The organism is Pontibacter sp. E15-1 (assembly GCF_022601975.1).
GTDB lineage: Bacteria > Bacteroidota > Bacteroidia > Cytophagales > Hymenobacteraceae > Pontibacter.
The window spans coordinates 1-57,671 of sequence record NZ_JAKVIR010000019.1 but is presented as its reverse complement, the minus strand read 5'-3'; the positions used below and the strand labels follow the sequence as shown (position 1 = coordinate 57,671).

47 protein-coding genes and 2 pseudogenes (1 of these 49 running past the window's edge) are annotated in these 57,671 nt (G+C 50.2%); 37 read left to right on the top strand and 12 right to left on the bottom strand.

Annotation, left to right across the window (positions count from 1 at the left end; translation table 11 throughout):
• Both MKJ04_RS14265 and MKJ04_RS14260 read left to right on the top strand, forming a co-directional pair.
• Positions 1–50: the end of a hypothetical protein gene (locus tag MKJ04_RS14265; protein ID WP_241642319.1), read on the top strand. It extends 184 nt beyond the left edge of the window; only the last 50 of its 234 coding nucleotides appear in the window; its start codon lies beyond the left edge, outside the window; it ends in the stop codon at positions 48–50.
• Positions 51–115: 65 nt separating this feature from the next.
• On the top strand, positions 116–580 hold the full coding sequence (locus MKJ04_RS14260) for a hypothetical protein (protein ID WP_241642318.1): 465 nt from the start codon (positions 116–118) through the stop codon (positions 578–580).
• Here the strand turns inward: MKJ04_RS14260 and MKJ04_RS14255 are convergent.
• Positions 569–739, bottom strand: coding sequence for a hypothetical protein (locus MKJ04_RS14255; RefSeq protein ID WP_241642317.1), 171 nt, complete (start codon positions 737–739; stop codon positions 569–571). The genes MKJ04_RS14260 and MKJ04_RS14255 overlap by 12 nt on opposite strands.
• Before the next feature lie 25 nt (positions 740–764).
• Positions 765–1,031, bottom strand: a complete 267-nt coding sequence (locus tag MKJ04_RS14250) for a hypothetical protein (protein WP_241642316.1) — start codon at positions 1,029–1,031, stop codon at positions 765–767.
• A gap of 649 nt (positions 1,032–1,680) precedes the next feature.
• On the opposite strand from MKJ04_RS14250, the gene MKJ04_RS14245 reads away from it, so the two are divergent.
• Positions 1,681–1,776 (top strand): plasmid recombination protein, encoded by a 96-nt coding sequence (locus tag MKJ04_RS14245; protein WP_241642315.1) that lies wholly within the window; start codon positions 1,681–1,683, stop codon positions 1,774–1,776.
• 741 nt (positions 1,777–2,517) lie between these two features.
• Here the strand turns inward: MKJ04_RS14245 and MKJ04_RS14240 are convergent.
• Positions 2,518–3,270, bottom strand: a complete 753-nt coding sequence (locus tag MKJ04_RS14240) for a replication initiation protein (RefSeq protein WP_241642314.1) — start codon at positions 3,268–3,270, stop codon at positions 2,518–2,520.
• Positions 3,271–3,432: 162 nt separating this feature from the next.
• A complete protein-coding gene (locus MKJ04_RS14235; RefSeq protein ID WP_241642313.1) occupies positions 3,433–4,476 on the bottom strand; it encodes a replication initiation protein in 1,044 nt (347 codons plus the stop codon).
• A gap of 1,115 nt (positions 4,477–5,591) precedes the next feature.
• On the opposite strand from MKJ04_RS14235, the gene MKJ04_RS14230 reads away from it, so the two are divergent.
• Both MKJ04_RS14230 and MKJ04_RS14225 read left to right on the top strand, forming a co-directional pair.
• Positions 5,592–6,347, top strand: coding sequence for a ParA family protein (locus MKJ04_RS14230; protein ID WP_241642312.1), 756 nt, complete (start codon positions 5,592–5,594; stop codon positions 6,345–6,347).
• A complete protein-coding gene (locus MKJ04_RS14225; RefSeq protein ID WP_241642311.1) occupies positions 6,340–6,603 on the top strand; it encodes a hypothetical protein in 264 nt (87 codons plus the stop codon). Before MKJ04_RS14230 ends, MKJ04_RS14225 begins: the two co-directional genes overlap by 8 nt.
• Positions 6,604–8,912: 2,309 nt before the next feature.
• Here the strand turns inward: MKJ04_RS14225 and MKJ04_RS14220 are convergent.
• Positions 8,913–9,368, bottom strand: a complete 456-nt coding sequence (locus MKJ04_RS14220) for a hypothetical protein (protein WP_241642310.1) — start codon at positions 9,366–9,368, stop codon at positions 8,913–8,915.
• A gap of 519 nt (positions 9,369–9,887) precedes the next feature.
• Between MKJ04_RS14220 and MKJ04_RS14215 the strand changes: the two genes are divergently transcribed.
• Both MKJ04_RS14215 and MKJ04_RS14210 read left to right on the top strand, forming a co-directional pair.
• A complete protein-coding gene (locus MKJ04_RS14215; protein ID WP_241642309.1) occupies positions 9,888–10,253 on the top strand; it encodes a galactokinase family protein in 366 nt (121 codons plus the stop codon).
• A 6-nt stretch (positions 10,254–10,259) separates the two neighbouring features.
• A complete protein-coding gene (locus tag MKJ04_RS14210; protein WP_410896826.1) occupies positions 10,260–10,415 on the top strand; it encodes a hypothetical protein in 156 nt (51 codons plus the stop codon).
• A 288-nt stretch (positions 10,416–10,703) separates the two neighbouring features.
• Here MKJ04_RS14210 and MKJ04_RS14205 read toward each other — a convergent pair whose 3' ends face one another.
• On the bottom strand, positions 10,704–11,090 hold the full coding sequence (locus MKJ04_RS14205) for a winged helix-turn-helix transcriptional regulator (RefSeq protein ID WP_241642307.1): 387 nt from the start codon (positions 11,088–11,090) through the stop codon (positions 10,704–10,706).
• A 108-nt stretch (positions 11,091–11,198) separates the two neighbouring features.
• On the opposite strand from MKJ04_RS14205, the pseudogene MKJ04_RS14200 reads away from it, so the two are divergent.
• From MKJ04_RS14200 to MKJ04_RS14080, 25 genes and pseudogenes are all read left to right on the top strand, one after another.
• Positions 11,199–12,073 (top strand): annotated as a pseudogene (locus tag MKJ04_RS14200) (SDR family oxidoreductase).
• A 107-nt stretch (positions 12,074–12,180) separates the two neighbouring features.
• Entirely contained in the window at positions 12,181–12,561 is a 381-nt protein-coding gene (locus MKJ04_RS14195) for a DoxX family protein (protein WP_241642306.1), read from the top strand.
• Between the two features lie 2 nt (positions 12,562–12,563).
• Positions 12,564–13,196 (top strand): annotated as a pseudogene (locus MKJ04_RS14190) (NAD(P)-dependent oxidoreductase).
• Between the two features lie 22 nt (positions 13,197–13,218).
• Positions 13,219–14,262: an LLM class flavin-dependent oxidoreductase gene (locus MKJ04_RS14185; RefSeq protein WP_241642305.1), complete on the top strand. Its 1,044-nt coding sequence runs from the start codon at positions 13,219–13,221 to the stop codon at positions 14,260–14,262.
• Positions 14,263–14,705: 443 nt separating this feature from the next.
• Positions 14,706–15,539 (top strand): helix-turn-helix domain-containing protein, encoded by an 834-nt coding sequence (locus MKJ04_RS14180; protein ID WP_241642304.1) that lies wholly within the window; start codon positions 14,706–14,708, stop codon positions 15,537–15,539.
• Positions 15,540–15,630: 91 nt separating this feature from the next.
• Positions 15,631–16,941 (top strand): TolC family protein, encoded by a 1,311-nt coding sequence (locus MKJ04_RS14175; RefSeq protein WP_241642303.1) that lies wholly within the window; start codon positions 15,631–15,633, stop codon positions 16,939–16,941.
• A gap of 18 nt (positions 16,942–16,959) precedes the next feature.
• Positions 16,960–18,111 carry an HlyD family secretion protein gene (locus MKJ04_RS14170; protein ID WP_241642302.1) on the top strand — a complete coding sequence of 384 codons (1,152 nt, stop codon included), beginning with the start codon at positions 16,960–16,962 and terminating at the stop codon, positions 18,109–18,111.
• Entirely contained in the window at positions 18,111–19,700 is a 1,590-nt protein-coding gene (locus tag MKJ04_RS14165) for an MFS transporter (protein WP_241642301.1), read from the top strand. Before MKJ04_RS14170 ends, MKJ04_RS14165 begins: the two co-directional genes overlap by 1 nt.
• An 810-nt stretch (positions 19,701–20,510) precedes the next feature.
• On the top strand, positions 20,511–20,885 hold the full coding sequence (locus tag MKJ04_RS14160) for a MarR family winged helix-turn-helix transcriptional regulator (RefSeq protein ID WP_241642300.1): 375 nt from the start codon (positions 20,511–20,513) through the stop codon (positions 20,883–20,885).
• Positions 20,886–20,929: 44 nt separating this feature from the next.
• The gene (locus tag MKJ04_RS14155; RefSeq protein WP_241642299.1) at positions 20,930–22,246 is read left to right on the top strand and encodes a TolC family protein; all 1,317 of its coding nucleotides are present in this window, start codon (positions 20,930–20,932) and stop codon (positions 22,244–22,246) included.
• Positions 22,247–22,265: 19 nt separating this feature from the next.
• The gene (locus MKJ04_RS14150; protein ID WP_241642298.1) at positions 22,266–23,342 is read left to right on the top strand and encodes an HlyD family secretion protein; all 1,077 of its coding nucleotides are present in this window, start codon (positions 22,266–22,268) and stop codon (positions 23,340–23,342) included.
• A 1-nt stretch (position 23,343) separates the two neighbouring features.
• Positions 23,344–24,921, top strand: coding sequence for a hypothetical protein (locus MKJ04_RS14145; RefSeq protein ID WP_241642297.1), 1,578 nt, complete (start codon positions 23,344–23,346; stop codon positions 24,919–24,921).
• A gap of 579 nt (positions 24,922–25,500) precedes the next feature.
• Positions 25,501–25,881, top strand: coding sequence for a hypothetical protein (locus MKJ04_RS14140; RefSeq protein ID WP_241642296.1), 381 nt, complete (start codon positions 25,501–25,503; stop codon positions 25,879–25,881).
• 433 nt (positions 25,882–26,314) lie between these two features.
• Complete coding sequence (locus MKJ04_RS14135) at positions 26,315–26,905, top strand: TetR/AcrR family transcriptional regulator (protein ID WP_241642295.1); 591 nt, start codon at positions 26,315–26,317, stop codon at positions 26,903–26,905.
• A gap of 241 nt (positions 26,906–27,146) precedes the next feature.
• On the top strand, positions 27,147–28,388 hold the full coding sequence (spt, locus tag MKJ04_RS14130; protein WP_241642294.1) for a serine palmitoyltransferase: 1,242 nt from the start codon (positions 27,147–27,149) through the stop codon (positions 28,386–28,388).
• Positions 28,366–29,487 carry a hypothetical protein gene (locus MKJ04_RS14125; protein WP_241642293.1) on the top strand — a complete coding sequence of 374 codons (1,122 nt, stop codon included), beginning with the start codon at positions 28,366–28,368 and terminating at the stop codon, positions 29,485–29,487. The genes spt and MKJ04_RS14125 overlap by 23 nt, the downstream gene beginning before the upstream one ends.
• Positions 29,484–30,476, top strand: a complete 993-nt coding sequence (locus MKJ04_RS14120; protein WP_241642292.1) for an NAD-dependent epimerase/dehydratase family protein — start codon at positions 29,484–29,486, stop codon at positions 30,474–30,476. The genes MKJ04_RS14125 and MKJ04_RS14120 overlap by 4 nt, the downstream gene beginning before the upstream one ends.
• A gap of 40 nt (positions 30,477–30,516) precedes the next feature.
• Entirely contained in the window at positions 30,517–31,845 is a 1,329-nt protein-coding gene (locus MKJ04_RS14115) for an inositol-3-phosphate synthase (protein ID WP_241642291.1), read from the top strand.
• A 10-nt stretch (positions 31,846–31,855) separates the two neighbouring features.
• The gene (locus tag MKJ04_RS14110) at positions 31,856–32,317 is read left to right on the top strand and encodes a phosphatidylglycerophosphatase A (protein ID WP_241642290.1); all 462 of its coding nucleotides are present in this window, start codon (positions 31,856–31,858) and stop codon (positions 32,315–32,317) included.
• Positions 32,318–32,689 (top strand): GtrA family protein, encoded by a 372-nt coding sequence (locus MKJ04_RS14105; protein ID WP_241642289.1) that lies wholly within the window; start codon positions 32,318–32,320, stop codon positions 32,687–32,689.
• Positions 32,676–35,285, top strand: coding sequence for a DUF5686 and carboxypeptidase-like regulatory domain-containing protein (locus MKJ04_RS14100; protein ID WP_241642288.1), 2,610 nt, complete (start codon positions 32,676–32,678; stop codon positions 35,283–35,285). The genes MKJ04_RS14105 and MKJ04_RS14100 overlap by 14 nt, the downstream gene beginning before the upstream one ends.
• A gap of 18 nt (positions 35,286–35,303) precedes the next feature.
• On the top strand, positions 35,304–36,023 hold the full coding sequence (locus tag MKJ04_RS14095) for a CDP-alcohol phosphatidyltransferase family protein (RefSeq protein ID WP_116544971.1): 720 nt from the start codon (positions 35,304–35,306) through the stop codon (positions 36,021–36,023).
• 16 nt (positions 36,024–36,039) lie between these two features.
• A complete protein-coding gene (locus MKJ04_RS14090; RefSeq protein WP_116544972.1) occupies positions 36,040–36,600 on the top strand; it encodes a DUF4833 domain-containing protein in 561 nt (186 codons plus the stop codon).
• Between the two features lie 7 nt (positions 36,601–36,607).
• Complete coding sequence (locus MKJ04_RS14085; RefSeq protein ID WP_241642287.1) at positions 36,608–37,228, top strand: sterol desaturase family protein; 621 nt, start codon at positions 36,608–36,610, stop codon at positions 37,226–37,228.
• A gap of 1 nt (position 37,229) precedes the next feature.
• Entirely contained in the window at positions 37,230–38,180 is a 951-nt protein-coding gene (locus tag MKJ04_RS14080; protein WP_116544974.1) for a phosphatase PAP2 family protein, read from the top strand.
• 211 nt (positions 38,181–38,391) lie between these two features.
• On the opposite strand, the gene MKJ04_RS14075 is transcribed toward MKJ04_RS14080, so the two are convergent.
• A complete protein-coding gene (locus MKJ04_RS14075; RefSeq protein ID WP_116544975.1) occupies positions 38,392–39,378 on the bottom strand; it encodes an aldo/keto reductase in 987 nt (328 codons plus the stop codon).
• Between the two features lie 356 nt (positions 39,379–39,734).
• Between MKJ04_RS14075 and MKJ04_RS14070 the strand changes: the two genes are divergently transcribed.
• Positions 39,735–40,523, top strand: a complete 789-nt coding sequence (locus MKJ04_RS14070) for an SDR family NAD(P)-dependent oxidoreductase (protein WP_116544976.1) — start codon at positions 39,735–39,737, stop codon at positions 40,521–40,523.
• A 301-nt stretch (positions 40,524–40,824) separates the two neighbouring features.
• Here MKJ04_RS14070 and MKJ04_RS14065 read toward each other — a convergent pair whose 3' ends face one another.
• Together MKJ04_RS14065 and MKJ04_RS14060 are read right to left on the bottom strand one after the other, a co-directional pair.
• Complete coding sequence (locus MKJ04_RS14065; protein ID WP_241642286.1) at positions 40,825–41,250, bottom strand: DUF6640 family protein; 426 nt, start codon at positions 41,248–41,250, stop codon at positions 40,825–40,827.
• Between the two features lie 318 nt (positions 41,251–41,568).
• Entirely contained in the window at positions 41,569–41,682 is a 114-nt protein-coding gene (locus tag MKJ04_RS14060) for a ferrochelatase (protein WP_241642377.1), read from the bottom strand.
• Positions 41,683–42,658: 976 nt separating this feature from the next.
• Here MKJ04_RS14060 and MKJ04_RS14055 point away from each other — a divergent pair.
• The 4 genes from MKJ04_RS14055 (at position 42,659) to MKJ04_RS14040 (ending at position 54,017) form a co-directional block, all read left to right on the top strand.
• Positions 42,659–43,744: a YhcG family protein gene (locus MKJ04_RS14055; protein WP_116544965.1), complete on the top strand. Its 1,086-nt coding sequence runs from the start codon at positions 42,659–42,661 to the stop codon at positions 43,742–43,744.
• A gap of 432 nt (positions 43,745–44,176) precedes the next feature.
• Entirely contained in the window at positions 44,177–47,572 is a 3,396-nt protein-coding gene (locus MKJ04_RS14050) for an RHS repeat domain-containing protein (protein ID WP_241642285.1), read from the top strand.
• 51 nt (positions 47,573–47,623) lie between these two features.
• Positions 47,624–53,686 carry a DUF6443 domain-containing protein gene (locus MKJ04_RS14045; RefSeq protein WP_241642284.1) on the top strand — a complete coding sequence of 2,021 codons (6,063 nt, stop codon included), beginning with the start codon at positions 47,624–47,626 and terminating at the stop codon, positions 53,684–53,686.
• A 10-nt stretch (positions 53,687–53,696) separates the two neighbouring features.
• Positions 53,697–54,017, top strand: a complete 321-nt coding sequence (locus MKJ04_RS14040) for a hypothetical protein (RefSeq protein ID WP_241642283.1) — start codon at positions 53,697–53,699, stop codon at positions 54,015–54,017.
• A gap of 273 nt (positions 54,018–54,290) precedes the next feature.
• On the opposite strand, the gene MKJ04_RS14035 is transcribed toward MKJ04_RS14040, so the two are convergent.
• From MKJ04_RS14035 to MKJ04_RS14025, 3 genes are all read right to left on the bottom strand, one after another.
• Positions 54,291–54,725 carry a transposase gene (locus MKJ04_RS14035; RefSeq protein ID WP_241642282.1) on the bottom strand — a complete coding sequence of 145 codons (435 nt, stop codon included), beginning with the start codon at positions 54,723–54,725 and terminating at the stop codon, positions 54,291–54,293.
• A 222-nt stretch (positions 54,726–54,947) separates the two neighbouring features.
• Positions 54,948–55,403, bottom strand: coding sequence for a helix-turn-helix domain-containing protein (locus tag MKJ04_RS14030; protein ID WP_241642281.1), 456 nt, complete (start codon positions 55,401–55,403; stop codon positions 54,948–54,950).
• Between the two features lie 485 nt (positions 55,404–55,888).
• Complete coding sequence (locus MKJ04_RS14025) at positions 55,889–56,563, bottom strand: hypothetical protein (protein WP_241642280.1); 675 nt, start codon at positions 56,561–56,563, stop codon at positions 55,889–55,891.
• Positions 56,564–57,671: the final 1,108 nt, after the last annotated feature.

Genomic DNA, 57,671 nt, shown 5'->3' with positions numbered 1-57,671 from the left:
GCCAAAAACTGCTTGCCCTCTTTGAGAGGTTCCTCAACGAGGTGCGGTAAACGCCCTGCCGGCGGCCCAGGCACAGGACCGGGCGCTGCGCCGGCACCATAAAAAAGAGCATCGCATGAGAAAAGGCATCATCAGAAACGAGCAGATGACAAGGGGCGGCCAGAAGCTTTACCCTGTCCACCTGGAGAACGAGGAGCTCTCCTGTGTCATCGAGCAACTGCTGGAGGACCTCTCCCTCTACGGGCGCGACAGCGTGCGCGCCTTCGTCAGAAAGGACAGGGGCGCCAAGGGGGTGGACTTCCGCCTCCGCGTCACCAGGCTCTGGGAGGGGGAGGCGCTGCGGGTTCGCCAGTGGGCCTTCGGCATCAACTCCAACTGGGAGGTGGAGGGCTTCTTCGACCATTGGGACGATGTGACCGGCAGGCCCGCGGCCGAGGAACTGGCCGGGCGGCAGATGCCGGTCATCGGGCGGATCCTGAGCCGAAGGGCGGCCGCAAGCGGGGCCCCGGTGCGCAACCAGCTCTTTGACGGCGACGGCTGGACGTGCGTCTATGAGCAAAGCAACAGGCTATCGGGCTGAGGCAGCCCCCGGAGAAGGCCTCGTCAGCACGTCCTCCTCCCCTCCCTTAAAAAACCCGCGGATGACCTTCCGCATGTGTATCTCTGCCTCGGTAAGCTTCCTGAGCTGCACGGCGTGCTGCGCGATCACCTGCGGCTTTACCAGGCTGTTCTTCTTCATACAGTTGCCATGCTAGGCAAGTTGGTTAATGTTTTTTACTGATGGCCCCGGCTTCTTTTCCTATTGCCTCCAACTCGTTGAGTACCTTGCGCGGGTTATAGATGAACCTGTCCTCCCGCATTTTGGGCTTTCCCCGGGGGTAATCTGCAAGCTCGCTGCAGTTCGATTCTGCTATTTCCTCCATCAGCTTTGCATGCTCTGCGGCGGTGAAACAAAGCATAACACTGACGCTTCGTTTCTTGTTTGGGTTCATTTTGGGCCTGCCGCCTTTGCCTTTCTTCTCATTTCCCATTGGCATTTTTCCAAGTGCCAAAAAATAACGAGTCGCGAGTTATTTTCTCCCATGTTCCGGCGGAGCCGGGTCATGGCAAGAGGTTTTGAGTTACTCAAAACACATCTTGCAATCCAAATCCCGGAGCTGCTTTAGAGACACAAATCACGACGGTCTTTCCACACAAGGGGAAAAATCATGCTTTTGGGCAGGCCGATAAAATATTAGCTTTTAACAGGAAAGGCAAATGCTGGCGCTGTTGGAAAAAGAGAATGAACTTGCCAGCCGGTGATTCAATTTAAAACGCGTGATTTGCGCGAATGAGCTTAAAAAACACACTTTACGTTTTACATAATACGTAAAGTGTAATACGTAAAACGTAAAGTGTAATACGTAAAGTGTAATACGTAAAGTGTAATACGTAAAACGTAATACATATTATGTATTAAATAATATGTATTTCTGGTTAAGTATCGGTTGACAATTAATTTGCGCCTTGCGCTTTGCTACTCGCGGTAAAAAGGAGCCTACCTGCAGTTACACCCATGCTCAAGGCGGCGCTTGAAGCAGCCCTTCGCCCCTGCCCCATACATCGTGCCCCATGCGGGCATCAAAGCGATTGAGGCAGATGAAGGGCTGGCTGAAGGCTGACCACCAGTTCGTAGTATAGGTGTTGGGCAAGGAGAACCTGGTGCTGCACCTGGACGAGAAGCCCCCGCACCTGCACGCGGTGGTGGTGGCCCCTGGTAGAGGGGCGATCTGGTAGCTAGGGGGCAACAAAGTGGAGATGAGTCAGGGAATAGAGAAGCACGGCAGTCTACAACTCAGAGGGCTGGCACATGTGTCAGCGGCCGCGGGTGCAGGAGGCCGCATTAAGCGATTTGCCGCACTGTACGGCGCTGGACACTCAACACCATCTCGATGCGAGCAAAGCGCGCAGGAGCGCTTCAAATTAGCCACAGAAGAGAAAACGGACGTGTCCTCCAACTCAGGCGCAGGGAGCTCAAAGAGGAACAGAAGGAGCTGCTGCGCAATCACGCCAGCGCCTACCGAGTGAGCGAGAAAAAGGGCGGAGCGGCGGCCAAGACATCGGGCGGTAGCCGCCAACACCGCTACCGTCGTCCCAGGTGCTTGAGGGTAAAGATCTCCCGCTGCTCTTCCGAAGTGATTTGCCCCCGGATGTAGAGTTCGTCCAGCTGCCCGGTGAAATCGTTCAGCTGGCAGGCGTCGGCATGGTTTGTCTGACTAACATATTTCCGTCAGGCCTGCTGCTCTTGGTCGGGCAGGGTGTACTCGAATATCTCTGTCTGGGCATCCTGCCTGTTTTCAAAAGCACTGTCCTAGCTTCAGCCGTTTCAAAGCTAAAGCTAGGACTTCATGAAGGCGTTGACGGCCTAGCTCATGCTTTGGCGTAGCCAATACTTGTCCAGCATCCTTCTGAAGGTTGGATATCGTCACCAAACAAACCACACGAGCGGAAACTGCCGCCTGTGGTAGCCGGTGCCAGTCACTGCGCGACGGAGGGGAAAAGGATAAGCTGGGCAGGGGCAGTCTGGGCCGGGCTGGGGGGCCTGCAGTAGTTTACGGTGAGCACCAGCTTGACCACCACACGCTTGTGTCTGTGTTCCCGGTAGCGGATTTCCAGCAGCCCCCTGTCGCGGATAGTCTTGATGGCCTGGTCCACCACGCGCGTCTTAAAATCGTAGTAGCGCTCGTATTCGGCATCGCGCTGCCGGTATTTGCGCACCCCAAGCACCACCTCCTTGAGCTCCTCCACTGAAACCTCCACCTTGCGCGCGGCGACGGAAGCGCGCAGGAACCAGAACAGGCGCTGGGTGTGGCTGTGACGCAGCATGACGAGGCTGGCGATCTCTTTCAGGGAGAAAGCGCTGGTCAACTCCTGCAGCTCCTCTCGGGCGTGGGGGGAGAAAAGCGCTTCCAGGTAGCCACCCTCCGCCTGGCTGAAGGTCAGGTACTCGAAAAGCGGGTAATAGCCCATGCTACTGCGGTTGGGGCCCGGTTTCGTCAGGCGCTTTCCAGCCAAGTCGTGAAGGGCCTCCTCGAGCAGGGTGTAGTGCTGCTCGTTCGGGTTGGTCCCCAAAACCTCCTCCAAACCTATCCGGAGGGGCATCCCCTGGTCATAGTGGGTGGCTTGCTCGAGTAGGTGTGTGAAGACCTTTGTCTGCAGGGTGTCCATCCCAAAATCAGAATGGGCAAAGGCGTGATACGGAGGGGATTGTGAGGTGATGCTGGCTTTCATCGCAGGCGTGATTTTGGATAGCCTAAGATACGCAAAACCCGCGAATTCGCCTGAAAAGTGAGAAAAAATGAGTGAAACCGAAACTAGCGGCACGAGGCAGTCTCAAAACGCAAGCCCTGGCAAGCGCGTTCGCCTCGTATTGCGTTTCGGGATTACTGAGGGCTAGTCTAGTCCGAATTTTTTCTTGAAAATCCCGTAGGCATAGGCCGTTTTGTTTTCGATGGCATGGCCAAGCTTGTTGAAGTTGGTGTTTTCTACTTCATAGCAGGCTTTGTTAATATCGCTGAGGTTCCCGTTTTGGAGTATCCGCCGGATTTGGTAATCCGTGAACCTGAATTTTGACATGCGGGCATACGCCATGGCCTGTCGCTCAGTGAGTTGCTCCTGCTCTGCGGGCCCAGCGTGGGCCGCCCTGAGTTTTTTCCCCTTGAGCAGGGTAAACTTGATGGCCGTCACCTTGCGGCCCGTTTTAATCGGCGTGAATTCGAAGGGGATGTCCGTCTTGGCGATTTCCTTCAGTGCCGGAGCAAGGACCCAGCGCCGGAGATCGGAGTATTTGGGGTAAAGGTGATACTCCACCTCCTTTCCCTTGCTCAGCTTTTCGGTATAGTCCAGGCCGAGCTTGAACCTGAACTCAGTAACACTCATAATTCGATAGCCCGCCTTGGGGGAGTCAAACTGCTTGAGCAGCATGTAAATCCTGGACGTGTAGGTGCTGGAGAACCGGATGCACTGCTTGAGCTGGGCCTGGGTGAACTCTTTGCGGAGCTGCAGCAGGTGCGGTTTCATGTCCGTGTGTGGGGTTATTTTGACTATACCCTGCTTCTTGTAGTAGGTGGCGTCTGTGACCAAGTGGGCGTAACGCGTGGTGTTAGGGCCCTCCTCCCACTCCACAACATGGCTCATCAGGCTCTTGATGTTCTTGCTAACCTCTTCGTAGAGGTGGCTGCCGGATTTTAGGTCGGCCAGTTCAATGATGTCCTGTACACGGATGAAATAGTCCTTGAACTCGGTGTCGGTTTCGTCAATGCAGGAGAGCATGGCGAAGAACAGGCGCCACTCAATGTAATTGAGCCTGAACTGCCCGTTTAACAGGAAGTTAGAGAGCGCGACCTGTGCATCGCCCCGCAGTGTGATAGGCGTCGCGTGCGTCGGTACCACCATCCCCTCAGGACCGAGGGAAAACATTGAGAGTTGCTCCTCCATGAAGTCTAAGGTAAGCGGGTACCACTGCAATTGCAATAGCTACTCAGTATCTCTCATATTTCGCGCCCGGTGTGCGGAGCCGGTTCTGCGAACCTCGTTTTTTCGTTTCCATCCCTTCTGCTAACTTATCCACATCCTGCGGGTTTCTTCTAATCCACATAAAAGATACGTATATTTTATATTACTATTTTAAATACATTATATAGAGTAAGTAAGGGAAGTATGAGGACCACTGAGCCGAATGGGGCTTAAAAGAGAGAATCACTGAGTCACCAAAGGTGAGAAACACTGAGTAAAGGTGAGAACTACGCAGTCAGGGCTGTTTAGGGAGGATATTGTATCAATTTCTCCTTCTTTCATGCGTTATTGACTTAGTATCTCTCATCTTTCGTGTGCTGGCCTTCTTTTGACTCAGCAGTTCTCACCTTTCGTCTGTGCCTCGCTCAGTGCTTCTCACAATATCACGACGTGCTTTCCTGCTTAGGTGCCCTTTGGCGGGTATGGGCAGCGGCGCCAAATCTACCAGGGCAGTACCGTCAAGAGGAGCGTGCAGCCTTTGGGCCCATATACCATTTCATTCGGGGACAGTGTCGTGCGTACTTGGCCCGATGGCTGCTTCAAGAGTGCCTGGGGCCATTTAGGGAGTCCCTCTTGCCTCGTGCTTCACGGGTGTCAACCTTGTCTTACCGTATCTTCGCATGGCAGTATGACAAAACAATGGTAAGACTCCCTTGTGGTCCGTTGGTTCGTGGTTATCTCAGGCAACGAATAATTACGAAGCGTTCTTGTGCCTTTTAGCTCTTCACCCCGAAACAGCCGTCCAGTGTACCACTATTTGTTCCCCCTCCTCCTACCCTGCCAGCGCTTGTGTTGCCTACTGGACTGGCCACTGCGGCTCTTCTTTCTTTTCCGATTAGTTGCCTCTGCCAGCAAGGGGGTGGTGCCGAGATCCTGTACAGGCCATACCGTCCCGCCTGTTAACAGTGTATGGGAGCTGATTTCACATGAATTCATACTGTATAACATGATTACGGTATGACATATTTACAACATTCCCATTGTACCGTATCTTTGTTTTACTATCTTGCAGCGCTATAACAGTACGGGAGAAACGCATGACAAAGGTTATCACCATTGCGCAGAACAAAGGAGGCGTGGGCAAGTCCACCACTGCCGCTAACCTGGGGGCCGGTTTGGCGCGCCAGGGAAAAAAAGTGCTCTTAATTGATATGGACGCACAGGCCAACCTGAGCGCCTGTTTCACCTATGAAGGCAGCTTCCATGTAGGCCATTTGCTGACTGGGGCTTCGGGCGTGCAGGATGCCATTGTCTCGGTGGGCGATCGGTTGGACCTGATTCCCTCCGTGAAGTCGCTGTTGGAGTTCGAGGAGGCGATCGCCGGCAAGCCGCGCCGCGAGGATATCCTCCGCAAGGCCATTAAGAAGCATGTGACGGGCCACTACGACTATGTGCTCATCGACACCCCTCCCCACCTGGGCCTGATGACCTACAATGCGCTTTATGCCTCGGATTACTACATCATGCCGATGCAATCTGAGTTCTTCAGCTATGACGGGATCGATACTCTCATCGGGCACTGCAACAATATTGCAGAAGACACCGGCCTGGAGCTGGGGGGAATCGTGTTGACGCGCTACAACGAGAAGAAACGGGGAATGGCGCTGCAGGCGATCGCCAACGCCATCAAAAGTGATCCGGACTACAAGACCTTTAACTCCTACATCCGCGAGAACAACAAGCTGTACGAGGCGCAGCTCAAACACAAGGACATCTTCTCCTATGACCCTGGTTGCAATGGGGCGGAGGATTATCATAAATTAACACTTGAATTGATTGAACGCTATGGCTAAGAACGATTTCGCCGATGACCTGAAGGCCAGGAACAAACCGAAGACCGTGGAGTACCACTACCGGAAACAGGGGAAAAACGGAAGGAAGAAAGACATCGTCACCTACTCCCTGCTTCCGGCCCTGGCGGATAAGATTGAGCGGTGGGCCTACCATGCCCGCAAGGACAGGTCTGAAATTGTAGAGGCCATTCTGCAGGAGGCCTTGAAAGGCAAGGATTTTGACCCGATACCGGATGACAGCCCGCTGGAGCTGTAAGCCTCTGGTGCTGATTATCCTCTTAAGGCATTATGGTAATACACTATTACCATAATGCCTTTTTTCATTATTACGGTAAACGAACCCAGCCCACATCCCGTTAGTCTGTGGCCTTTGCGGTTACACCAGAGATGAGTCAGAGCCTGCACGTACCCAGGGATATGGGGCTATACATGCAGAGATGACTTTAAAGCCTCCTGAAAGGATATTACGATTTGGGTTAAGGGCACTTCCCTGCCGTTCAGATCCCTAGTTCAATTTCATCTGCCATTCCCCCCTTTGCCAAACCTTTTCGGTATTACAATTTTACTGTAATACCGAATTATAAACTTACATTCTTGCACCAATACCGTCATGCCACGGCACACCCTAAGCCCTAGGCATTTCAACTGCTATGCCTTCTAAAGAATAACAATAGACCGGGCAATGGGAAAGGACTTGGCCCTGCGTGGCAGGAGACCAAAGCACCATCCAGAACCAAGGCATCACCCAGCAATACAACGTGCCTGTATGTATGGGAATCTGTCATAAGTATATTTTATTACCGTATTACTGCATATCAGTATTACGGTGTTACTTCATTTCCGAATTATTTAACTACTGTGCTTATGTATTATTATATTACAGCAGGCGTGTTATACTATAATATGCGATCTAAAAGCTTACCTGTGGAGGGGGTTTCTAGAATATTGAACCTTCTCGCCCAGATACTCCTAAGTGCAAATGTTTCTAAAAAGGAGAGGGGAGAGGGCGTACGGGGTCCTGGTAATCCCCAGTTACCTACTTAAAAAAGGGGGGTGCATAGCCTCCGTGCCTGCGTCCCATACCCAACTAGAGCAGCTTACCAAAGAGCCAAGCAGCAATGCCATAGAGTTTCTATCATCCCAGGCGAGCATACACGCTTTTTTTGGAGCAATAAGCTAAAATACCCACTAGCGAACTTCGCCTTGCAGCAAAGTCTCCTCGTTTCGGATACAACCCTGTTAGGGCAGGGAACATATATTTTATTGCTCCACCCCTTTGTAAAGAACATGCAGCCGATACAGCATATCGTCCGAAATGAGGATCGCTGGCCAAAGCCGTGCTGCGGCTATAAAGAAAGCCTTAATAAAACTCAGGATTGGGAAACGAGCAAAAGGGGAGATGCCAGGACAAAACAGAAGAGTATCCCCTTATTAAAAGAAATCATACGGTTATACTGTCACGCAGAATTATGATGTGTTCGTAATAATTCATTACTGTCATCCTGTATTATTGTCGTTGCGTATTACAGTAACACAATATGATAAACATAGCTAGGGAAAGAACATGAAGGCGCTCGTATAAAAGACAACGAAATAGGAGGGAGACAGGATAAAGCTATAAAAGGGCGAAAGAACAGCTGCTGTAATGAAACAGCGCCCTCCCCACAACTCGCCAGCAGCCATAAAGCATTAATGCTCCTTTGCCAAACGGTTGCACCCAGAAGTGGTCGTATGCCTTCTGGGCTTTAAGAATCCCTTTTGCCAACGTAAAAGGGAGCCACAGGGGTAACGTCCCAGGTGTCGTGGAACGCCTTGGCGTTAGGAGGCTAAAGGCACTGCTTTACAGTAAAAGAACAGGCGCATTCAAACTTTATCATCCTGCCGAACACTGCCTGTTGCTTAGGCAGTGTCCTTGCCTGTAGCGCAGGCAGTAGGGAAGAGCTAGCCGCGATTTCTAAACAACTTTACACGAGACACCATGCAAAATGAAGTTCTCGGGCCACTCCTCAATGGGGCGCTTTGCCTTTGTCCGAAGATGACCGAGGTCAAGCTAAAAAAGAATGAGCAAAATAACGTCGAGGTCGTGAACAACCAGGCTGAGACTGCCTGAAAAAACATCCAGTAAGACCTAGCGATACCAGGATCAGTTCCAACGATATCATCATGGAGGAATAAGAGGAAGCGGAATGGGACTTGAAATTTTCAGCCAATTCCGGCAGATATTCTCCATCTGCTGCTGTTAGTCAGCTAAATTCTGTCAAAAGAGTTACTTATGTGCCTGCCATTTGCGTACTTTAATACAGACGTTTTAATAGACCGTGTTAGCCTACCATAGATTGCATGCTTCTTTCCCAAAGCTACTCTCCGGTCTTGTTGCGACGTCACATTACGTTTCTTGAGTGATGTGCTGAACGGGTATTGCCTTTTTTATACGGCCCTCAAGGACTTTAACAGGTGAGCCGGAAACCTCCGGCATCCAACCACTTCTTTTTGAAACAAGCGTTACATGTGCTTTGAGAGTGCTATAGGCTATAAGGTTAATGTTTTAGTTCTAACAATTTCCGGTTATTCTCTTTCGAATTCTATGGTGTAAATCTCATGATGCGCCCTCACCAATGTTCGGTCCTCATTGTCCTCGTAATAAATCTGATCCATAAATTTGCCCACCCACGTCATACGGTCACCTAAGATTTTCACCTCAAACAAGTTATGTAGGGAGACTTTTAATTCAATGTAGTTTTTTCCATCCTGGGGATATACTGAATACCTCATCTTTGAACCAGCTGAGTTTGGATGCCACTTATTAAAAAATGTTGAGTCAGCCATAAACTCCCAATATCTATGATAATCATAGTTTGTAACATGAAGCTCCTGGTTTTCTTCATTATAGTACTGACGCGTTTCCTTGACACTGTTCCATTTCCCCTGTATCTGCTCACTTAGAGGCTCGATGTTTTCTAACTCTTTACATGAAGTCAATAGCATCAGGAAAAGGATAGGCAGCAGAAATATTTTTTTCATCGATAAGCTGGGTTTGCTTTCACCAAATTTATATATATATAATAAATATATAACAATGTTTATTATATATGAAAGCACTCTTCTCAATAAAGGTGCTATTGGCTTTCAAACGCCAGTTACAGCGAATTCATCACCTTTGGCACGTTGTTAAGCGGCGAATTTACAATAGTAGACACGGTATATGTTTTTAGCTAACTCAGAAAAAGCGAGCTAATTCTGTAGCATACTGCGCCAGTTCCCATTGTTCTTAGAATATTAGACTGAAGCATTAATTGCAAATGTTACAGGAAAAGTTTTCTTAAGTGCAGGGCTATTAGGGCAATGTATTTGAGCACTAATTCTGGTAAATTGTGAGAAAGCTAAGTAATAGCCCAATAATAGAAAAAAGGAAGCTGCCTGTTTTGAACTGGTAAGGCTATATGCAAAAACCTGACGGGACAGCTGTGCTTTTGTAGGGCACAGATATATAAATGATAAATTCTCATGCTTGCAAACGCAATAGGAGCAAAATTTACAACCTTGTTCCATTCGGAACCTTTGCTTGTTCGCTCCCCCGGCAGAAACAACCTGATCGGCGAGCACACCGACTACAACGAGGGCTTTGTACTCTCGACTGCCAACGACAAGCAAATGGTGCTGGCGGTTGCCAAAAACGACACCTCAACCATTCGCCTCTTTGCTTTTTATCTGGACGAGACGGCTGAGGCTGGTTTGGAAGGATTAAAGCCCTCACCGGTATCGTGGGCTAATTATATCTTGGACGTGGTTGACCAACTGCAGCAGGCCGGCCACCAAATCGGCGGCTTCGACTGTGCTTTTGGCGGCGACATTTCCATGGAGGCGGGCCTTTCTTCTTCGGATGCGCTGGAGTGCGGGGCTGCGTAAGCCCTCATCCAACTCTTTAATTTGAATGTAGACAAGGCCAGCCTGGTGAAATTTGCCCAGAAGGCCGAGCATACGTTTGCGGGGGTGCAGTGCGGCATCATGGACCAGTCTACCTTTACTCGCGCGCACGGCCCAACACTTCCACAGTATGCCTTATCTTAGTATACCAATGAAGAGGTACCTGCAATTTCTAAACAGCTTTAAGCGAGATGAAATATAAAATTCATGTTGGTAAAGTTCTCTGGCTACCTCTCAATGGGTGGGTTTGCCTTTGTACTGAATAAACCCGAAATCATGATAAAAGAGAATAGACTATTTTACATAATAGGTGTTATAAGCAATACATGCCTTTCCCGAATTCCCCATCTACAAGTAAGTTGGTTAATCGAATAATATTGTGTGAGAAACATAGACAGGATTAAGGTGGTTTAATTTCAAACTGTTACTAATCTAATTCTTCACGGGTGTATGCAGCCCCTTCATGATTCTTTCCCGGTGCATGGCTCCCCATTCGCTGAGCGAGTGCATCACATCCTGCAGCGTGTTGCTGTATTCCGTCAACTCGTATTCCACCACCACCGGCGTGCCGGTATAAACCGTGCGGCTGATAAAGCCGTTCATCTCCAGCTCTTTCAGCTCATTTGAAAGTACTTTCGCTGAAATCCCCTCTACTCTCCGCTGCAGTTCATTAAAGCGCTTGTTGCCTTCTGACAGCGCTATGATGATGCGCAGCTTCCATTTCCCGCCAATGGCATAAAGTGCGTCTGCTACTGCCCCCAGGCTAGCTGTGCATTGCTGGGCGGTAGGTTTGTCTGTTTTATGATCTGCTATGTTCATCGCATTTTACTTAACTAACCTAAAGGTAACTACTAACCTTATGGTAATTACTAACTTTTGGAAAGCAAATTTAGGTAATTTTGTAATATCAACAAAGTAATTAAAACCATGAGCAAGATTTTAGTAACCGGTGCTACCGGACAATTAGGCCAGGCAGTTGTAACAGAACTGCTTCATAAAACAAATGCAGGTAATATTTCTGTCCTGGTGCGGGACCTTGCAAAAGCGGAAGAACTGAAGGCAAAAGGGATAAACGTAATTCAAGGGGATTACAACGAGTATGAATCCTTAGTGGCAGATTTCAGGGAGTAGATAAACTATACTTCGTTTCTTCGAGCGATATAATGAACCGCTTTGCCCAGCATGAGAACGTAGTAAAAGCTGCCGTAGAAGCTAAGGTGGACCACATCTTTTACACAAGCGCCCAGCGCAAATTGGAAGATGGTTCCTCACCAATTGCCCTGGTAGCTGATGCGCATTGGAAAACAGATAACCTGATCAAGGCATCAGGTCTTACTTATACCATCTTAAAGAATGGCTTGTATACCGATATTCTGCCAATGTTTATGGGCGATAAGGTAATTGAAACGGGCACTATTTTCCTGCCAGCCGGTGATGGGAAGGCTTCGTATGCCGGCCGTCATGATCTGGCAGCCGCAGGTGCTGTGCTGCTTACTACAGAAGAGCACGAAAACAAGGTTTATGAAATGGGTGGCCCTGTGGCTTATTCCTTCCAGGACATTGCCGGCATGCTCAGCGACCTATCCGGCAAAACGATCCAGTATGTTTCACCTTCACCGGGCGTCTACAGCGAGCAGTTGAAAAGCTACGGTGTTCCGGACGAGATGATCCAAGGTGCTGCAACCTTTTGTGTAGCCATTGCCCAGGGCGAGTTTGATTTCCCTGCTACTGATCTGGAAACAATACTGGGAAGAAAAGCGCAGACGGTTCAGGATTTCCTGAAAACAGCTTATCAACTGTAATAATCAATCTATAAAGGTGGCTGCACCATCAGTTTATAGATTGTTATATCGGCAAATGGTGCAGCCATTCTTTACTTATTTATCCTTTATCTTTCAATCAACTTAAAATGAAAATAGTTAGAATCATCACCATCATTATCTCTGTACTTGCAGTAGCTATGGTAGCCTTTAGCGGCATTATGAAATTAGCCGGCGGTGCAGAAGGTGCAAAAGCGCTGGAAGCAGTAGGCGTGGGGCAATACCGGATCATGCTGGGCATAGCAGAGATTGTTTTCGCAGCCTTGTTTGCTTTCCCTAAAACCATGCGACTTGGCTTTATTTTGCTGGCCAGCTACTTTGCCGGTGCACTGGCTACAGAGTTATCACATGCCGCACCACTAAATGCCCTTATACCACTGGTACTTATCTGGGTTTCTGCCTTCCTGCGAGATAAGGCCTTGTTTCTACCGGGTAAAAAAGAGCTTGTTTTAACACCTCAGTCGAATTAAGCGTGAAGATAGCAGTATTTGGAGCCAGCGGCGCGATAGGCCGTTTGTTTGTAGAGCAGGCGTTGAGAGAGGGGCACCAACTGCACCTGTATAGCCGCAAAACAGAAGGATTGCCGCAAGCAGACAATTCCCAGATCTTTATGGGAGAGTTGTCGGACTTTGACCAGGTTAAAGAAGCCATTAAAGGTACAGATGCAGTGGTCAGTTTTCTGGGGCCTGCGCTGAAACGTTCTTATCCGGGAATGCCGATTGCCACAGGTCATAAGCATATTATTCAGGCCATGAAAGCGCTGGGAATTTCCCGCTTTATTACCATTGCCACCCCTGCCGTACCCTTCGAGTAGGACCACACTTCCGTGGCTACGGTATTGCCAAAAGTGATGGCAAGGTTATTTCTTCCTAAACCATATAAGGAGATTGTGGCTTCTGGTGAGCTTACCAAAGTTTCCGGACTCGATTGGACCATCGTTCGATTCATTGCCCCGGTGGACGGTGCCCCAACCGGCAATGCGAAAGTAACCTTTGGAGATAAAAAGATCAGTTTCAAAATCACCCGGGCAGACATTTCTGCCTTTGTGTTAAAAGAATTGAGCAACCGGGAATATGTAAGGTCCATGCCTATCATTGGCAGTTAATAACCAGATTCTCTAATAGTATATGGCACAGAAAAAGACGCTCGAACTTGGGGTATACTCGTTTGGGAACACGCCCCGCAACGCAGACGGTAGTTACGGCACTACTGCGCAGGCCATCCGCGATGTGCTGGAGGCAGTGAAACTGGCAGAAGAAGTAGGGCTTGATTTTTTTGGCTTTGGCGAACACCACACCCAATCGATGCCAATTTCATCCCCAACCGCGCTGGTGAACCTGGCAGCGGCCTCTACCAGCCGGATCAAACTCGGTACGGCAGTCAATGTGCTTTCCACCGATGACCCCATCCGTGTATTCCAGCAGCTAGCTACAGCAGCAGCCATTGCGCCAGCGCGTATCGAAATGGTAGCAGGCCGGGGTTCATCAGATATTACCTTCTCGATCTTCGATCAGGATTCGAGCGAATACGATAAGCTGTTCAGTTCCAAGTTTGAATTGTTACTTCAATTAAACAAGCAGGAACGCGTTACCTGGGAAGGTCCGCACCGTAGCAAGCCGCTTCGTGATACCTTGATTGTTCCACGGCCGGAACACCCTCTAAAGATCTGGTTGGGTACCGGCGGAAGTCCGGGTTCTGTTTACCGGGCTGCCGAACTCGGCGTGCCCATGTTCCTGGGTATCCTGGGTGGCACGCCGGAGCATTGGGGACAGTATAGCCGTGCCTTCCGCGATGCCTGGGTTAAAGCGGGGCATGCTGCCAATGAAGCTGACATTGCCGTTGCCGTGCACGGATTTGTTGGTGAAACGGATAATGAAGCCCGGAATATCTACTTGGAACACGAGCTTCGTATGTTCCGGACCGGCTCAGCAGAGATTGGTCGGAAAATGGATGCGCCTTCGGGTCGCGAAGTTGAACTGCAAAAGGGGATGGTGTTTGCAGGTGGACCTGAAGAGGTGGCAGACCGCATCCTTCAGCTCCATAAGCTGCTAGGTCATTCCCGCCAGATCCTGCAGATGGATGTTGGAGGCATGCCGCACGAGACCTTCCTGAAGAGCATTGAATTACTTGGCACCAAAGTCTTGCCTCGCGTGCGCAAGGCGCTTGTTTGATAAGGTTCTACTATATTGGTGCGAAACCAAAGGGTGAATTTATCCAACCACGAATCCGCTCTACAATAGATGGGGCGGATTTTCTGCTTATGGTAGACCGCAGGATTGACTTATCAAACCATATTTACAAGGTTTAGTTGTCGTATGAGGTGGGCTAAAAAAGCCGCACAGTTGATTTACTTAACTCCGCAAGAAAATAAAAGAAGAACAAGGGCTTACAGCTTCGCAAATATGACGGTGACTCCAAAGGTGAAGTACTCCATATCGTGGCCAGTGGTCGAAGCGTATGTTGAGGATAAGCGAGAACTTAATAGATCGTTGGAAAGTGAATGGGATGCCATGCACCGGTAAATATTTAGGGTAGGTTGTATATAATTTAACATATCTAGGCCTTACTATAGTAAACATCTTTGATTCGTTTAGTTGTTTTAAAACTACAATGTATGGCGTTTGATATTAAAGTCTTTGATGAGCATACCCTTTTTGATTACCTAGTCGTGAACCGACCTCACCATCCTGAAGCCCCTGCCTTCTTCATTGTTAAAAAGGGAAGCTTGGTTTTTATTGAAAACCTCCATACCATTACGCTTACAGCAAATTCAGTGTACATTATCGACCCTAAGAAGGTCTATGAAATACTGGAAGTAAGTAAGGACATAGAAATCATGGCGGTAGCTTTTGCAAAGAATTATGTTGAAAAACTGCCTTTGAAAATAGACCGGGTGAATGTTTATGTTTATTTAAGTAACAAAAGAGTAAGGCACTTTCTACCACTTCCGGAAAAGTTTTCTGCTATGGTAATTACTGCAGAACTTTTACAGTCCAATCTTAGCAATCCAACTTCCGAATCTCATAACGAGGAGATAAGCACCCATTTATTTTCAGCTCTTCTTTATCAATTTGTCCAGATTGTCGAGGCTTACTCAAAATCGTCAACAAAACAAAATTCCCGCAAGGAGGAAATTGTACTTACCTTTTTGAAAGAAGTGGAAGAGAATTATCTTAATCAGCGGGACATCACCTTTTACGCAGGGAAACTTTCCATTACTTCAAGGCATTTGTCTGCAGTCCTTAAGGAGGTAGCAGGGAAAACAGCCGGGCAAATCATTTCCGCTTTGCTGTTAAGGGAAGCCAAAGCAATGCTTTCTTCAACGGACAAATCAATCTACGAAATAGCATCAGACCTAAAGTTTAGCGATCAGTATGCTTTCAGTCATTTCTTTAAAAAGCATGTTTTAGAGACACCGACCAGTTATAGACGCAATTTTAGAATATAGAATCTTACTTTTGAACATTCTTTTCATTATTCCCACCATTTTTTGAGGCTCTTCTCGAATCTACCTTTGCCCTGTAAAAATTTAAGTAAATATGAAACTGAAAAACAGGGTATCAGTTTTCTTTCTGATGTTTTTTTTCTTGAATGCAAACGCACAAACATCTCAGCGCATCATGCCGCTGGAAGAAGTGCTGCAGCTTGCACTTGAAAATCATGCACAGTTGAAATTATCCGTAGCAAATGTAAAGATCGCTAACCAGCAAACTAAAGTTGCAGAGCTGCAACAGCTACCTACAATCACTGCAGGTGCAAGTAGCTTTTATGTTGGTAATATCAAATTGATGGATGAAAACTTTTCGAAAGTGGAAAGTTTTGAAATGCCTCATTTTGGGAACACTTATGGCATACAAGCGTCTGAGGTATTATACAAAGGCGGTTTGGTTAAGAAGTCAATAGAAATCTCGCAGCTGAGGGAACAGATCTCTGAACTCGATCTGGAGAGAGACCAGCAAAACATTAAGTTCCTGGTCCTTTCAAATTATCTCGATATACAGAAAGCAATCAATCAAAGAGAAGTCTACCTGCACAACCGCAAACTTGCACAGCAGCGCCTGGATAATGTGCAGAAGATGTATCAACAGGGCATGGTCACCAGAAATGAGGTCATCCGTGGAGAATTGATGATAAAAAATCTTGACCAGGCAATTTTAGTTATCGAAAACAACCGCTTGGCTCACAATTACCAACTGACTACCGCTATTGGTTTGTCTCCGGATGTGCTTATTGTACCAGACGAAAATACCGGAGAAATAGGTGCCTTGAACAATCTGCAGTATTACTTCGATTTGGCACATACAAATCACCCCGTTATCAAATCAGCCAAAACCTCGATTGCTATGGCGGAAAAGAATGTTGAGATAACAAAAAGCGAGAGAATGCCCACAGTTGCTGCTGTTGGTGGTTACAATATGAACCGACCACTTACCAACTCCCTTCCGGCAAAAGATTTATACGCAAGCACCTGGCAGGCAGGCATCTCGATCAGTTATAATATCGACAATCTATTTAAAACCGGCACAAAAGAAAAGTTAAGTAAAATGCAGGCCGCTCAGGCAACAAACGCAATGCTTTTGCAACAGCAGAACCTTGATATTTTGGTAAATACCTCATTCCTCAAGTTTCAGGAAGCTATGAAGCAGGCAGAGATTTCTAAAGAAAGTGAAAAGCTTGCCAATGAGAATTATCGCATTATTGAGGCGAAGTATTTAAACCAACAAGCACTACAGGCAGACATGCTGGATGCAACCAATGCAAAATTAGAAGCAGAGTTGCAGTACGCGAATGCTGAAATTAACGTGCTTTATCAATACTCCAACTTGCTAAGAGCAACAGGGACACTATAAAAATTAAATTTCAAGAAAATGCAGCGTAACATGCAAAATACAGAAAAACAAGTCGAGGTTTCAACTAAAACAGCGCATGAAACCGCGCAAGGGAAGCATAGTAAACATGCTTCAAAAAAGAAAGATAGAAAGTTGAATAGGATCAAAACAACCGTTATTAATTTAGTTGTTTTAACAGTTGCTGCGGGGGGCTTTTATTGGCTGATACAAAATTATTTTCATCTTAACGAAGACAATTTCACGAATTCGGCGCAGGTCGAAGAATTTATAAACCCTGTCAATACAAGAGTATCAGGTTACATCAAAGAAATTCAGTACAACGAACACCAAGGGGTAAAGAAGGGTGATACGCTTGTTGTGTTGGATGACCGTGAGCTTCGCACACAAGTTGCCCAAGCGGAAGCAGCTTATCAAAATGCCCTTGCTGCAAGAGAAGTGACTTTGTCAAGCATAAATACAGTTTCCAACAATATTAACGTAGCAGAAGCCAATATATCCGGGGCTAAAGCAAGGTTGTGGAACGCAGAGCAAAACCTGAAGCGTTATAAAAACCTTTTAGCCGATGAGGCAGTGACAAGGCAACAGTACGACCAGGTGAAAACAGAGTACGATGCAACCAAGGCTGCCTATGAAACCTTGGTAAGCCAAAAGCACAGCGCAACTTTTGCTACCAGTGAAACCAAAAGCCGGCTTAGTGTAAACGATGCAGAAATAAAAAGAACTGCTGCTATGCTAGAAATGGCGAAGATCAATCTTTCTTATGCTGTGATTACGGCCCCTTACGATGGCATCATGGGAAGAAGGTTAATTAACGAAGGTCAATTGGTGCAACCCGGCCAGCAATTAGGAACAATAGTGCTGGACGGTCAGAAATGGATAACCGCTAATTTTCTCGAAAACCAAATGTCAAAAGTGAAGCTGGGCAAGAAAATGAACATTACAGTTGACGCATTGAATGGCCAGCAATTCACAGGTGTGGTTACAGCCATCTCGGCAGCAACCGGCGCAAAATACTCCAATATACCGGTAGACAATTCCAGCGGAAACTTTGTAAAGGTGCAACAAAGGATACCTGTAAGAATTGAGTTTGATTCCGACACCAAGCAAGAGGATTTGCAGCAGCTTCGGGCAGGTATGAACGTAAGCGTAACCCTGAAAAGCACGAAATGATGTCTGATTACAACAGGGGGTTATTCAAAGATTGGGTTCCAAAACCGTTGCAGTTGCTGCTGATCATTGTTTTTACGGTAATCAACATATCCATTGGCAGTGTCTACACTGGCAACATTGCCATGATGACCGGCGATTTAGGAACAATGCCTGAATATTTGGTTTGGGCAAACTATGCGGCTGCCATAGGGTTAGCCGCAGCATTAACCCTTTTTTTGAGGGTAAAAATGCGCTTCCGTGTTAAGGAAACTTTAGTCGTGTCCTATTCCATAGTCGCTGTTTTCTCTTACATAATTGCCACAACCAATGTTCCTGAAGTGATTGTAGCTGCTTCTTTTATCATTGGGTTCTTTAAGATTTTCCCAATCATGGAGTTTATGCTGCCGCTTATGGCTATCATTAGTGGCGAAGGGAGCAAGGGAAAGTTTTACGCTGTTTTTTATCCATTTGCCATCATATTAGGAAACGTATCAGGCTACTATATTATAAAACTTGCTTATCAGACAACTTGGCAATACCCGCATTACCTAACTTTGGCTATCTGCTTGTTGCTGGTCATGTTAAGTGTCGTTTTTATACACGAGAAACGTTTTTCCCGGAAGCTGCCTTTTTCTCAAGTAGATTGGTTAAGCATTTTGCTGTTCTCTGTATCGATGATGTGTCTAGCCTATTTCTTTTCTTTCGGCAAAACACTTAACTGGTTTCAGTCAGAATCAATAAGATTTTCATTTTGGGGTATGTTAGTCAGTTTTGCTGTGATGACATTGCGACAACTAAATCTAAAAAGACCTTACGCCTCATTTGAGATCTTTACAAAGAGCAATGTGTTGAATGTATTACTGCTGCTGGCGTTTACTGCCGTTTTTCTTGGAACAGGTTCTATCCAAAGTATTTATACCTCAGGTGTCTTAGGATATGATGCGATAACAAACGCTTCTTTGAATCTAATGATGATCCCGGGCGTATTGATTGGCGGTATAGTTTCCTATCCCTGGTATAAAAGCGAAAGATCCACGAAAATGCTTATCTTTTCAGGGTTTGCAGCCTTTTTCCTCTATTCTGTCATGATGTATTTTATGATGGTTCCGGAAATGAATTATGGGAACTGGTTTCTGCCCATGATGCTGAAAGGCTATGGGATGGCAGTACTTTTTATAGCTGTTTGGTTCTATACTTTAGATAAGCTGCCTATGGAACAGCTCCTGCAGTCAATTGGCTTGGTCATGACTTTCAGGAGTGTTATCACTACTGCGTTATTTACTTCTTTATATTCTTGGCTTCAATATAAGTTTCAATGGGACAGCGTAAACAATCTTGCTGTATATTTTGATGGAAACCTTCTATCACTTCAAAATGCTTTGGGTGGCTATAAAAACCTTCAGGTGAATGCAGTTCTTGCGGCAAATAAAAAAGTATTTGGATTGGTGAGTTTAGCCGGGTTAGGAATAATGGTTTTTGTTTTACAGCACCACTTTGAAAAGCTAAGGTTTACGTCTTTACGTGTGCTAAGGGCAAAGCTATATGGTAAGCGAGGGAAAAGAAAGATGTTGGATAAGCCGGGAATGGCAGCCACAGTAACAAAGTATTAGCATTGACAGCCTTGTTTTTCAATTGGAGTCCGGTGTTTTCGCTGAGTTCCTTTTTTAAAAATTAAGCGTGTTCAACTTATAGAAAAATCATGTTCTAAAAGTCAGCTTAATACAATATTGCTACCAAGCATATCGCTACCTTACATCCCTACTATGTGTAGAGTCTGCATTAATGTCTCTACACATATTATGATATATGCCTCAACCAGAGAACTGCTGCAACTCAAAAAGTAGTCAATACATTTTTTGAAAAGAACAGTCTAGTCCTGATAAACATAATTTAGGACGGGTCAAAGTGTTTATAAGCGGACTAGTAGGGTGGTAGGCTACTGAAATAATATTTATGGAGACCAATCTTGATAAGTGAAATCAAAAGAAGAGTTTAAGAACTAGAGTAAAAAGGGGAAGTAATAGCGGTAAATATCTTTTTTGTTACTTTTATGTTACTCTGGAAACAAAAAACCCGCTTATTTATCCAAATAAGCGGGTTTTTAAGCTTTATTGTGTAGACCAAAGGATGGAATTATCGATCATTTCCACAGGGATTTTGACTCTTTAGAAGAGTATCTCCATTAATGGTTCTATAAGTGTTGCTCTTGGCATCAACCTCCACTTCAACATACCTCTTTGCCAGATTCATGCACTAGATATATTTTACTTAAAAAGAACAATTTTTAAAATTAGTTTGTTGTTTAACTATTAAACCTATAACTTTGCAACCTAAATTAGAAAATGACCCAGACTCCAACCGTAAATTTCGCAAACTTTCTCCACGAGTTATCCAAGGTGACCTCGGCTATGAAGGGGTTTATGCGTCAAAAATTTAAGGAGCACGACGTCAATATTACCTTTGAGATGCTGCAGGTGCTCCGATTTCTGTGGGGAAAAGATGGCGTAAACCAGCAGGAAATAGCGGATGCCATCCTGAAAGATAAAGCCAGTCTAACCTATTTATTAGATAATTTGGTGCGCCGGAAACTGGTGCAGCGGACTGAAGACAGCCAGGATCGTCGTAATAAAATCATTACCCTGACAGATGAAGGTCAGGAGATGAAGGACCTGATCATGCCCTGGATTACAGAAATGTTTGAGATCGCCGGCCGGAATATACCAAGTGAGTTAATCGGTAGTGGGCTGATTCTTTTTGAGGCGATCTATCTGAATTTCGAGCAACAGAACAAATAAAATTTTTTGATCTATTAGTTAAATATTTAACTGTTTAGTACTTTATGAATTATAAATCTTTCGCTCTGAGCCTTATACTTTCTATTCTTGCCTCCGGCTCTTTTGCCCAGCAGCAGGAACCGAAGGTATATACTATAGAGGAGCTGTTTACACTGGCTGAAGAGAACAGCCAGCAGCTGCAGGTCTCGCGGGCAGGTATAGAAATAGCGGACCAGCGCCGGGAAGTAGCCAAAACTCAAAAAAGGCCAAGCCTGAGCGCTAACTTAACCGGCAGCTACATTGGTAACGCCCGCATCCTGGATACAAAACTAAACGAAGTAGCCAGCGTGGATATGCCCCATTTTGGTAACTCATTTGCCGTGCAGGCCAGCCAGGTTATTTTCAAGGGAGGTGCTATTAACAAGGGTATAGAGGCAGCCGCGCTCAACCAGCAGGTGGCCCAGCTTACTTTTGAGAAGAACCGGGCCGATATAAAACTGCTGCTGGTGGGCCGCTATGCCGATATGTACCGCCTGCTGAACCAACGGGAAACCTACGAGCGCAACATTGACCTGGCAAAGCTGCGCCTTCAGAATATCCAGAACCTGTACAAAGAAGGCATGCTGACCCGCAACGACGTGATACGAAGCGAGCTGCAGATCACGAACCTGAACATGGCGCTGCAGGAGGTAAACAACAACCTAACGATTGCCAACCAGCAGTTAGGTCAGATTGTGGGGGTGCCGGCTAGCACATTCATTGTCCCTGATTCTTCCTTTATACAAACCCTGCCGCAGGTGCAGAACTATGACACGTACCTGGCCCAGGCCCTCAACGACTTCCCGGATATAAAAGCAGGACAGGTAAACACTGAAATTGCCCAAAAGAACCTGGAGATAGCAAAAGCCGACAGACTGCCAACGATAAGCCTGCAGGCCGGAAACTCTACAATAAGGCCGATAACCAGTTCAAATCCAGTGATGGACATGTACTCGCAGGGCTGGAATGCCGGTGTGGGTATAAATTTCAATATTTCATCGCTTTATAACGCCAAGCATACCATTGGGGTGGCCAAGGCCCAGGAGGTGCAGCAGCAGGAACTCCTGACGCTGCAACGCCAGAACCTCGAAAATGAAGTGAACAGTGCCTTTATAAAGCACAACGAGGCCAGAGAGCGAAGCAAGAGCTTTGAGCATGGCGTACGCCTGGCCAACGAAAACTACCGCATCGTGGAAAAAAAATACCTGGCCAACCTGGCCCTACTTGCAGACATGCTGGATGCCACCAATGCCAAGCTGGATGCGGAACTGCAGAAGGCCAATGCTGATGCCAACATCATTTATACTTATTACCAATTAGAAAGATTAGCCGGAAACCTTTAATAGAAATTACAGATCACATATGTCACAAGATACAAACGCACACGCGACGCATACAAAGCCCAAAAAACGTAAAACCGGGCAAATTATACTTAATCTTTTACTGCTGGTGGCCATCGCAGGTGGGCTGATCTGGGTAGCCGGTTTATACTTTGATTTCAGCAAGAACGAGGTGACTAACGATGCCCAGGTAGAGCAATTCATTAACCCGATCAACGCCCGGGTGGGTGGCTACATTGATGAGATACGCTTTACAGAGCATCAGTCGGTTAAGAAGGGCGATACGCTGGTGGTCATCAACGACAATGAAATCCGCATCCAGCTGGCACAGGCTGAAGCCGCGTTGCTTGATGCCCAGGCTAATAAAAACGTGACCAGCTCAAGTGTAAACACCGTGAGCAACAACATTGCGGTATCGGAAGCCAACATTGCCGAAGCAAGAGCTCGGCTCTGGAACGTGGAGCAGAACTATAAACGCTACGAAAGCCTGCTAAAAGACGAAGCCGTGACACGCCAGCAATACGAGCAGATGAAAACGGAATACGATGCTGCTAAGGCCCGTTTGGCTGCGCTGGAGCGCCAAAAGCAGACCACGCAGCTTTCGACCAAAGAAGTTAGCTCCAGGCTGGCGGTAAACGATGCCAACATCAAGCGTGCCGAAGCTGCCCTGGACATGGCAAAACTGAACCTAAAGTACACGGTGATTACTGCGCCCTATGATGGGGTGATGGGACGTCGCACGATGCAGGAAGGCCAGTTGATACAGCCGGGCCAGGCACTGGCCAGCATTGTACGCAGCGATCAGGTGTGGGTAGTAGCCAATTACAAGGAGACACAGACAGGGAATTTGTCTATCGGCCAGCCCATTGAGATTACCGTGGATGCCATAGAAGGCAAAGTTTATAAAGGGAAGATAACTGCCATATCAGAGGCCACAGGTGCCAAATACTCGGCTGTTCCGGTAGATAACTCCACTGGTAACTTCGTGAAAGTGCAGCAACGCATCCCGGTGCGCATCGAGTTTACAGAAGCGAATAGTAAAGACGATCTGGAGAAGCTGCGGGCAGGTATGAACGTAGAGGTGAAAGCAATTTTATAAGATGTCAGAAGTACGCAAAGGACTTTTTAACGATTGGGTACCAAAGCCGGTGGGGCTGCTGGTGATCCTGGTGCTCACGATTACAGCGCTTACCTCCAACGGCCTCTATACCGCCAACATCAACGACATGGTCAGCGGACTTGGCTCGATGACCGAGTATATGATGATGGCCAACTATGCTTCTGCTATAGGTATGATGGTGGTCTTCCCGTTTCTGATTAAGATCAAGAGCTTTTTAAAAGGGCGCACCATTCTGTTGATTACATTAAGCGGCATGCTGCTGCTGTCGGTGGTCTGCGCCCTGACGACTTCTCCGGTGGTGCTTATAGTTAGCAACCTGGTGATGGGCTCCCTGAAGATGTTCACGTTGATGGAGGTGATCATCCCGATCATGATGATGATCAGCCCGGATGGTAACCGTGGGCGTTTCTATGCGGTTTTCTACCCAATAAGCATTGTCCTGGGGCAATTGGGAGCCTATTTCTCAGCGGAACTGTCTTATACCTTTGGCTGGGAGTATGCTTATTATTTTATGATGCCGGGGCTGCTGGTTAGTTTGCTGCTGGTGGTCATCTGCTACCACAACGACCGGACAATGCCCTATGCTCCCTTAAAAGGATTGGATCTGCTAAGCTTCTTTTTGGTGACGACATCGCTGATGCTGCTAAACTATGTGCTGGTCTTTGCGAGGGTGGAAGATTACTTCAGTTCGGTTTATATACAAGGCGCTACCATCGGTTTTGTGATTACGTTGCTGCTCTTCGTAAGACGGCAATTCACTGTTGAACAGCCTTACCTGGACCTGCGCATGCTTAAGATCCGGAATGTATGGGCCAGTCTTGTGATGGTCTTTCTGACGGGGCTGTTCCTGGCGGCAGGTTCTATTCAAAGTGCACTCACTTCAGGTATACTCAAGTATAGTGCCCAAACTAATGCTATACTTAACCTCTGGATGATACCAGGTGTGGTAGTTGGAGGCCTGCTGCTTTTTTTCTGGAACAAGTACGAACACAACCATAAAGGTTTAATCCTGATTGGGTTTGGGGCCTTTATCTTGGGGTATTTGATGCTCTATACCAAAGTAAACCCGGGCGCAGGCATGCATGACTTTTACATGGCATCAGCTCTCAGGGGCTTTGGCATGGTGGTGCTGTTTGCGGGGCTGGGGGTTTATAACGCAGTTGGGTTGCAGATGATGGAGATGCTTTCTTCGGCCGCCGTACTGGTGGTAGTCCGCTCCTTTCTGGGGCCTGCCTTTTTCTCGGCACTCATTTCCTATGGCATGTACCAGGGGCAGGTAGAGAACCTGCAGCAGCTTGCCCAGCACATGGACGTAACCAATACTGCCGTCATGGCGCGTGCCGCTACTTCGGGTGGTTCATTGGGTCTCTACGGTGCAGTGATGCCACAGGCCGTGCTGGTCACGGCTCAGGAGATGCTGGGCTATGTGGTCATGGCAGGCTTATGGATCATGCTGGCGGTATTGCTTTTCCGGTTTGGCAAAATGAACCGCCGCCGACTAGTCAACTGGCGTAAGAAGTGGCGCAGCATTGTAGGGGTACCTGCTGTTACAGGCTAAGCAAGTATAAGTTTTGCTGTAATAAGGAAGCGCTGATAGCCCGCGACGATGTGCTTAAGGTGAAGCCGCCATATACGAAACTGGGGATAACAAGCCAATGCCCGAAAATGGACGCCAACTGACCTTGCAGGATTTCTGCCAGTACATGGGTATTTCGTTCGAGCCACTTAGTGGTACGGGTATCGCTCTTGTGACTGGTAAAATATAGGTTACAGCCTATATGTAGTTAACAAGCCAATAAAGAAAGAATTAGTTTTAAAGTATTATGCGTCACTCGAATTTATCAAGAACACCAGAGGGCATTTATCACATTCTAAAACCCGAATGGCACCTCTCACAGGACTTTAGGCACGCACGCAATAGCACGTTAAGGGAGCTCCCTATAACAATTCAGGATGTAAACTGGCTACTGAATACGGTGGAATGGCGGTATAACGTGGAAATGGAGGAGGTGGATATCTCACTTAATCTGACCGTGTCGGATCTTATACACCTGATTCTGAAGCACATTAAGAGAAGAGCTGCCTAGATAATGGGTAAGCGCCTCATTAGTAATCCAATAATTTAAATCGAATAGAAATGAATACAAAACCAATAGTAAATAACTTTCTAAATTCCAAGGAGAAGAAACTTGCCTTTTTCCAGAATCTTGTACTAATAGCCGTCGCTGATAAGTATGTAGATGATGCGGAAAGCGATTTCTTATTGACGGTAGGAGAACAACTAGGGCTGACACAGGAGGACACCCTTCCTATTGCTGAAAACTTATCCTCCCTTGCTTTCATCGTTCCAGAACTAGGGCTGCATAAACATCTCGAGCTCCAGGCCCTCATCATGATGGTCCTGCAGGATGGCAAAGTGGAAGAAAGGGAGTATAAGTTATGCCTGGAGTATACCAGAAGCATTGGTTATACGCAGGAAATTCTGGATAACTTGATCAGGCGGCTAACTGTGGGCTAATAAACTTTAGAAGGTGAGCGATTTGACGTGGAAGGTGCCTATAACACACGGTATCAATTGGTGAATAAACGAATTGATAGGGCGCATATCAAGGGTACGGGCGAGCGCCTCACATAACCTGGCAAATACGCTATCTTGTATTCCGGCGCTGAGGTTGGGAAGGAATATAGCAGATACATTACTTACTTGCAGAAGCTGCATTACCTGACGGGGGAGGTTGAATATCTTGAGTTGGAGGAACTACAAGGCCTCAGCGGCCTAAAGACAATCAGAGTAGAAGTTCATTTGGGTGAGAGCTCCAACTGATGAGTCCGTGAAATACTTATTATAAGAAGATATAATGTAGTATACTTCACAAATACCCTTTAATAATAGTTGGAGTGTTAATTTTTTGCTTACCTTTGGACCATAAAACGAATTTAGTCTATACAGTTTGAGCGGAAAAGATGAAAGCATAAAGGCCGAAATCCTGGCTGAGGCTAAGAAGCTTTTCATCCATTATGGATGGGGTAAAACCACGATGGAGGATATTGCTAAAGCGGCAGGAAAGGGTAAAAGTACGCTCTACTACTACTATAAGAGCAAAGATGAAATCTTTGACGAAGTAGTAACCAACGAGATGGACGAAATGTTTCGAGCCCTGCAAGAGGAAGTGGGAAGGGTGCACACTGCTGAAGAGAAGCTAATAGTTTTCGGCCTTACTAATTTTAAGCTGTTGCAGAATAGAACGATCCTCGGGAAAATAGTGCTCCGCGAAATCTCGGCTAATATACCAAGGTTAGTAGGCTTGAGCCGACAATATCAAAGAAAGGAGATTAACACAGTGCGCAATATCCTTATTTTAGGACTTGAGAAAGGAGAATTTGCCGGTTATACAGTGGATGACGTTGATGCTATTGCCTTTTCGATGACCTGTGCCTTGCGTGGTTTGAAGGTTGGGTTAATTATAGAAGACAGGTATGCAGACTTAGAAAGCAGAATAGATATTCTAACTAATCTTTTGTTGAGAGGACTCAAAGCCTAATTTTTTTCTGCTTTTTTAGACCAAAATACACTTTTAGTTTAAAAGATTGAAGAAATGCTTTGTTATTCGTGTGTATGATAATGGGTAGCCAAATCACTATAAGTTCTTTTAGTTACAAACTATAAAGCGAGTTCAGAACTTGTTTTTTACTTTAAGGCAAGGTTTTAAGGCCATCAACTCAGATTTACCCACATTGCTATATAGAAAGAATATTATTTTAAATAAGTTAAGTATTACACAGATGGGCAAAATACTTCGTGAGAAAATCCTCGCCCGCGAGAAAAGTGCTGCTTACCATGCAGCAGAAAGGGCGATGGCGCAGGGGGCCTATCCTTATTTCAGATCAATAGAGTCTGCGCAGGATACGGAAGTGGTTATAAATGGCAAGAAGGTGTTGATGTTTGGGTCAAATGCCTATCTGGGACTCACCAATCACCCGAAAGTAAAAGAAGCCGCATTAAAAGCCATCGAGATGTATGGTACCGGGTGCGCGGGCTCTCGTTTCCTGAACGGAAACCTGGATATTCACCTGGAACTGGAGAACCGGTTAGCCGCGTACGTGGGCAAAGATGCAGCCCTTGTCTTTAGCACTGGTTTTCAGGTTAACCTGGGGGTTATCTCCAGCCTCACGGGCCGCAATGATTATATCTTACTGGACGAGTATAACCACGCCTCCATTATCGATGGCAGCAGGCTTTCATTTTCGAAAGTGCTCAAGTACAAGCACAACGACATGCAGGATCTGGAGCAGAAGCTGAGCCGGTTGCCATCAGACGCTATTAAACTGATCGTGGTGGACGGGGTATTCAGCATGGAAGGCGATATTGTAAAACTTCCTGAACTCGTGGCACTTGCCGAGCGCTATGGAGGCAGCATCATGGTAGACGACGCACACGGATTAGGTGTGATCGGGGAAAGAGGGGCTGGCACCGCCTCCCACTTTGGCCTGACGGATCAAGTCGATCTGATCATGGGAACCTTCAGCAAATCCCTAGCTTCCTTAGGTGGCTTCATTGCCAGCGATTTTGACACAATCCAGTACCTGAAGCACCATGCCCGCTCACTGATTTTCAGCGCCAGTATGTCGCCGGCTTCGGTGGCCAGTACACTGGCAGCATTGGACATCATTCAAACCGAGCCGGAGCGCCGGCTGCAACTTTGGTCAAATACAAACTATGCCATACAACTACTAACAGCCGCCGGACTGGAGCTGGGGCCAACGGAAACGCCCATCATCCCAATCTATGTGCGCGACAACGACCATACTTTCCAGGTAACAAAAGTGCTGCAGGACAACGGCATTTTTGTAAACCCGGTGGTAGCGCCTGCCGTGCCTGCCGATTCGACCTTGCTGCGGCTTTCCATCATGGCGACACATACCTTTAGCCAGATCGAGGAAGCCGTAACAAAAATAGCGGAAGCATTTAAGCTTCTTGGCATTAACTCCCGAAATGCATCCTATGAAGAAAGTGCTGCCTGTTGAGACAAAACAACAGCTGAAAGCCTTTATAGACTTTCCTCATGCCTTGTATAAAGACGATCCGCACTATGTGCCCGAGCTTTATATCGCGCAGAAGGATCTGTTAACTCCAGGCAAACACCCGTTTCACGAGCATTCGGTGCTGCAGCTATACCTGGCTTACCAGGGAAATAAAATAGTAGGTCGGGTTGCGGCTATACTTAACAACAACCACAATGCCTTCAACAATACTCAGGATGGTTTCTTTGGTTTTTTTGATTGCGTGGATGATGGCGAGGTAGCAGCCATGCTGTTCAGTGAAGTGCAGCAGTGGCTGTATGCAAAAGGGGCTAAAACGGTGATTGGGCCTGTTAACTTCTCGACCAATGAAACCTGTGGTTTGCTAGTGGAAGGCTTCGACAGCTCGCCGATGGCGATGATGCCCTATAACTATAAGTATTATATCCAATTGCTGGAGAAGATGGGCCTTCAGAAAAAGGTAGACCTGCTGGCTTACCAGTTCCTGGCCCAGAACTACAACGATAAGCCGTATCGCCTGTCAAAAGTTATCCGGAAGCGGCTCGAACAGAAAGATATCATTATCAGGCCGATCAACCTGAAGAACTATAAACAAGAAGCAGCCAGCCTGCGTGAGATCTATAATTCTGCCTGGGATAAAAATCTTGGCTTTGTGCCGATGACTCCCAAGGAATTTGATTACCTGGCCAAGGACCTGAAGCTGGTGGTAGATCCGGATTTCTGCCTTATAGCCGAGCATAAGGGCAAAATGATCGGGTTTTCTCTGGCTATACCAGACATTAACCAGGTACTCAAGAAGATCAGAAAGGGTCGGTTATTACCAACCGGCATTTTCAAGTTGCTGCTGCTGCGCAAAAAGATAAATGCTGTACGCATCATTGCTCTGGGCGTGGTGGAAGGCTACCGAAAAATGGGTATCGAAGCAGTGTTTTATGGCACGGCCATGCAAAAATACCGCGAGAAAAACATGAAAATGGCAGAAGCTTCCTGGATACTGGAAAACAACGTGATGATGAACCAAGGCCTGCTGAACATGGATGCCAAACCATACAAAAGGTACAGGATTTACGAGAAGGCACTATGAAGGAACGGGTACTGATAACAGGGGCAAGCGGGTTTGTAGGCTATCATCTGGTGGAAGCTGCGGTGCAGGCAGGGCTGGAGGTATACGCCGCCGTGCGTCCTTCCAGTGAGGTAGCCCATCTGGTGTCTTTCGATATTAAGTATACCGCGCTCGACTTTAACGATATAGGCGCTTTAGTCAGGGAACTGGAAGAGAAGCAGTACCACTACATCATTCATGCTGCGGGCATAACCAAAGCCAAAACAGCGCAGGAATACAACAAAGTAAACGCTACCTATACCCAGAATTTGGCCTTGGCGGCTACAAAAGCAAATATCCGGCTGAAGAAGTTTGTGTTCATCAGCAGCCTGGCAGCACTGGGACCGGTGAGTTATACGGACGCCAAGCCAATCTGTGAGCAAAGCAGGGCACAGCCGGTAACGGCTTATGGCAGGAGCAAACTACTGGCAGAACAATACCTGTCGGAGTTAAAAAGCCTGCCACTGGCTATCCTTCGCCCCACAGCGGTGTACGGCCCCCGGGAAAAAGATATTTTCATCATCCTGAAGACCCTGAACCTGGGGGTAGAACCTTACATCAGCCGTAAGCCGCAGTGGCTAAGCTTTGTGTATGTAAAAGACCTGGCAAAGGCGGTGATGCTGGCATTGGAGGCAAGTATAAATCACGCCAGCTACAATGTTTCGGATGGCAACAGCTACGACCGTTATGCCCTGGCAAGTATAACAAAGCGTGTACTCGGGAAAAAGTCGGTCAGGTTTCATATTCCAATCGGTATGATGACTGTAGTGGCCAGCCTGCTGGAAGCAGCTTATACGGCCAGCAGTAAAACACCTGCGCTCAACAAAGAAAAGCTGAATGAACTGACTGCTGAAAACTGGAACTGCAGCATCAATAAGATTAAAAATGACTTGGGCTTTGTACCGGAATATGACCTGGAGCATGGCCTGGCGCTGACCTTAAAATGGTACAAAGAACATAATTGGCTTTAAGTTTAAAAATATAAAACAGTTTTAGATACAAGTAAATAAAATGGAATATCAAGTAAAACCAGCCGAAGGGCGTTTAGGTATCCTGCTACCGGGTTTAGGGGCAGTTGCTACCACGTTTATAGCAGGTGTGGAGGCTATCCGTAGAGGGTTCTCCCAGCCAATTGGTTCACTGTCGCAGATGGGCAACATCCGTCTGGGCAAGCGTACAGAAAACCGCAACCCGCTGATCAAGGATTTTGTGCCGCTGGCAAACCTGAACGATATCGTTTTTGGTGGCTGGGACGTGTATGAAGACAATGTGTTTGAAGCCGCTGCAAACGCCAAGGTGCTGGAACCGATGCTGCTGCATTCCATCAAGCCGGAGCTGGAAGCTATAAAGCCGATGAAAGCGGTTTTCGATAAATCCTATGCCCGCAACCTAGATGGTACTAACGTGAAATTAGCAGCAACCAAGTATGAACTGGCCGAAGCGCTGATGGAAGACATGCGCAACTTCAAGGAAGTGAACGGTTGCGACCGCCTGGTGATCGTGTGGTGCGGATCTACGGAAGTATATACGGAAATAAGCGATGTGCACAGAACCGTAGCTGCATTTGAAGAGGGCCTTCGCAACAATGATCCACGCATTGCGCCTAGCATGATTTATGCCTATGCTGCTGTGAAACTGGGTGTACCTTTCGCCAATGGTGCGCCGAACCTGACAGTTGACATACCCGCTATCGTAGAGCTTGCCAAAGAGAACGGCGTAGCCATTTCCGGTAAAGACTTCAAAACAGGCCAGACGCTGATGAAAACCATCGTGGCTCCAGGCCTCCAAGCGCGTGCGCTGGGCATCAACGGCTGGTTCTCGTCCAACATCCTGGGCAACCGCGACGGCCTGGTCCTCGACGATCCGGATAACTTTAAAACCAAGGAAGTTTCCAAACTGGGGGTACTGGAAGATATCCTGCACCCAGACGACAACCCGGAGCTTTACGGTGATCTCTACCACAAAGTACGCATCAACTATTACCCTCCTCACGGTGACAACAAAGAGAGCTGGGACAACATCGACATCTTCGGCTGGCTCGGTTACAAGATGCAGATCAAGATCAACTTCCTGTGCCGTGATTCTATTCTGGCAGCACCAATCGTGCTGGACCTGGCCCTGTTTACTGACCTGGCACAGCGTGCCGGCATGAGCGGAATCCAGGAGTGGCTGTCGTTCTACTACAAGTCGCCACAAACGGCAGAAGGCCTTCGTCCGGAGCATGACATCTTTAAGCAGCTGATTAAACTGCAGAACACGCTTCGCCACATGATGGGAGAGGACCTGATTACGCACCTGGGCCTTGACTACTACGAAGACTTTGTAGAGGAAGAGCTTTAACAGATTTAAGGTGCTTAGAATACACAAATTAGTTTCCACCAGCCTTGGCATCGGCTATATAGGAAAGGGAGGAGGTACGGTAGCCGCCGTAGCCGTTTGTCTTTGCCTGTATGCCACGCAATGGGCTGGTGGGAGCCAGCTTGTGCTTTGGCTCCCTATCATAACGCTGTTGTTGACGGGGGTAGGCGTCTGGTCCGCCACGGAGGTTGAGCCGCTGTGGGGCAAAGACGACAAGAAAGTAGTGATAGACGAGGTGGCGGGAATGTGCATCAGCATGTTGTTTATACCTGTTAAACTACCGTACCTGTGCGCAGGCTTGGTCCTGTTCAGGTTCTTTGATATTGCGAAGCCGCTTTTTATAAGAAGGCTGGAGAGTGTGGAAGGAGGCCTAGGCGTAATGCTGGACGACGTATTGGCGGGCGTTTACGCGAACTTAATTTTACAGATACTTTTATACTACAAGGTTTTTTAAATGTTCACCTTCCTGAAGGCGCAGGCTGCCTCTCTGGTAGCGTCTGCTGTCGATTTTCTGGTGACAATCATCGCTGTGGAACTGTGCGGCTTCTGGTATTTGGCCGGCACCACAGTGGGCACTGTATCAGGTGGTGTAACACATTTCACCCTGGGCAGAACTTGGGTGTTTCATGCTGCAGACAAAACTATACCGGCACAAGCAATCAAGTATTTCCTGGTCTGGAACGGCAGCCTGTTGCTTAATGCATCGGGCGTGTATGTGATAACGCATTACGGAGGGGGTAGCTATGTCTACTCCAAGGTTATTACGTCCGTGCTTGTCGGTTTTTTCTATAACTATTTAATTCAAAAACGATATGTATTCAAGTAGGAATATATATAAGCTATATATAAACGGGTTGCTTTTATCGCTGTTACTGGTGGTTTCAGGTGTAAATGCGACCGCCGTAATGGCACAGGGTGCCGTTACAACTGTAAAAGGCACTGTAAGGGATGCTGTTTCGAATGAGGCGCTTATCGGGGTGTCGGTTTTTGTGCCGGGCACCAGCATCGGTACCAGCACCGACTTTGAAGGCAACTACCTGATCAGAACAAATCAAAGTATAAACAAGGTACAATTTTCTTATTTAGGATACGAGACCGTAACACTGGGTGTGTCGCCCGGGCAGGAGCAAACGCTGGACGTGAAGCTTAAAACCGGCGCCAAGCAGCTGAGTGAGGTGGTCGTGGTTGGCAAGAAGCGTAAGGTGAAGTACAGCAACAAGAACAATCCGGCCGTGGACCTGATCCGGGAGATCGTGGACCACAAGGAGCAGAACCGGCCGGAGCACTACGACTATGTGCAGTACGAGGAGTACGAAAAAACGCAGATGTCACTGGTGAACACGCCGGAGAAGCTGAAAAGAAACATCTTCCTGCGCAAGTATGACTTCATTACCAGCAACCTCGACACCACCGTGCTGGAGGGCAAGGCGCTGTTGCCGTTTTTTGTGCAGGAGCAGCTGGCGGAGCATTATTACCGCAAGGCCCCGGAGACCAGAAAAACGATTGTGAAGGCCGAGAAGAAAGTTGATTTCGGTGAGTTTATCGACAACAAGGGCTTTACCTCTTACATGCAGCACATGTACCAGGATATCGACATCTACGACAACAACATCACGATCCTGACGAACCAGTTCCTGAGCCCTATCGCCGATATGGCCCCTACTTTCTATAAGTTTTACCTCACAGACACCGTCACGACGGAGAGTGGCAGAAAGCTGGCAGAGCTTCGGTTCGAGCCGCGCAACCCTGCCGCCTTTATGTTTACGGGCAAGCTGCTTGTGACGATTGACGGCACCTATGCCGTGCAGAGCGTGGAGATGGAGGTGGCAAAGAGCGTGAGCATCAACTGGGTGCGCGACCTGAAGATCAACCTTGATTTCGAGAAGAACCCGGACGGGCGCTACCATCTGAGCAAGAGCGTGATCAAAACCGACTTCGGGCTTACGCAGAACAGCGATGCCGGTATGTACGGTGAGCGTGTTGTATCATACAAAGACTTTAAGGTGAACGAGCCACAGCCTGCTTCCCTGTACGAAGGCGAAGCCGTGGTGCGCGTGGAGAGTGCCATTGCCAAAGACGAGAGCTTCTGGCAGGCCAGCCGCCACGATTCCCTTACAGCCGTGGAGGCCAAAACCTATACCAACATCGACAGCCTGGTGAACATGAAGTCGTTTCAGCGGACCATGGATTGGGCCACTGCCCTGATTGCCGGCTACAAGCGCCTGGGGCCGAACATCGAGATTGGCCCTCTGAACACGTTCTACAGCTTTAACCCGGTAGAGGGGTTCCGCCTGCGCTTTGGCGGCCGCACCACCACCACATTCAGCAAGAAGTACATGCTGGAGACCTATGCCGCCTACGGGTTTAAAGATGAGAAGTGGAAGTACTACCTGGGCGGCAGCTATTCGCTCACCGACAGGTCTATCTATGAGTTTCCGGTGCGGTCTATCAGCGCAAGCTACCAGAAAGACACCAACATCCCCGGCCAGGAGCTGCAGTTTGTGCAGGAGGATAACTTCCTGCTTTCCTTTAAGCGGGGCGAAAACGACAAATGGCTCTACAACGAGACCTATAGTCTTAACTACCTGCACGAGTTCGAGAACCACTTCTCCTACAGGATTGGCTTCAAGAACTGGCGGCAGGCAACAGCAGGATCGCTGCAGTACGTGCGCAATGTGGAAACAGCGTCGGGCGAAATGGAGCTGCTGGATGTGCCACAACTGACCACATCAGAGGCCTCGCTGGAGCTGCGCTGGGCTCCGAATGAGCAGTTCTTCCAGGGCAAGCTGTACCGCACGCCGGTTGCTAACCGGCATCCAGTGTTCACCTTACGGGCAGCGGCCGGTATGAAAGGTCTGCTCGATAGCGAATACGAGTACCAGAAAGTTGCCCTGAACGTGTACAAGCGCTTCTACCTGTCGCAGCTGGGCTATTCGGACGTGGTAACGGAAGGCGGATACATTTTCGGGCAGGTGCCGTTCCCGTTGCTGATGATTCACCGCGCCAACCAGAGCTATTCGTACCAGCTGCAGTCATACAACCTGATGAACTTCCTGGAGTTTGTCAGCGACCAATACGCGAGTGTGCACATCGACCACAGCTTCAACGGCTTTATCATTAACAAAATACCGCTGCTCAAGAAAACGAAGCTACGGGAGTTTGTTACCTTTAAGGCGCTGTACGGCAAGGTGCGCAGCGAGAACATGCCGCAAGGCGACCCCGACCTGCTGCGCTTCCCGACCTTTGACGACGGGCGGCAGGCGACGTACACGCTGGAGGACAAGCCCTACATGGAGGCCAGTGTGGGCATCGGTAACATCTTTAACTTCTTCAGGATTGATGTGGTGAAACGCCTGACGTATCTCGATCATCCTAATGTGTCAGATATAGGTATAAGGGGTAGATTTAAATTCGATTTTTAAATTAATAGCAGGTAAAGTATGGACAAGAACTCGCTTCGTGACGCCCTGCAGCAGGGAATCTACTCGGTCATTAACCCCTTTGTGCGGTTACTGATCAGGCTGGGATTCACACCCAATGTGGTTACCACCACCGGGCTGATCCTGAACATCGGGGTTGCAGCCATTTTTATCTGGGGAGGGGAAACCAGCAACCGGGGCGAGCTCGAGTACGTGGGCTGGGCCGGAGCGCTTGTGCTGTTTGCCGGCGTGTTCGACATGCTCGACGGGCAGGTGGCCAGGCTCGGCAATATGAAGTCCACCTTCGGGGCCATGTACGATTCGGTGCTCGACCGCTACAGCGAAATGATCATGTTCATGGGTATCTGCTACTACCTGATTGCCCACCATTACCTGCTGAGTTCACTTTTTGCCTTTATTGCTCTTATCGGCTCCATGATGGTGAGCTATACCAGGGCACGGGCCGAAGGCCTGGGCGTGGAGTGCAAGGGAGGCCTGATGCAGCGCCCGGAAAGGGTGGTGCTGATAGGGGTGTCGGCAATTGCCTGCGGTATAATCTCTTCCTTTGTAGGGGCAGATTACAAAGTATACGTGGAGGGCATTCCATTCCATGTGTTCGAAACAATGTCGGTGTTTACGCTGCCTATCACCGTGATGGCGGTAATGACGAACATCACGGCTTATAACAGGCTGATGGACTCCAAAAGAGCCATGGAGCAGAAAGAGATGGCAACACGCTAAGGAGAAGTATAACAACGTGAGAAAGATTTTTTACCTGGCGCTCCTGCTGTTTTGCACAGGTATAGATAGTGTCAGTGGTAGTGACTTAACCGGTATAGCCGAGGCGAAGACTGACACCCTGCCGGTACCGAAGGGCATCAAGGAGTTACTGTTTTATGTGCAGCGTGATCCAAATCCTAACACGGTGGTATACGAACTGAACCGGACGGCGCAAGGAGCGTTAAACGAAGCGGAGCCGATTTACCCGTTCTGGATCCGATATGCAGATGGCGGAGAGCGTAAGGAGCTAAACTATATTCAGCGCAAATTTGCCTATGGCCTGAACACCAAAAAACTGGGCAAAGACCACTATGAGGTCAAGTTTGTGAGTTATGGAAAGCTGCCGCTATACCTGCGCAAAACAGCCGATGGCAAATACCGTGTATATACCACGCTAAACAAGAAAGAAGTGATTTTGGACCGCGTGTTTGTGCGGATCGAAGGCGGTACATTTTGGGTGCCCAATGTGCTGTATGTTGAGTTGAGCGGCCACGATGCCGCTACTGGAAAGGCAGTAACAGGACATTTTAAACCTTAGTTTACAGATGAAAAAGAATTTCGTGTCTAGCTCGCAGGAGTCTGTCAGGATGTTCAGGTATGATTGGATGGAGGCGCTGTCCAAAGTGCACTGGACGGTGCCGCTCTACCTTTACGTGCCGGTCATCCTCTTCCTGAGTTGGCTGGCGCTACATGTGGAGAAACTGTCTGTGCTTGCCTTTATGGGCTACGCCGCACTTGGCTTGTTTGTCTGGACGTTGACGGAGTATGTGCTGCACCGCTTCGTTTTTCATTATGTGCCGAAGGCGAAGTGGGCACTGCGCCTACACTTTATCTTCCACGGAGTGCACCATGACTACCCAAACGATGCCAAGCGGCTGGTGATGCCACCATCTGCCAGCATACCTATGGCCACGGCGCTATACTGTCTGTTTGCGCTACTGCTGTCGGGAGGGGAGCTGTACGCTTTTTTTGCAGCCTTTCTGTTGGGATACCTCTTTTATGATATTTCGCATTACGCCCTGCACCACTTTAACTTTAAAGGGGAGTTCTGGATGAAGCTGAAAAAGCATCACATGCTGCATCACTACTCCGATGCTACAAAAGGTTACGGAGTGAGTTCTTCTCTCTGGGACAAGATTTTCGGTTCTGATTTTGACAAAAAATAAAATGGCTTTAACAACTACCGCAACAGAGGGGAAGGCGAAAGTAAAACGGAAAAATGCCCTTGTTGTAGCTGCCCTTTCTGTTGGCTATTTGCTGCTGTCGTACCTGCTGGTTGGGTTCAAGTCTGATCAGCTGGTGCTGGTGGGGCTGGCAAACGCCCTGTATTTTGCGACGCCCATCACCCGTAAGTTTATCACCGGGTTCTCGATCTTTATTGTGTTCTGGGTGCTCTACGATTACATGAAGGCCTTCCCGAACTACTGGTTCAATGCCGTACACATCAAGGACCTGTATAATGCCGAGAAAGCTGTGTTCGGGATACGTGACGGCGGTGCTATACTGACTCCCAATGAATTCTGGCAGCTGCACAGCCATACCTTTCTGGATGTGCTGAGCGGTATCTTTTACCTCAGCTGGATACCGGTGCCGCTTGCCTTTGCCGGCTTTCTGTTCTTCTGGAACCGACAGCAGTTTGTGTACTTCTCGCTCACTTTTCTGCTCGTCAACCTGCTCGGCTTTGTAGTCTACTACCTATACCCGGCCGCGCCGCCCTGGTATGTGCAGCTGCATGGCTTTGACTTTATCGCCGAAACACCGGGCAATACGGCCGGTTTGGTGCGCTTCGATGAGTTCTTTGGCATTAAGGTCTTTTATTCGCTATATGCCAAAGGCTCCAATGTGTTTGCCGCCATGCCTTCACTGCACTCTGCCTATCCACTCATCGTGCTCTACTATGCCTTAAAGAACAGGCTGGAAGTGGTAGCCAAAGTGCTCTTTACCATCATTACGGGGGGTATCTGGTTTGCGGCGGTCTATACCTCGCACCACTACGTGCTGGACGTGCTGGCAGGTATAGTGTGCGCCACAACGGGCATCCTGCTCTTTAACGGGCTGATCAAAAAAGACACAGCTTTAAGCCGGGCTGTGAAAAGGCTGGTTGTGGCAGTGAAGTAGTAATAGAGCCCATCCGAAGTTTCGCCGACGAGTGCCGGAGCATGTGCAGCAGATAACCATTAGCTTTGATAAGATGGTGCGGCATTATGAGGTGACATACGCTGCTTAACTTAGCAGCAAAAGTAAACCACCTGTGTCTTCAGAACTTTTGGCACAGGTGGTTTAATACATGCGTCGGGCTGAAGCGCTTGTTTTTAAACGCAGCTAACTTTTATACATTCAGGCTCGACATCTGATCTTTTTGGTAGCGTTCTCCGGCGGCTACGCCTTGTGGCGCAATCTTGTCAATCTGCTGCAACTCTTCTTCTGTAAGCGAGACGTCCACAGCCCCCACATTTTCCTCCAGGTACTTTCTGCGTTTGGTGCCGGGTATCGGCACAATGTCCTCTCCCTGTGCCAGCAGCCAGGCAAGCGCCAATTGCGATGGTGTACAACCTTTCTGGCGTGCTATATCCTCTATCTTTTTCACCAGGTCAATGTTTTTCTGAAAGTTCTCCCCCTGAAAACGCGGTGAGTGCCGTCTGTAATCATCCTCCGGCAGGTCTTCGAAGCGCTTTATCTGGCCGGTCAGGAATCCCCTGCCAAGCGGACTGTATGGCACGAAACCTATACCCAGCTCACGGATGGCAGGAAGTATCTCGTCTTCCACGTCGCGGCTCCAGAGCGAATACTCCGTTTGCAAGGCTGTGATCGGGTGCACGCTGTTAGCCCTGCGGATGGTGTTGGCAGAGGCCTCTGATAAGCCGAGAAAGCGCACCTTGCCCTCTTTCACCAGCTCGGCCATGGCCCCTACGGTATCTTCAATGGGTGTATCCTGGTCCACGCGGTGTTGGTAGTAGAGGTCGATATGGTCTACCCCCAGGCGTTTCAGGCTTGCCTCGCAGGCCTTCTTTACATAGTCCGGCTTGCCGTTTATTCCTAAGTAGCTGCCATCCTCACCGCGCACGTTGCCGAACTTGGTAGCCAGCACCACCTGATCGCGGCGGTCTTTGATGGCCTTTCCCACCAGCTCTTCGTTCGCCCCCACGCCATACATGTCGGCAGTGTCCAGAAAATTTACGCCCAGTTCCAGTGCCCGGTGTATGGTGGCAACAGACTCCGCATCATCGCGGTTGCTGTAAAAGTCTGACATGCCCATGCAGCCCAGGCCCAAGGCTGATACTTCAGGTCCTTGTTTTCCTAGCTTTCTTTTTTTCATAATCTAGTAGTCGGTATTTTAGTAATTGATTTATGCAGGCAGTACAAGCCGCCCACTTTAAAAACGTAGTAAAGTTGAGTTTGTTCCTGCAAAACAGCCAAAGCTATTCAGAAAGAACTACTTCCATACCCCCCCAAACCAGGCCGTAATTACTAACTGCACTTGTTTAGCGGCGGCTAAGTATTCTTTTGCTGCTGTTCACTGATATAATGCTCTCACAGCAGTGGATCATCACTGCTTGCAGAGGCGGTGGGGCGGGGGGCATGACTCGCTCAAGCAGAAGGTATCCGTGGGCAAAGTGTCAGTGAAATCATCCGTATGTAGCAAAAGTGTAAAATAAACTTAATCAGATAAAAATGAATGAATCAACCTTACAGGGAAAGAAGGCGCTGATAACAGGCGCTTCCAGCGGATTGGGATTTGCTATGGCAAAAGCATTGGCGCAGGCTGGTGCTTCCGTTGCCATTACGGCCCGCAAAAGTGATAAGTTGGACAAAGCACTGGCGCAGCTAAAAGAGCAGCAGTTAGATGCCTATGCCCTGGAGATGGATGTCCGGGACGAGCATTCTATCGAAAAGGCTGTGCAGTGGGTGCGGCAGCAGTGGGGAAAATTAGACCTGCTTGTCAACAACGCTGGAATCGGGATGCGAACGGTTAACCCGGATTTTCTAACTAAACCGCAGCCTTTTTACCAGGTTAGCGCCGCAGGCTTCCGTGACCTGATCGATACCAATCTGACCGGCTACTTTCTGGTTGCCAAAGCTTTTGTTCCGCTGTTTCTGGAGCAGGGCAAAGGCAAAATCGTGAACATCTCCATGAACCACGAAACCATGAAGCGAAAAGGATTTGTACCCTACGGTCCGTCAAGAGCAGGTACCGATTCCCTTTCCCACATTATGGCTGAAGACCTAAAGGAATACCACGTTGATGTAAACATGTTGCTGCCTGGCGGGGCCACCGAAACAGGTATGATACCCGAACAGGCGAAAGAGGAAATCAAAAGCCGATTTCGGCTACTTGATCCGGATGTGATGGCCACACCAATTATCTTTCTGGCATCTGATGAAAGCAGTGGAATAACCGGTGAGCGCATTACCGCTACCACCTTCGACAGCTGGCGATCAAGCTTAGCTACAAAAAAGTAATCGCCCCATTCTTCTGGCTACTGCACCATTACTCTCTGCGCTATTTTCAGGAGGGATCGCAGCTATTACAGGAGGTGCAATACTGCAACAAAGCAATGATGGCAGATTTACAAATGATGAGACACTTGGGCGTCTCATCATTTGTCCTATTTTCATATGCGTTGTCCTGATGCCCTTTACAAGCCGATTATGATATATATAATGATTTATAAAGACAGAAACTACATAAATGGCGTTGTTTTAAATCAGCAAGATGAAGTGCGACAGATGTATGTTCCTTTAATAATTTATAACGTCCATGCTACCTGCCTTTCTTCCGGGCAATAGAATAGCCAAAAGCAAGAGCCGAAAGCATGATAGTACTGAGCAGACCTTCATTTAGCGGTATCCCACCTATTTTTTTTATTTTGTCTGGAAACTCGGCTTCTAAACCTTTAGCACCGGGAAAAGCAAAGCTAGTGGCCATGGCTATCCAGAAAAAGCTGGGGAGAACGGCACCCCCTAATAATTGTGTTTGGTTGTTGTTACCTTTCTTTTGCAACAGGTACCAACCGCTACTACCCAGCAAAGCACCTAACATAATGGTCATGGCATCGTGAAACTTGGCGTGTGGAGTCCATCGGGGGTTAAACAAATGGGTTTTGTTCCAATCGGCTAAGAATCCACCCACCGCCGTAAATGCCGCCGCAGACATGAGGATGATGCGGCCTACTCTATTTTGCTTCATAGTTTTTGCTTTATGTAACAACATATATACCTTTAAACATTTACTTTCAAAACCAACTTAGGTTGCTTTCGGTAATTGGCCGGGACAGAAGAGGTATTTTTGTAAATACCAAAAACACAGTAACCAGCCCACCAACCCTTATTGCATGGTAGTAGCCCACTATCCAGTTCATCTAAAGCACCGTTGTATTTAAAACAATTTGCTTAACAGCCTCCACCCAAAGTGGATGTGTATTCAGGCTTTCTATCAATTGCCAGCGCTATCCACCTGCTTATTCAAACTTCTCTTTGGATTATAAGCCTACTTCTATTGTAGGTTCTATGTAATCTGCAACAAACGCGGGACTAAAAACCAGTACATTCTTTTTCCCTGGGCAGGTAGCTCTTTTAGCACATCGTCAGTAAATGGCTTTAGCCAAGGATCATTACCCAGGAGCGACTGAAACGAAATAGTATACTAGTGTTCTGTTATTTAGTTAATTATAATTCTTTGGCCAATAGACGCGATGTTTCAGAACATTGAGCCCTTGCCCTGGTACATAATTTTGCCAGGAGCGAGCGTGTGGGGCGATCGACAACATTTTACGCTTTAAGCGAAAAGGGCCAGTTCTGGCTTCCTGATCCCCTGCCCAGGTGATCGCTGAATTACTGCAGTCCGTGAGAAACCTTCTAGGGGATAATGCTCTGCAACTATTGATTGGTAACCGGGGAAATCAGACCTGCCAACGATACGAATAGCAATTAAGTAATGCTGCGACCTTGGAAGAACGGTTGGAGACACTGGCCAAAATCCGCTCCGAGGAAGGCTATATAGCTGAATTGAAGAAAGAGGACGATGCATAAAACTATTATCCGATCTGTGCATCGGCTACCGAACGACAGGGTTTTTGCAGAGCGGAGTTCAAGAACTTTAAATCGCTGATCGGCAAAGAATATGAGGTTAACAGAGTTAGGCGTATCATCACAGACGGCCAACGTTGTGTCTATGGCATCACTAAGTAGCGTTTCTCGCCAGCGGCAGTCAAGCGTGTAACAGGCACAATCGCTCTCACTATAATACTTAGCGATGCTTTGATAGTTCTAACGGCTACACCCGACGTTCTGTACATAGAACGATAATCTACTATCAACTGCCTACTGCTCTTCTTTGTCGCTAGCCATCGGACTGAAGAACTCTGTTTCTTATCTATTAAGACATACAACGGTTTTAATGGTAGCAAGCGTATATGCTTTAAAATTAAAGCATATACAGGGTCTTATAATTTGCGATATGTTAAACAGCAAACGGTCTGTTTTGCTTCACACATCGTTTCGTCTCCAGCCGCGAGTGATGCAATGTCCCTACAGCCGTAGTTGACAAGGAGAGCCAAAGTGTTACCTTTGTGACCGTTCACCTTACCGGATTCTTCATGTCACAGGACCAATTCTCTGAAATCACTACGTTCATCCAACAAGCCAGAAGCAGTGCCCTGAGAGCCGTCAACACAGAGCTGATCAATCTGTACTGGCAGGTGGGGGAGTACATCAGCAGGCGGATCGCCACCGCCAGTTGGGGCGAGAAAACAGTCGATGAGTTGGCCGCCTACTTAAAACGAAACCACCCGGAGCTGAAAGGCTTCAACCGGAGGGGGCTGTACCGTATGAAGCAATTCTATGACACCTACTCCACAAGCGCTTTAGCGCCATCGCCAGGACCGCAGGCACCGACAGCCGGGGAGCAGGAGCCTCAAATTGTGTCATCGCCAATGACACAATTAGGGTCAAGCAGCCTGAGCGGCAGTGAGCTGGCCAAAGTAAGCTGGACTCATCACCTGGTGCTGCTGTCACGGGCCAGAACGGAGGAGGAACGGGAGTTTTACCTGCGCCTCTGCATTCAGGAGAAGTACAGTGTCAAGCAGCTGGAAAGGCAGATCAACAGCGGCGTGTTCGAAAGGGTGATGCTGGGGAACCATAGCCAGCCGCCGGCGATCAAGGGACTGGACCAGGAGGTGGTGAATATCTTTAAGGACAGCTATGTCTTTGAGTTTCTGAACCTGCCGGAGCCGCACAGTGAGGGGGTGCTTCAAAAAGCGTTGATCGCCCAGATGAGGAGCTTCATTCTGGAGCTGGGCAGGGACTTTTTGTTTGTGGGGGAAGAGTACAGGCTTCAGGTCGGGAATAGCGATTTCTATATAGACCTGCTTTTCTATCACCGGGGTTTGCAGTGCCTGGTCGCCTTTGAGCTGAAGGCCGACAAGTTCAAGCCGGAGCATCTGGGGCAGCTTAACTTTTACCTGGAGGCGCTGGACCGGGACGTGAAGAAGTCGAACGAGAACCCCAGCATCGGCATCCTACTCTGTAAAGACAGGGACACAGAAGTGGTCGAGTACGCCCTGAGCAGGAACCTATCCCCGGCCTTGGTGGCCGAGTACAGGACCCAGCTGCCAAATAAGGAGCTGCTCCAGCAAAAACTGCATATGCTGTTTGAGGCAAACCAAGAAGGCAGTGAATTATAGCCAAGTGGCCTGCTTCCTCTAATTCCTCGGTGACTTTGTTTTACATAAAAGATGTTATACCCCTGTTTAAGTAGCCTCAGCTTAACGACAGCATTGAGACCGTTCAATTCTGATTGGCTTGCCAGACAGAGCTCCATCATACCTGCGCAGAGGTAGGCCTGCCGCAAAAAAAAATAGCACCGTCATTCGCTCATCATGTTACAAACAGGGACAAAAACGTTTCTGTTTGAAAGACCATAATCATCCCTCACTCCCTGTAAATCGCTATACCCAAAGCGGCGAGACGCTCTTTCGCCTAGTTTTCCCATGTTACAGAGGAGTTAAAAAATACCTTTTATATATATATTAATTACTATATGTTTGCTCTTGCTTATACCTGCCTGACAATCAGGTGCAGGGAATTTTCCCTTTCAAGATAATGACATTTAAGATATGGATGCGATAAAACGGATCATTACATCTCTTCTCCTCTTCCTACTGACGCTTTTACCATTTACACAAGCCTTTGCGCAAAGCGAGGACAGCTACACGCCGAACTTGCCGAAGGTGTTACCTCCTACCCCTGAAGCGGCATCTCTAGGTCGGTACGGCGAGGTGCCCGTCTCCCTGCACACGGGCGCGGCGAACGTGGGCATCCCTATCTTCGAGCTTGGCGGCAAGGGGATCAGCGTGCCAGTGAGCTTGGGCTACAACTCCTCGGGCGTCCGGGTGGAGGAGGTGGCCACCTGGGTGGGCATGGGCTGGAGCCTTAACGCAGGAGGGGCGGTGACGCGCTCGGTGCGGGGCCTGCCCGACGAGCAGGGCTTCTTCGTGGGCGATGCCTTCAACGCCGATGGCACGCCCTACGCCCCTGCCTGCGATCCGCAGAACGCCGACTATTACGAGCGCATCCGAAAGGGGGAGACGGACACGCATCCGGACGTGTTCTACTACAACCTGCTGGGGCGCTCGGGCAAGTTCTTCTTCGACAAAAACAAGACCCCGCTGCTCACCGCGCGCGACAAGCTCGACATCGACCACCCCTTCGACAGCCCGACCGTCTCCCAGCAGTGGCGTATCCGGGACGAGGCCGGGGTGACCTACGTGCTGGGCTCCTTCGAGGGGGCGGGGGCGACCGAGTACACGGAGAGCAACAGCTTCTGCTCCTATCAGCAGAGTCTGTCGAGCACCCGGCCCATGGACGCGGTCACCTCCTGGCTCCTGATGGCCGTGATTTCCCCAACGGGCGACGTGATCCGGTTCAACTACGAGGGCTACACGATGCGCTACGAGGTGAACGGAGGGGGCTCTATCTCCCACAAGGTGTGGGGGACGGGCAGCCAGACCAAGCAGAGCATCTGCCAGAAGAACGAGGTCACACAGCACGCGATGCGCCTGACAAGTATTACCTCGTCTGGCGGCAGCGTGGAGTTCTCCACGTCCGTGAACGGCAGGAGCGACGTTTGGAAGCCATCCTACCTGGCTGCCGGGGCGGAGGGCCCCGAGGCGCTGGTGCAGATCATCGCTAAAGACCCCCAGGGGGCCGTCGTCCGGGACTTCAGGCTAGGGCAGGGCTACTTCGGCTCTCCCTCAGACGTGGCGGCGGCGGCCACGGGCAGCGTGGCCCCGGAGATGGCCAACCGCCTGCGCCTGCGCCTGGACGAGGTGCGGGAAACGCTCTCTGGGCAGCGCCACGCCTTCGGCTACTACGCCGCGTCGGACGACAGCTGGCCCTCCAGGCTCTCCTCGGCCCAGGACCACTGGGGCTTCTACAACGGCAAGGCCAACCAAAACCTGGTGCCGGGGCTAACCTACGACGGGGTGCCTTACCCGGGCGCGGACCGCGAGCCGGACTTCAACTACATGCGGATGGGTGCCCTTAGGAGCGTTACCTACCCCACGGGGGGCACGAGCACATTCGAGTACGGGCAGCACGACTACAACGGCAAGCGGCGGATGATACAGTACAGGACCCGCACCGAGTTTCTGGCCTCGGTGTACGTGAACACCTACAGCGGCTACGGGAACTCCACCAGCACGGACAACGCGTCCTTCACGCTGGCGGAGGCCACCTCTGTCGACATCAGGTGCACCTTCAACTGCACCCAGCCGGGCGGGTTGGAGGGCTGCGGCTTCGTGACCCTGACCTTCCCCGACGGGCATAGCCAGGAGTACGGCGACTGCCTGGCTGCGGGCACGGCGATCCGACTGGAGCCGGGCACCTACTCCCTGTCTGCGCAGATTCTGGGCGGGGAGGCCGAGATCTCTTTCAGCCTGCAGGCCAGGCAAACCGAGCAGGTCCCGGACGGGGAGCTGCAGAAGGTGGCCGCGGGCGGGCTGCGGATCGAGCGCATCGCCTCCGACGGCCTGCAGGGCCCGCCCGTGGTGAAGCGGTACGTGTACGAGGTTTCCCCGGGCGTCTCGAGTGGCTCGCTGCTGCGGGAGCTAAGGTACGAGCGGACTTACACTAAGGACGACGGCTACTACACATCGGGCAAGACAGGAGAGTCGCTCACCATTTGCACTGACAAGGGAACCAGCTTCGCCGAGTACTTGGAGGTCACGGCCCTTTCCTACGTCCCGCTCTACTATGCGAGCGACTACGGGCTGGGCTACAGCCTGGTAACCGAGCTATTGGGCGAGAGCGGGGATGGGGGCAGGACGGTTTATGTCTACGGCCTGTCGGAGGACGACCTGGATCCCACCTTTCGGCACGGCCTGGAGCCGGTGCTGGCCCACCGCAACGGGCTGCTATACGACAAGACGGTCTACGGGGCGAATGGCAACAAGCTGCAGCGCGTTTCTAACCGCTACACGTTCCGGGACCTGGTGCGAGTGTACGGCTTTGAGTTCAGGCAGGACCACTACTCGGGCTGCACCCGGTGCGGGGACACCGAATACTGGGTGGATCCCTACGCCAACCTCTCGGAGTGGTACCACCTGGACTCGGTGATCACCCGGACCTTCGACCCCTCCGACGAGACCCTTTACACGCAGTCAGTGGAAAAGCGCTGGTACGAGAACCCGGCCCACATGCAGCCCACGCGCGTGGAGACGCTGCGCTCGGACGGGCAGCGGGAGGGGACGCTGACGCTGTACCCGCACGACTACGGGATAGGCACGGCTTTCCTGGAGAAGATGAAAGCCGCCCACCTGGTGGCCTTCCCGGTAGAGCAGGTACTGTATACAGACAGGGGCGGGGCGCAGCGGGTGCTCGGCGGCAGGCTGGTCAAGTACCGGGAGGATGGGCAGGGCCTGAAGGCCTCCGAGCACCTGCTGGAGACGGAGAAGCCCGTGGAGGAGGCATCCTTTAGCCTTAGCAACCGTCCGGCCGTGGGTCTGCGGCCGAGCGGCACCCCGGAGGGCTTTTTCCCGGACAGCCGGTACGCGGCGCGGGTGGCTTACGACAAGTATGACAGTAGGGGCAACCTGCGCCAGTTCAGGACTGTGGACAGGGAACTCACTGCCGGGGACGGGAGTCAGGCTCCGGACGGGCAGCCGGTGGCCTACCTGTGGGGCTACGGCGGACAGTACCCAATCGCCCAGGTGCAGAACGCCCCCTACGCAGAGGTGGAGGCTGCATTGGGCGGTGCCGCCGCGGTGGAAGCGTTGGCCGTCAGCTCCGAGCCTTCCCAGGCCCAGCTAGACATGCTCAACGGCCTGCGCACGCAGCTGCCTGATGCAAGAGTGACCCTTTATGCTTACGCTCCCCTGGCGGGGGTGACGAGCGTAACGGACCCGAACGGGCGCGTGACCTATTACGAGTACGATTCCTTCGGCCGGCTCCACCTGGTCAAGGACCAGGACGGCAATATCCTAAAGCAGCAGCAGTACATCTACAGGAAATAGGCACGGCCGATGCATTCAAAAGACGTTCCAATAAAAGGCATAAAATACTATATGAAAGCAACTTACTCTCTGCCAAGGGGGATGACCCTGGCCCTGCTTCTTTTCCTTTGCCTGCTCGCCGGGCGGGCCTCCGCCCAGTCCATCAGCGGCCCAACCGTTGTGCAGGAGGGGGAGACCCACCGCTACTACTACAGCGGGGAGACAGGCGGTTTCCCCTCCTGGAGCGTGACGGGCGGCACTATCACCCGAGAGGAGTATAACTTCGTGGATGTCCGATGGGGCACGGCGGGATCCTGGCGGGTGGACTACACAGACGGCTACAGCAGCGCCACCCTGTACGTGACCGTCAAGAAGGTGGCGCCCGTTGGGGCGACCCTCTCCAACCCGATCGTGGTTGGGGACCTTTCCGCCTACACTGCCACACCCTACGGCCGCACGCTCTCCAACGCGACTGCCAACGGCTACGGCAACGAGTACGGACAGGCCAGCGACGACATCTACTACAAGTTCACCCTTGCCTCGCAGCAGGAGGTGCTCCTCTCGCACTGCGCCTCTGGCTTCGACACCTACATGCACCTGCTGGACGTGAACGGCAACCTCGTTGTGAGCAATGACGACGGGGGCCCACTGTGCACGGGCCAGACCTCTTCGATCAAGCGCACGCTTGGGGCCGGCACCTACTATGTGGTCTCCGAGGGCTACGGCTCCAACAGCGGCAGTATCACCACGCAGCTGAGCCTCTCTGCCTGCGGGACCCGCCCGGAGGGGGCCACCCTGTCAAACCCCATCCCAATGGGCACCCTTAGCAGCTGCGGGGCCTCCGACCCCGACACAAAAAACACTGGCACTTCGAACTGCTTCGGCAACTTCTACGGACAGCCCAGCGACGAGGTCTACTACCGGTTCGAGCTGGCCCATAGTACAGAGGTGGAGATTTCCCACTGCGACTCGGGCTTCGACACCTATCTGCACCTGCTGGACGCGGGCGGCAATCGCATCGCCTATAACGACGACTACGGCCCCTCGTGCCCAACTAGCAGCCGCGCCTCGCTCCGGCAGACGCTTGCGGCCGGCACCTACTACGTTGTGTCGGAGGGCTACGGCTCCAACAGCGGGGACATTACGACCGTGATCCGCACCGTTCCCCCGCAGGTGGCCGTCTCGCCCACCTCAGCCGAGGTCTACGCCGGCAGCCCGGTGACGCTGACGGCCAGCGGCTCTGGCACCTACTCCTGGTCGCCGGCCGAGGGCCTTAGCGCCACCTCGGGCGCCAGCGTCACCGCGAGCCCCGAAGCCACGACCACCTACACCGTCACGGCTACTTCCGCCGGTGGCTGCGTGAGCACGGCCTCGGTGACTGTTACTGTCGCCCAGAACATGAACCACATCATCACCAACACCATCATTGCCCGGGGAAAGAAGACGGTAGCGAACCTGGAGGGGCTCACCACGGACCAGCGCCGGCAGCACATCGCCTATTTCGACGGGCTGGGCCGCCCGATCCAGGAGGTGAGCACGCAGGCAAGCCCGGCGGGGAACGACATCGTGCAGCCCATGGGCTATGACGCGCTGGGCCGGCAGCCCCGCCAGTACCTGCCCTATACGGGCGGCACCAGCGGCTTCTACAAGCCGGACGCCCTTTCCAAGGTGGAGAGCTTCTACGCCGCCGCGGGAGACAGGATAGACAACGACGTGCCCTACGCCCAGACCGTCTTCGAAGACTCCCCGCTGAACCGCGTAGCCGAGCAGGGGGCCCCGGGCGCCGCCTGGCAGCCGGTGCCGGGCTCGGCCGCGGGCAATACCGTAAAGCTGGCCCACCGCCCGAACCGGAAGGGAGAGGTGCGCCTGTGGCGGGAGGCCGCCGAGGGGGGCTTCATGAGCTCCCAGCACGAGAACCCCATGGGCAGTGCCCTGCAGTTCTCGGGCAGCAACAGCTATCTGCAGGTGGGGGACAAGGAAGTCCTTGCAATGGACAACGCCATGACCATTGAGGCCTGGATTTACCCCACGGCGGCAGTTGAGGGTATCATCGTCAACAAGGAGGGGGAGTATGAGATCGCGCGCTACCCGGACGGCACCATCCGCTGGGCCTTCGCCAACTCCTCTCCGGGCTGGGTATGGACGACCACCACGGCGGTGGCCCCACTGAACGCGTGGACGCACGTGGCGGTGGTGTACGGGGGAGGGCAGGTGAAGACCTATATCAACGGGAAGATAATTCACGCCCTGCCGGCCTCCGGCACTATCGCAGACGTTGAACCTACCCTGAATGACTTCCGCATTGGCGGTAGGCAGGGTGGAGGGCAGCTTTTCAAGGGCGCCATCGACGAGGTGCACGTGTGGGCCGTGGCAAGGACGGGTGCCCAGATCGCGGCCGGTGTGCACAGCGTGACCGCCCCCGGCACCTATGGACTTGCGGGCTACTGGCGCATGGAGGAGGGGCAGGGGCAGGGAATCTCGGACGCGTCCGGGTTTGCCTGCACGGGTACTCTTGTGAACGCCTCCTGGCGCCTGCAGGGCTTCTACGCCCCCGGCACGCTATACGTGTCCGAGGCGCGGGACGAGCAGCAGGCCCTCACGATGGAGTACAAGGACATGCAGGGGCGCGTGGTGATGAAGAAGGTGCAGGAGGCGGAGACCTTCGCCGATGTCACCGCCGAAACGGGCTTCATGGTCACGCAGTACGTGTACGACGACTTCGGGAGCCTTCGGCTGGTGATCCAGCCCGAGGGCCTGCGCGGCAACTTCCCCCCAGCGGATGCCACGGGGAGAATAGCGCTGCCCAAGGGCTCCGCCTTCTTGGCCAACTGGTGCTTCTCCTACGGCTACGACGCCCGCAGAAGGATGGTCACGAAGCAGGTCCCGGGCGTCAGTCCGGTGCAGATCGCCTACAACCGGCGCGACTTGCCCGTGCTCACGCAGGACGCCGAGCAGCAGATCAGAGACGAGTGGACTTTCACCAAGTACGACGCGCTGGGCCGCCCCGTGATGACGGGAACCGTTACCATGGCCAAGGACCTAGCCACCGTGCAGGGCGAGCTAAACCAGGAGACGGTGCACTTCGAAAAGGACGATCTGGCCAACGCAGAGGTTGGCTACACGCTCAACAACGCCTACCCGCGCGGCGTGACTGATGCGAACCTGCTCACCATCGCCTACTATGACAACTATGACTATGAGAAGATCAAAGCCTTTGCCTTTACCGGTAACACGGCCCTGAGGGCCGTGTGGGTGCGGGGCCTTGCCACGGGCGGCAGGGTCCGCAGGATGGAGGGCCTTGCCAAGGGGGCGTGGCTGACCTCGGCGAGCTACTACGACAGGGAGTACCGCCCGCTCGAGGGCGTGTCCGACAACCACCTGGGCGGCACCGACCGCATGGCCACCCGCTACAGGGACGACCTGTCGGGACTGGTGGAGGAAACCACGCTCACGCACACCACGGGCACATCCACGCGCACGGTGATAAACCTGTTCACCTATGACCACATGGGCAGGCTGCTCACCACCAGCCAGAGCATCGACGGCGAGGCTCCCGTGCTGCTGGCAAAGCAGGAATACAACGAGCTGGGGCAGCTGGTGGACAAGAAGCTCCACTCCACGGACGCCGCCCGCGTCTATTTCCTGCAGTCGGTGGACTTCCGCTACAACATCCGCGGCTGGCTCACCTCCATCAACAACGCCACGCTCACCAGAGACGACAAAAACGACGACGACGACGATAAGTTCGGCATGGAGCTCTCCTATAACCAGGTCAGCGGAAGGAGCTACAGGGGGGGCGAGACGGGCGCGGCCACGGCGGCAAAGGGCTTTTTCAACGGCAACATATCCGAGGTGGTCTGGCAGACCTCCGTCAGCACCGGGCAGCGCGCCTACAGCTACGACTACGACAAGGCTAATCGCATCACCTCTGCAAGCTACCACACCGCGTCCGCGGACGGGGAGGACTTCCGCATGTGGGGCGTGGGCTACGACGCCAACGGCAACATCAAGTTCATGAACCGGGCGGGCATGATCTCCGGTGCCGGCAGCCCCAAAGACTACGGTCGGCTCGACGCGCTCACCTACCACTACACGCCGGGCAGGGGTAACCTGCTGCTGGGCGTGGACGACACGGAGACTACGGCCGCGACGCACGACTTCGAGGACAAGGGAGGCCGCAAGTACTCGGCCGGGCCGGAGTACGGCTACGACAAGAACGGCAACATGGAGCGGGACGACAACAAGGGCATCACCAAGGTGTCCTACAACCGCCTGAACCTGCCCTTCCGCGTCGAGTTCGAGGGTCCGGTCGACGCGGCCGGTTTGTCGGTTAACCGCATTGAGTTCACCTACACGGCCTCCGGGGAGAAGCTGCAGAAGAAGGTGTATGAGAGCGGCATGCTCACCGGTACGACCGACTACGCGGCGGGCTTCGTGTACGAGCAAGGGGATCCGGTGTTCGTGCACACCCCCGAGGGAAGGGCCCTCTACCAGCCGGACCAGACCTACAAGTGGAAGTACGAGTACCACCTCAAGGACCACCTGGGCAACCTGCGCCTCACCTTCAAGGACATGGTGCTCAACTCGCAGGGCCTGACCATGGAGCCGGTGAACTCCGAGGAGGAGGAAAGCAAATTTGAGCGCGTACCACAGACCAGGCGCCGGGATCGCGGCCACGCCCGCACCGGCGAGCACGCAGCCCGGCTCAACGCCCGCCACGGCCTTGCACTGGGGCCCTCCAGTCGGCTGGAGGTAAGGAAGGGCGAAAAGGTCGAGGTGGAGGTGTTCGGCCACTATGAACGCGAAGACAGGAAAGGCATCGTCAAGAGCCTAGCAGCGATGCTGATAGGCGGTGTTGCCACACAGGCGGCGCAAAGCCATAGCGAGGGTGTCGCGGCGAAAGGCAAAAGCCGCTTCCCGCTGCTTAGCGTGGGTCTTGCCCTCACCCCGCAGGTGGTGCAGAAGCTGAAGGGGGTGCCCGCTGCCTACGTGCGCTATGTTGCCTATGACAGCGCGGGTGCCTATATTGGCAGCGAGTACAGGACTATTACGCGCGGGGCCCGCGGCAACTGGGAGCGGCTCGGGCTGGAGTACCGGGCTGAGGAGGACGGCTTCCTGGAGGTGTTCTTGGCCAGCGAGAGCACAGAGGATGTGTATTTTGATGACATGAGCATTGAGTCCAGCACGCTGGACGTGCAGGAGAACCACTACGACCCTTGGGGCCTCAACCTCGTCGGCATCGAAAAGCAGGGGACGCCGGACCACTTATTCCAGTACAACGGCAAGGAGAAGCAGACCGAGCTGGGGCTCAACTGGATGGACTATGGGGCCAGGATGTACGATGCCCAGATCGGAAGATTTAATACTGTTGATCCACTGTCTGACATGTTCAATAGTGAAACGCCTTACCACTATGTGCATAATAATCCATTGCTCTTTGTAGATCCTACAGGGATGGCAGCCCAATATAATTGGGAAACTGGAAAGTACATGGATGGTGACAGAGAAGTGGGTTGGGATGAAGTGCAGCAGCAGTATGGAATTGGGAATAGTAACGGTGGAGATGACAATAAGAAAAAGAATACAGGTAATAGTCTTGATGTGTCTACAACAGAAGGGAGACATAACTATATATCTGATTCTTTCTGGGGACTAGTAAATAAAGTTGCGGAGAAAGTAGACGAATTTACCTCGATACAGGGTAAAGATCCTGAAACAGGAGAAGTCACTGTTTCAATACCTAATCCTTTAGTTGGTTTATTTGCTAGAGGAGCGAGAAGTAGTACTGTTTTCATCAATGGATTCAGTCGTTCGAGGCTATTAGGGCAGTCTATTAGACAAGGAGCTAAACAGGTTGATTGGATAATGGCAAAGCATGGCCCACAACAGTTAAGTAAGTATGCAGGTAAAAGCCAATTCTACATTGGTTCGCGTACACAGCTACAAGGATTAATTGAGCAAGCAACACATATGCCTATGGTAAAGCAGGCTAATGGGAATATTCTTAGAGTAGTAACAACAAGAAGTAATGTTGGTTTTGATGCTGTAACCGGAAAACCTACAAATGTTTACTCTGTCATAACGAGTCCTAAAGGAGATCTTATCACCGCTTTCCCTGGACTACCAATTAATTAAAAGTTAAATTATGCCATTAACTATCAAAGTGGAAGACTTCAAAGGTAAAGTAGTTGCAAATTTATTGGACAACAAAGGAATGTTAAATAGACTGGTAAACTATTGCTATAAAAATCCTAACTTATTTAAAGTCTTCAAGTATATCGATCTGTACGATGATACAACCTTTAATAGTCTACAAGTTAAGGATCTTATTGATGATATTTATAAGCTGAGATCAGACAGCGATGTAGTTGATGAAGAAAGGGTTCTACTATTAGATCAACTTAATGAGTTTTGTAACAAATCATTAGAAGAGCCTCACATGTACCTCAAATTTTATGGAGATTAAAATTATATGCAATAGTCAGGATGTAAGCTGACATTATCTGGCATTGAACATTAGTTAACCTGACATTTCCCAAACAACATTTTTCTTTCGTAATCCCCTCTCACTAAACCATGGAGGGGTTGCGAAAGAAAAATGAACCTGTAAGCCTTCTGCTACAAAGGTTAGCAGTTGTGTCAGGTCAATTAGTGGCAATTACATATTATCAAAAGCCCTTTCTCTTCGGATTGGGCCTTTGCTTTTTTAATTGTTTTTGGATCTACGACTAGTGTTCAGTCAAGTGATTATTGCTGGGTAAAGTTTTTTGAGTTTCACCCGGGCGTCTTTGGTGGTGAATTGCCAGTTGACCCTTGTCTGCTTTTGGTTCCGCTGGCTGTACCAGGCTTTCACCTGCTGCTGCAGGGTCTGCCTGTCAGGCACCCTTTTGTCCAGGCCTTGCCTGGTGAGCACGCTCAGCTCGCACTCGGCGATGTTGAGCCAGGAACCGTGCTTGGGTGTCCGCACCACCTCCAGCTTTTCTATAATGCTTCTTGCCCTCTCGGGCGAGTAGACCTCATAGAGTGCCGCTAATTTATGCGCGCTCAGGTTGTCTTCCACCAGCGTGACCCGCTCGGCGCCGGGGTACATGTCCTCCACGATGTGGGCCACCACCCTGGCATACGTCCGGCTTGTGTGGTCCTCCTCCACGAGCACCTCCCTGCGCCTCGACAATCATGTACAGGTCGGCCACTCCCTCCCGGCTGTACTCGTAGTCCTGGTAAGTGGCCCCCTCGCTGTCTGTGAAGGGCTTCCTCACCTGGCTGATGAGCTGCTTGGGGGACTCGTCGAGGTTGACCACCGGGAAGCGGGCGTCATAGGGCCGCTCGTACACCCCCAGCACACCCTCCATGCCGCACACAAACTCCGGCCCGGCCTCGGGGATCACCCAGCTCTTCACCTGCCAGGGCTTGAGCTCGTTTTTTTTAGCAGCTGCCGCACGCTCTCGTGGCTCATGTGGGGCACGTGCTCCAGGGCCACCATCCGGTCCGCCAGCAGGCGCAGGCTCCACTGCCGGTGGCCTTGCGGCGGGTCGCTGCAGCGCAAGGCGATCAGGGCGGCCTCTGCGCGCCCGTCCAGCAGCTTTTCCCGCAGGGGCTCCCGCTTCTTGCCGTGCAGGGCCGTGTCAAAGCCCTCCTCCACGAAGCGGCGGCGGAGCCGCTCAATCGTGGAGACGCTCGCGCCATAGGCCGAGCCGATGCGCTCGTCGGTCCAGCGCTTGTCCCCCTGCTCGTCTGCGGCCAGCAGCAGGTAGCTGCATCTGACCTGGGCCGATTTCGAGGAGCGATGCCGGATGATATGGGCTAAGTCTGCCCTTTCTTTGTCTGTTAACTTTATCCTGTGCTTTGCCATAAAGAATACAACAAAAACCCAGCAAAAATGGTTTGACTGAACACTAGTTAGGCTGTTGCACGATAAAGCGGAGTTCGTGTGCTGCTGACTTAGTTGCGCCAGCTAACAAATTAAAGCTCCCTTCATCTCACTCGTGGGCCTTCTTCTGAAATAGGCTTACAGTTTTTAAACACATTTCACCCAAAGACCAAACTAATTTCAAACCGAAACCAACGCTTTTCGTTGTCCCAGAAAACGGCCGTTTTAGCAGTACAAGCTTGTGAGGTTAGTCATGATATTGCCAATATTGCTTCACGTTGCCTAGTGTTGCTGATGATGTTGCTCATTTAGCAACACCAGGCAATTGTTATAATTGCACTGCAATTCTGTTTGTTGCCTTGAGAAATGAGAACACACTGATATAGACGACGAGCGAGGCTGTCGTCCAAAAATTTACGTCTTGCTAACCTCAGTTAGGATCAAACCAGCTCTTAAAACTGATGAAATTATAAACTTGATTTGATCGAATCAATTGTAGACGCTAGTAAGGCTGGTATCTCGCCTTTAAGTATTTGACTGTATTTTGCCTCTTTCAAATTCAAGACATCAACGGTCAAGCAGTAATTAGGGTCTATAGTGTATTCTTCAGAATAATGTTCACACAAGTACCTATGAAGTGCGTCAGCATACATGCCTAACTCCTCTCTTGTTAGGCCGTCTAACTTCGCGACAAACCATATCCCTCCCAATCTTGGACCCTTGTCATCATCAAATGCGAATACATGGGTCGGCAAAACCTGAATAGGTAGCCCGTTTATGTTCAATATGGATCTTGTCTTTGGCTTGGGGAGAAATCTTAGGTCTTTAGAAGGTTTCCATTCATCAAAATCAAAATCCTCATAGTTCTGAAGAATATTAATATTCCTCTCGTACATTAATTTTGTGGTTCTGTGGGCAGTAGCACTGTGATCACTTGACAAGTGATCAATCTTGTCTTTTATCAACTGATTGTCGTTTTCCCTAAATGTGTTACCCAAAGCGCTAATACTCCTTACCCAATAGTCGCCGCCTCCTTCGGAATCTGATTTCTGCTGAAACTTTAGATTTTTGATCAAGGTCTGTTGCCCTCGTGGAGATTTTCTTCTGAAATCTATCAGATTCTTGATGGATAGCTTTTCCATTTGTAAATTTCTGTTTATTAAGTTACACTATCACGCTTGTCAACAAAAAGGGAAGCAACTCTTCATGTTTAGTTAAGGCCTTGGCTTTAATAGTAGCGTGTTGAAGTAAAGCAGGCGTACACAGTTGTTGGCTACGTTATATATGAAGATAATTTGATGGGCTACTCCAACATCTTATATACACCGGATCTACAGTTATTGTAGAAACCTAAATATAATAAAATAATATATCCTCTGCCACTACGCTGACCTGATTATCAGCTCGATATACCTCAAGGCAAAAGCAACATGAAGTGAGCCATCAGATATGAATGTTGCTGGCCAGAATCAGACAGCAGTGCGAAGCATCAGACAGTGTTGCTCCGTATTGCAATTTTGTTGCTTGATGTTGCTCCAGGACAGCATGACCCTGTGACACCGTTACCGAAAAACCTGAAACAGTGCCTTCTTGCATTTCAAAGGATGATTTTACCAGATATAGCATTTGTAATGCCGTTTTAGCAAACTGTTGCTGTGTTGTTGCCCGGTGTTGCTCCTGTCTGTATCAAAATACGCCAATTTACTGAAACACCCAAAAGCAGCTTCTGCTGTAGCGGGACGGCCACGGCTTCTGGCATTCGACAGAGGAGCATGGGAGCAACAATATACCGGCAACAGAAAGCAACGCTTCGACACCATGGGACAGACTAGCATGGCCGTGCCCCATATAGCCACGCGAAGGTTTATCAACCGGGATGCTGGCAGCCAAAGAGTAGCCCGAAAAGCGCTTCAGACGTCCAGAAAGCAATGTGTGTTAATCTGTATGCCTCACTCCGTGTCGTGCACCATTGCTCAGCTGATACGTTGCCAACAAAAAGCAACATTTGACAACGCAACAGCAACGCAGTGGCAGCCCCGTCTGGTGATGGGCTGTCCCGTAAAAGGGGGATATTTCGATACATCGGAAGCAGGTGCAGATGGTTTCTTTTGGGTTGGGAAAAGTTTGGTTTCGGTTGCAACGGGTTTGGAAAAGGTAGTTCGAACTGTTTGCTCTAGTGCTTCTCCAATTTAATTATTAGACAAAGGGTTATCTATATTTACCTTTTGGTACTGTTTAGCTAGCTTTACT

Bases quoted from the DNA above. Each gene is read 5' to 3' on its own strand.
- MKJ04_RS14260 (WP_241642318.1), top strand. From the start codon at position 116: ATGAGAAAAGGCATCATCAGAAACGAGCAGATGACAAGGGGCGGCCAG.
- MKJ04_RS14255 (WP_241642317.1), bottom strand. From the start codon at position 739: ATGAAGAAGAACAGCCTGGTAAAGCCGCAGGTGATCGCGCAGCACGCC.
- MKJ04_RS14250 (WP_241642316.1), bottom strand. From the start codon at position 1,031: ATGGGAAATGAGAAGAAAGGCAAAGGCGGCAGGCCCAAAATGAACCCA.
- MKJ04_RS14240 (WP_241642314.1), bottom strand. From the start codon at position 3,270: ATGAAAGCCAGCATCACCTCACAATCCCCTCCGTATCACGCCTTTGCC.
- MKJ04_RS14235 (WP_241642313.1), bottom strand. From the start codon at position 4,476: ATGGAGGAGCAACTCTCAATGTTTTCCCTCGGTCCTGAGGGGATGGTG.
- MKJ04_RS14230 (WP_241642312.1), top strand. From the start codon at position 5,592: ATGACAAAGGTTATCACCATTGCGCAGAACAAAGGAGGCGTGGGCAAG.
- MKJ04_RS14225 (WP_241642311.1), top strand. From the start codon at position 6,340: ATGGCTAAGAACGATTTCGCCGATGACCTGAAGGCCAGGAACAAACCG.
- MKJ04_RS14220 (WP_241642310.1), bottom strand. From the start codon at position 9,368: ATGAAAAAAATATTTCTGCTGCCTATCCTTTTCCTGATGCTATTGACT.
- MKJ04_RS14205 (WP_241642307.1), bottom strand. From the start codon at position 11,090: ATGAACATAGCAGATCATAAAACAGACAAACCTACCGCCCAGCAATGC.
- MKJ04_RS14195 (WP_241642306.1), top strand. From the start codon at position 12,181: ATGAAAATAGTTAGAATCATCACCATCATTATCTCTGTACTTGCAGTA.
- MKJ04_RS14185 (WP_241642305.1), top strand. From the start codon at position 13,219: ATGGCACAGAAAAAGACGCTCGAACTTGGGGTATACTCGTTTGGGAAC.
- MKJ04_RS14180 (WP_241642304.1), top strand. From the start codon at position 14,706: ATGGCGTTTGATATTAAAGTCTTTGATGAGCATACCCTTTTTGATTAC.
- MKJ04_RS14175 (WP_241642303.1), top strand. From the start codon at position 15,631: ATGAAACTGAAAAACAGGGTATCAGTTTTCTTTCTGATGTTTTTTTTC.
- MKJ04_RS14170 (WP_241642302.1), top strand. From the start codon at position 16,960: ATGCAGCGTAACATGCAAAATACAGAAAAACAAGTCGAGGTTTCAACT.
- MKJ04_RS14165 (WP_241642301.1), top strand. From the start codon at position 18,111: ATGTCTGATTACAACAGGGGGTTATTCAAAGATTGGGTTCCAAAACCG.
- MKJ04_RS14160 (WP_241642300.1), top strand. From the start codon at position 20,511: ATGCGTCAAAAATTTAAGGAGCACGACGTCAATATTACCTTTGAGATG.
- MKJ04_RS14155 (WP_241642299.1), top strand. From the start codon at position 20,930: ATGAATTATAAATCTTTCGCTCTGAGCCTTATACTTTCTATTCTTGCC.
- MKJ04_RS14150 (WP_241642298.1), top strand. From the start codon at position 22,266: ATGTCACAAGATACAAACGCACACGCGACGCATACAAAGCCCAAAAAA.
- MKJ04_RS14145 (WP_241642297.1), top strand. From the start codon at position 23,344: ATGTCAGAAGTACGCAAAGGACTTTTTAACGATTGGGTACCAAAGCCG.
- MKJ04_RS14140 (WP_241642296.1), top strand. From the start codon at position 25,501: ATGAATACAAAACCAATAGTAAATAACTTTCTAAATTCCAAGGAGAAG.
- spt (WP_241642294.1), top strand. From the start codon at position 27,147: ATGGGCAAAATACTTCGTGAGAAAATCCTCGCCCGCGAGAAAAGTGCT.
- MKJ04_RS14125 (WP_241642293.1), top strand. From the start codon at position 28,366: ATGAAGAAAGTGCTGCCTGTTGAGACAAAACAACAGCTGAAAGCCTTT.
- MKJ04_RS14120 (WP_241642292.1), top strand. From the start codon at position 29,484: ATGAAGGAACGGGTACTGATAACAGGGGCAAGCGGGTTTGTAGGCTAT.
- MKJ04_RS14115 (WP_241642291.1), top strand. From the start codon at position 30,517: ATGGAATATCAAGTAAAACCAGCCGAAGGGCGTTTAGGTATCCTGCTA.
- MKJ04_RS14105 (WP_241642289.1), top strand. From the start codon at position 32,318: ATGTTCACCTTCCTGAAGGCGCAGGCTGCCTCTCTGGTAGCGTCTGCT.
- MKJ04_RS14100 (WP_241642288.1), top strand. From the start codon at position 32,676: ATGTATTCAAGTAGGAATATATATAAGCTATATATAAACGGGTTGCTT.
- MKJ04_RS14095 (WP_116544971.1), top strand. From the start codon at position 35,304: ATGGACAAGAACTCGCTTCGTGACGCCCTGCAGCAGGGAATCTACTCG.
- MKJ04_RS14085 (WP_241642287.1), top strand. From the start codon at position 36,608: ATGAAAAAGAATTTCGTGTCTAGCTCGCAGGAGTCTGTCAGGATGTTC.
- MKJ04_RS14080 (WP_116544974.1), top strand. From the start codon at position 37,230: ATGGCTTTAACAACTACCGCAACAGAGGGGAAGGCGAAAGTAAAACGG.
- MKJ04_RS14075 (WP_116544975.1), bottom strand. From the start codon at position 39,378: ATGAAAAAAAGAAAGCTAGGAAAACAAGGACCTGAAGTATCAGCCTTG.
- MKJ04_RS14070 (WP_116544976.1), top strand. From the start codon at position 39,735: ATGAATGAATCAACCTTACAGGGAAAGAAGGCGCTGATAACAGGCGCT.
- MKJ04_RS14065 (WP_241642286.1), bottom strand. From the start codon at position 41,250: ATGAAGCAAAATAGAGTAGGCCGCATCATCCTCATGTCTGCGGCGGCA.
- MKJ04_RS14055 (WP_116544965.1), top strand. From the start codon at position 42,659: ATGTCACAGGACCAATTCTCTGAAATCACTACGTTCATCCAACAAGCC.
- MKJ04_RS14050 (WP_241642285.1), top strand. From the start codon at position 44,177: ATGGATGCGATAAAACGGATCATTACATCTCTTCTCCTCTTCCTACTG.
- MKJ04_RS14045 (WP_241642284.1), top strand. From the start codon at position 47,624: ATGAAAGCAACTTACTCTCTGCCAAGGGGGATGACCCTGGCCCTGCTT.
- MKJ04_RS14040 (WP_241642283.1), top strand. From the start codon at position 53,697: ATGCCATTAACTATCAAAGTGGAAGACTTCAAAGGTAAAGTAGTTGCA.
- MKJ04_RS14030 (WP_241642281.1), bottom strand. From the start codon at position 55,403: ATGGCAAAGCACAGGATAAAGTTAACAGACAAAGAAAGGGCAGACTTA.
- MKJ04_RS14025 (WP_241642280.1), bottom strand. From the start codon at position 56,563: ATGGAAAAGCTATCCATCAAGAATCTGATAGATTTCAGAAGAAAATCT.